The 57671-nt window shown below is 71.9% G+C and carries 44 protein-coding genes and 1 riboswitch (1 of these 45 running past the window's edge); of the genes, 16 read left to right on the forward strand and 28 right to left on the reverse strand.

Features of this window, described 5'->3' with window-relative positions; genetic code table 11:
- The 3 genes from IEZ06_RS01885 to IEZ06_RS01895 all read left to right on the forward strand — a co-directional run.
- Positions 1–398: biotin/lipoyl-containing protein (locus tag IEZ06_RS01885; protein WP_308427594.1), on the forward strand; the 398-nt coding region annotated here is incomplete at its 5' end.
- 267 nt (positions 399–665) lie between these two features.
- A complete protein-coding gene (locus tag IEZ06_RS01890; protein ID WP_189234918.1) occupies positions 666–2063 on the forward strand; it encodes a hypothetical protein in 1398 nt (465 codons plus the stop codon).
- A 358-nt stretch (positions 2064–2421) separates the two neighbouring features.
- The gene (locus IEZ06_RS01895) at positions 2422–4752 is read left to right on the forward strand and encodes a WD40 repeat domain-containing serine/threonine protein kinase (protein WP_189234919.1); all 2331 of its coding nucleotides are present in this window, start codon (positions 2422–2424) and stop codon (positions 4750–4752) included.
- Between the two features lie 66 nt (positions 4753–4818).
- Here the strand turns inward: IEZ06_RS01895 and IEZ06_RS01900 are convergent, their stop codons facing one another.
- The 3 genes from IEZ06_RS01900 to IEZ06_RS01910 all read right to left on the reverse strand — a co-directional run bounded on the left by IEZ06_RS01900 (position 4819) and on the right by IEZ06_RS01910 (position 10190).
- Complete coding sequence (locus tag IEZ06_RS01900; protein ID WP_189235140.1) at positions 4819–5823, reverse strand: LacI family DNA-binding transcriptional regulator; 1005 nt, start codon at positions 5821–5823, stop codon at positions 4819–4821.
- Positions 5824–5909: 86 nt separating this feature from the next.
- Positions 5910–8738 (reverse strand): glycoside hydrolase family 3 protein, encoded by a 2829-nt coding sequence (locus IEZ06_RS01905; RefSeq protein WP_189234920.1) that lies wholly within the window; start codon positions 8736–8738, stop codon positions 5910–5912.
- Positions 8739–8972: 234 nt separating this feature from the next.
- Entirely contained in the window at positions 8973–10190 is a 1218-nt protein-coding gene (locus IEZ06_RS01910) for an ROK family transcriptional regulator (protein ID WP_189234921.1), read from the reverse strand.
- A 216-nt stretch (positions 10191–10406) separates the two neighbouring features.
- On the opposite strand from IEZ06_RS01910, the gene IEZ06_RS01915 reads away from it, so the two are divergent.
- The 3 genes from IEZ06_RS01915 to IEZ06_RS01925 are packed head-to-tail and all read left to right on the forward strand — an operon-like array spanning position 10407 to position 14003.
- The gene (locus IEZ06_RS01915) at positions 10407–12083 is read left to right on the forward strand and encodes an extracellular solute-binding protein (protein ID WP_189234922.1); all 1677 of its coding nucleotides are present in this window, start codon (positions 10407–10409) and stop codon (positions 12081–12083) included.
- Positions 12076–13110 carry an ABC transporter permease gene (locus tag IEZ06_RS01920; RefSeq protein ID WP_229797714.1) on the forward strand — a complete coding sequence of 345 codons (1035 nt, stop codon included), beginning with the start codon at positions 12076–12078 and terminating at the stop codon, positions 13108–13110. Before IEZ06_RS01915 ends, IEZ06_RS01920 begins: the two co-directional genes overlap by 8 nt.
- The gene (locus IEZ06_RS01925; RefSeq protein ID WP_189234923.1) at positions 13107–14003 is read left to right on the forward strand and encodes a carbohydrate ABC transporter permease; all 897 of its coding nucleotides are present in this window, start codon (positions 13107–13109) and stop codon (positions 14001–14003) included. Before IEZ06_RS01920 ends, IEZ06_RS01925 begins: the two co-directional genes overlap by 4 nt.
- Positions 14004–14174: 171 nt before the next feature.
- Here the strand turns inward: IEZ06_RS01925 and IEZ06_RS01930 are convergent, their stop codons facing one another.
- The 3 genes from IEZ06_RS01930 to IEZ06_RS01940 all read right to left on the reverse strand — a co-directional run bounded on the left by IEZ06_RS01930 (position 14175) and on the right by IEZ06_RS01940 (position 16049).
- A complete protein-coding gene (locus IEZ06_RS01930) occupies positions 14175–15353 on the reverse strand; it encodes an alpha/beta hydrolase family protein (protein WP_189234924.1) in 1179 nt (392 codons plus the stop codon).
- 153 nt (positions 15354–15506) lie between these two features.
- On the reverse strand, positions 15507–15758 hold the full coding sequence (locus IEZ06_RS01935) for a type II toxin-antitoxin system RelE family toxin (protein WP_189234925.1): 252 nt from the start codon (positions 15756–15758) through the stop codon (positions 15507–15509).
- Positions 15759–15761: 3 nt separating this feature from the next.
- A complete protein-coding gene (locus tag IEZ06_RS01940; protein ID WP_189234926.1) occupies positions 15762–16049 on the reverse strand; it encodes a DUF6247 family protein in 288 nt (95 codons plus the stop codon).
- Positions 16050–16324: 275 nt separating this feature from the next.
- Positions 16325–16411, forward strand: a riboswitch (ZMP/ZTP riboswitch).
- A gap of 21 nt (positions 16412–16432) precedes the next feature.
- Between IEZ06_RS01940 and IEZ06_RS01945 the strand changes: the two genes are divergently transcribed.
- A complete protein-coding gene (locus IEZ06_RS01945; protein WP_189234927.1) occupies positions 16433–17302 on the forward strand; it encodes a bifunctional 5,10-methylenetetrahydrofolate dehydrogenase/5,10-methenyltetrahydrofolate cyclohydrolase in 870 nt (289 codons plus the stop codon).
- 305 nt (positions 17303–17607) lie between these two features.
- A complete protein-coding gene (locus tag IEZ06_RS01950) occupies positions 17608–18357 on the forward strand; it encodes a putative endonuclease domain-containing protein (RefSeq protein WP_189234928.1) in 750 nt (249 codons plus the stop codon).
- A gap of 158 nt (positions 18358–18515) precedes the next feature.
- Here the strand turns inward: IEZ06_RS01950 and IEZ06_RS01955 are convergent, their stop codons facing one another.
- The 6 genes from IEZ06_RS01955 to IEZ06_RS01985 form a co-directional block, all read right to left on the reverse strand.
- Positions 18516–21503, reverse strand: coding sequence for a glycoside hydrolase family 3 protein (locus tag IEZ06_RS01955; protein ID WP_229797715.1), 2988 nt, complete (start codon positions 21501–21503; stop codon positions 18516–18518).
- 53 nt (positions 21504–21556) lie between these two features.
- A complete protein-coding gene (locus tag IEZ06_RS01960) occupies positions 21557–22372 on the reverse strand; it encodes a carbohydrate ABC transporter permease (RefSeq protein WP_189234930.1) in 816 nt (271 codons plus the stop codon).
- A gap of 37 nt (positions 22373–22409) precedes the next feature.
- Positions 22410–23354 carry a carbohydrate ABC transporter permease gene (locus IEZ06_RS01965; protein WP_189234931.1) on the reverse strand — a complete coding sequence of 315 codons (945 nt, stop codon included), beginning with the start codon at positions 23352–23354 and terminating at the stop codon, positions 22410–22412.
- Positions 23355–23450: 96 nt separating this feature from the next.
- Positions 23451–24764 (reverse strand): ABC transporter substrate-binding protein, encoded by a 1314-nt coding sequence (locus tag IEZ06_RS01970; protein WP_189234932.1) that lies wholly within the window; start codon positions 24762–24764, stop codon positions 23451–23453.
- A 198-nt stretch (positions 24765–24962) separates the two neighbouring features.
- Positions 24963–27215: a TIM-barrel domain-containing protein gene (locus IEZ06_RS01975; RefSeq protein WP_189234933.1), complete on the reverse strand. Its 2253-nt coding sequence runs from the start codon at positions 27213–27215 to the stop codon at positions 24963–24965.
- Positions 27216–27230: 15 nt separating this feature from the next.
- Entirely contained in the window at positions 27231–29528 is a 2298-nt protein-coding gene (locus IEZ06_RS01985) for a glycosyl hydrolase family 95 catalytic domain-containing protein (protein WP_229797716.1), read from the reverse strand.
- A gap of 40 nt (positions 29529–29568) precedes the next feature.
- Here IEZ06_RS01985 and IEZ06_RS01990 point away from each other — a divergent pair, with 40 nt between their 5' ends.
- Both IEZ06_RS01990 and IEZ06_RS01995 read left to right on the forward strand, forming a co-directional pair.
- On the forward strand, positions 29569–31425 hold the full coding sequence (locus tag IEZ06_RS01990; protein WP_229797717.1) for a beta-galactosidase: 1857 nt from the start codon (positions 29569–29571) through the stop codon (positions 31423–31425).
- An 86-nt stretch (positions 31426–31511) separates the two neighbouring features.
- On the forward strand, positions 31512–32840 hold the full coding sequence (locus IEZ06_RS01995) for a pentapeptide repeat-containing protein (protein WP_189234934.1): 1329 nt from the start codon (positions 31512–31514) through the stop codon (positions 32838–32840).
- A 25-nt stretch (positions 32841–32865) separates the two neighbouring features.
- On the opposite strand, the gene IEZ06_RS02000 is transcribed toward IEZ06_RS01995, so the two are convergent.
- The gene (locus tag IEZ06_RS02000; protein ID WP_189234935.1) at positions 32866–34260 is read right to left on the reverse strand and encodes an NAD(P)H-quinone dehydrogenase; all 1395 of its coding nucleotides are present in this window, start codon (positions 34258–34260) and stop codon (positions 32866–32868) included.
- Between the two features lie 153 nt (positions 34261–34413).
- Here IEZ06_RS02000 and IEZ06_RS02005 point away from each other — a divergent pair, with 153 nt between their 5' ends.
- From IEZ06_RS02005 to IEZ06_RS02015, 3 genes are all read left to right on the forward strand, one after another.
- Entirely contained in the window at positions 34414–34878 is a 465-nt protein-coding gene (locus IEZ06_RS02005; RefSeq protein ID WP_068896744.1) for a gamma-glutamylcyclotransferase family protein, read from the forward strand.
- 237 nt (positions 34879–35115) lie between these two features.
- Positions 35116–35919, forward strand: coding sequence for a purine-nucleoside phosphorylase (locus IEZ06_RS02010; protein ID WP_068896743.1), 804 nt, complete (start codon positions 35116–35118; stop codon positions 35917–35919).
- Positions 35920–36011: 92 nt separating this feature from the next.
- Complete coding sequence (locus IEZ06_RS02015) at positions 36012–37664, forward strand: phospho-sugar mutase (RefSeq protein ID WP_189234936.1); 1653 nt, start codon at positions 36012–36014, stop codon at positions 37662–37664.
- A gap of 30 nt (positions 37665–37694) precedes the next feature.
- Here the strand turns inward: IEZ06_RS02015 and IEZ06_RS02020 are convergent, their stop codons facing one another.
- On the reverse strand, positions 37695–39266 hold the full coding sequence (locus tag IEZ06_RS02020; RefSeq protein WP_189234937.1) for a methyl-accepting chemotaxis protein: 1572 nt from the start codon (positions 39264–39266) through the stop codon (positions 37695–37697).
- Positions 39267–39574: 308 nt separating this feature from the next.
- Between IEZ06_RS02020 and IEZ06_RS02025 the strand changes: the two genes are divergently transcribed.
- A complete protein-coding gene (locus IEZ06_RS02025) occupies positions 39575–40999 on the forward strand; it encodes an ATP-binding protein (protein WP_189234938.1) in 1425 nt (474 codons plus the stop codon).
- A gap of 117 nt (positions 41000–41116) precedes the next feature.
- Here IEZ06_RS02025 and IEZ06_RS02030 read toward each other — a convergent pair whose 3' ends face one another.
- From IEZ06_RS02030 to IEZ06_RS02085, 13 genes are all read right to left on the reverse strand, one after another.
- Positions 41117–41773, reverse strand: a complete 657-nt coding sequence (locus IEZ06_RS02030) for a PH domain-containing protein (RefSeq protein ID WP_189234939.1) — start codon at positions 41771–41773, stop codon at positions 41117–41119.
- A 28-nt stretch (positions 41774–41801) separates the two neighbouring features.
- Complete coding sequence (locus IEZ06_RS02035; protein ID WP_189234940.1) at positions 41802–42884, reverse strand: adenosine deaminase; 1083 nt, start codon at positions 42882–42884, stop codon at positions 41802–41804.
- A gap of 64 nt (positions 42885–42948) precedes the next feature.
- Complete coding sequence (locus IEZ06_RS02040) at positions 42949–43302, reverse strand: cupin domain-containing protein (protein WP_189234941.1); 354 nt, start codon at positions 43300–43302, stop codon at positions 42949–42951.
- Positions 43303–43336: 34 nt separating this feature from the next.
- Positions 43337–44023: an AMIN-like domain-containing (lipo)protein gene (locus tag IEZ06_RS02045; protein WP_189234942.1), complete on the reverse strand. Its 687-nt coding sequence runs from the start codon at positions 44021–44023 to the stop codon at positions 43337–43339.
- Positions 44024–44218: 195 nt separating this feature from the next.
- On the reverse strand, positions 44219–44836 hold the full coding sequence (locus IEZ06_RS02050) for an MFS transporter (RefSeq protein ID WP_229797718.1): 618 nt from the start codon (positions 44834–44836) through the stop codon (positions 44219–44221).
- A complete protein-coding gene (locus IEZ06_RS02055; RefSeq protein WP_229797719.1) occupies positions 44814–45863 on the reverse strand; it encodes an RNA-guided endonuclease InsQ/TnpB family protein in 1050 nt (349 codons plus the stop codon). Before IEZ06_RS02055 ends, IEZ06_RS02050 begins: the two co-directional genes overlap by 23 nt.
- The gene (locus IEZ06_RS37600) at positions 45808–45996 is read right to left on the reverse strand and encodes a helix-turn-helix domain-containing protein (protein WP_373293778.1); all 189 of its coding nucleotides are present in this window, start codon (positions 45994–45996) and stop codon (positions 45808–45810) included. The genes IEZ06_RS02055 and IEZ06_RS37600 overlap by 56 nt, the downstream gene beginning before the upstream one ends.
- 323 nt (positions 45997–46319) lie before the next feature.
- On the reverse strand, positions 46320–47600 hold the full coding sequence (locus IEZ06_RS02060; protein WP_189234943.1) for a thymidine phosphorylase: 1281 nt from the start codon (positions 47598–47600) through the stop codon (positions 46320–46322).
- A 5-nt stretch (positions 47601–47605) separates the two neighbouring features.
- Entirely contained in the window at positions 47606–47998 is a 393-nt protein-coding gene (locus IEZ06_RS02065) for a cytidine deaminase (protein WP_189234944.1), read from the reverse strand.
- Positions 47995–49284 carry an ABC transporter permease gene (locus IEZ06_RS02070; protein WP_189234945.1) on the reverse strand — a complete coding sequence of 430 codons (1290 nt, stop codon included), beginning with the start codon at positions 49282–49284 and terminating at the stop codon, positions 47995–47997. The genes IEZ06_RS02065 and IEZ06_RS02070 overlap by 4 nt, the downstream gene beginning before the upstream one ends.
- Complete coding sequence (locus IEZ06_RS02075; RefSeq protein ID WP_229797720.1) at positions 49281–50423, reverse strand: ABC transporter permease; 1143 nt, start codon at positions 50421–50423, stop codon at positions 49281–49283. Before IEZ06_RS02075 ends, IEZ06_RS02070 begins: the two co-directional genes overlap by 4 nt.
- A complete protein-coding gene (locus IEZ06_RS02080; RefSeq protein ID WP_229797721.1) occupies positions 50420–51967 on the reverse strand; it encodes an ABC transporter ATP-binding protein in 1548 nt (515 codons plus the stop codon). The genes IEZ06_RS02075 and IEZ06_RS02080 overlap by 4 nt, the downstream gene beginning before the upstream one ends.
- Before the next feature lie 132 nt (positions 51968–52099).
- Entirely contained in the window at positions 52100–53167 is a 1068-nt protein-coding gene (locus IEZ06_RS02085) for a BMP family lipoprotein (protein ID WP_203871791.1), read from the reverse strand.
- Positions 53168–54070: 903 nt separating this feature from the next.
- On the opposite strand from IEZ06_RS02085, the gene IEZ06_RS02090 reads away from it, so the two are divergent.
- Positions 54071–54397 carry a hypothetical protein gene (locus IEZ06_RS02090; protein WP_189234946.1) on the forward strand — a complete coding sequence of 109 codons (327 nt, stop codon included), beginning with the start codon at positions 54071–54073 and terminating at the stop codon, positions 54395–54397.
- A 192-nt stretch (positions 54398–54589) separates the two neighbouring features.
- Here the strand turns inward: IEZ06_RS02090 and IEZ06_RS02095 are convergent, their stop codons facing one another.
- On the reverse strand, positions 54590–55831 hold the full coding sequence (locus tag IEZ06_RS02095) for a M20 family metallopeptidase (protein WP_189234947.1): 1242 nt from the start codon (positions 55829–55831) through the stop codon (positions 54590–54592).
- 538 nt (positions 55832–56369) lie between these two features.
- Here IEZ06_RS02095 and IEZ06_RS02100 point away from each other — a divergent pair.
- Positions 56370–57671, forward strand: partial view of a peptide ligase PGM1-related protein gene (locus IEZ06_RS02100; protein ID WP_229797722.1) — the 5' portion only. 75 nt of this gene lie beyond the right edge of the window; 1302 of the gene's 1377 nt are visible here — the first part of the coding sequence; the start codon lies at positions 56370–56372; its stop codon lies beyond the right edge, outside the window.

The following is a 57671-nucleotide window of genomic DNA, read 5'->3' on the forward strand; positions in this document are numbered from 1 at the left end:
CGGAGGAGTCGGCCGAGCGGGAGCGGATCACGGTCGAGGTGGGCGGCAAGCGGCTGGAGGTGGTGCTCCCGGCCGGGCTGGGCCTGCCCGGTCCGGGTGCGGGCCGTGCCCCTGGAGCCTCCGGGGCGACCGCGCCGCGGCGGCGCGGGGGTGGTGGCGCGGTGAAGAAGGCCGCGGGCGGGGACGCGCTCATCAGCCCGATGCAGGGCACGATCGTGAAGGTGGTCGCGGCCGATGGTGACGTGGTCGCGGCGGGGGACACGATCGTGGTGCTGGAGGCGATGAAGATGGAGCAGCCGCTGACCGCGCACAAGGCGGGCACGGTGACCGGGCTGGGCGCGCAGGTGGGGCAGACGGTGACCTCCGGGGCGGTGCTCTGCGACATCAAGGACGCCTGACCCGGACCATCGCGCGAGCGGGCCGCCCGACCGGGCTGAATCGGTCGGGTGGCCCGCTCGCGCGACGGGTGGACCTCGTCCGGGCCACCGGGTGCCGCCCTCGCTGTCCGACCCGCCTACACCGCCGGTCGAGCCTCGGATCCGCGGATGTTCTGCACGGATGTCCCGCCTCCGCACCCGGTTCCGGGATGAAGCGGATACGGTCGGGTAGTAGGGAACTCCGTTGTCCGCTCATTCGTCCTTAAGGGACGAAGGAGGCAATCTGCCGTGACCACCACAAAGTTCGCGCCAGGTCGTCTCGGTGCCGCGATCGCCGCGATGTTCGCCGGGCTCCTGGCCATCCTCATGACCGCCCCGCCGGCTCACGCGGCGGCGCCCGACCCCGACACGATCGTCTCGGCGTGGGCCAAAGACCCCCTCTATGTGGAGTCTGGCTCGGCCCTCACCTCAAGCGAGCAGTCCGCCATCCGTGACTCCGTCAAGGGAGCGAACCCGCCGATCTACGTGGCCGCGCTGCCGGACGGCACGGTGACCAGCGGGTCGGCCGCGGGTGATTTGATCACGAAGATGGGCACCCAGCTCAAGTCCGGAGGCACGGAGAAGGCGACCATCGCCCTCCTCGACGGCAAGACCCTGTTCGCCGGGTCCAGTTCCCTTCGCGGCGGTATCGCCGGCCGGATCGCCAACGCCGCCGTCGCGAGCAACGACGACGTCGCCAGCGGGATGCAGGACTTCGTCCGGCGAGTGGAGCTCGCCGAATCCGGCAAGACCAGGGAGGCCGTGAGCCTGGACGGCTCCGGCGGCTCCGGCGGCTCCGAGAGCTCCTCCAGCGGAGGCGGCTCCGGCGCGGGCGTGCTGGTCGGCATCCTGGTGCTGGCCCTGGCGGGCGGTGGAGGCCTCTTCCTCTACTCCCGCAAGCAGAAGAAGGCGCGCGAGGCCCGCGAGGCCGCCGAGCTGGCCGCCGTCAAGCAGACCGTGGACGAGGACGTCACCAAGTTCGGCGAGGAGATCACCGCGCTGGACATGGACGTCAAGATGCTCGCCGACGGCGGTGACCACCAGGACGACTGGGCACGCGCGCTCGACTCCTACGAGCGGGCCAAGGTGGAGCTCGAGGCGGTCAAGCGCCCCGACGAGCTGCGCGGCGTGACCACCGCGCTGGAGGAGGGCCGCTACGCCCTCGCCTGTGTGAAGGCCCGCGTCAACCACCTGCCGCTCCCCGAGCGGCGCTCGCCGTGCTTCTTCAACCCGCAGCACGGCCCCTCGGTCCGCGACGTGCGCTGGGCCCCGCCCGGCGGCGCGGTGCGCGACGTCCCGGCCTGCGCGGCCGACGCCGAGGCCATCGAGCGCGGCTTCGAGCCGCAGACCCGCGAGGTCATGATCAACGGCCAGCGCCGCCCCTACTACGACGCGGGCCCGGCCTACCAGCCCTACGCCTACGGCTACTACGGCGGCTTCGGCGACGTGATGAGCGGCATGCTCGTCGGCACGATGCTCGGCAGCATGATGGGTGGCTGGGGCATGGGCGGCTACGGCATGGGCTACGGCGCCGGCTACCAGGAAGGCGTCTCCGACGGCGGCGGCGACTGGGGCGGCGGCGGAGGCGGCGACTTCGGTGGCGGCGGTGACTGGGGCGGTGGTGACTTCGGCGGCGGCGACTGGTAGCCGAGTCTGAGAGCCGAGGACGGGCGCGCCTCCCCTGACCAGGAGGCGCGGTGCCCGAGAGCCGATCACTTCGAGCATCGATCACTCTGAACGGCATAAGGCCGCGCGGACTCTTCCCCGCATTCGGACCCGCATCCGGGGCCGGGGAAGACCCGCGCGGCCTTTCGGCCATTACGGCCACTTCATTAACAGTCGTGCCGGACAGCCGAGAATCCATACAAATTCTGCCGTCGCCGCTGGATATGGCGGGATGATGCGCGGCTGTGACAGGGTGATGATCAGACTCTTGTGACCATTACCGTCCGCCGTGCCGGGTGTCAGCGAAGTCCGGCCCGTGCGGCGGGTGAGGAGGCTGACGGTGCCCGATCCCAACCGGCTGAGCGCGAGCGACCCGCAGCAGATCGGTGCATACCGTCTGGTGGGCGTCCTGGGCGAGGGCGGCCAGGGCACGGTCTACCTCGGCCAGACCTCTTCGGGGCGGCGGGTCGCGGTCAAGGTGCTGCACACCCGAATGGCCGCCGAGGCCTCCGTCCGGGAGCGGTTCGAGCGGGAGGCCGCCCTCGCCCGCCGGGTGGCGGTGTTCTGCACCGCCCAGGTGCTGGAGGCCGGCGTCAGCGACGGGCGGCCCTACCTGGTCAGCGAGTACGTCCCCGGGCCGTCGCTGCAGCAGCTGGTCATCGGCGAGGGGCCCCGTACCGGCAGCGGGCTGGAGCGCCTGGCCGTCGCCACGGCGACCGCGCTGGCCGCCATCCACCGGGTGGGGATCGTGCACCGGGACTTCAAGCCGGCCAACGTGATCATGGGCCCGGAGGGACCGGTGGTCATCGACTTCGGCATCGCCCGCATCCTGGAGGCCGGCATCACCAGCTCCGCGCTGGTGGGCAGCCCCGGCTACATGGCCCCCGAGCAACTCTCCGACCAGCCCGCCGGTCCGGCCGCCGACATGTTCGCCTGGGCCGCCACCATGGTGTACGCCGCGACCGGACATGCCGTTTTCACGGGACAACACCCGGCTGCGGTGATGAACGCCGTACTGCGTGGCGTGCCGGACCTGACCGGGGTTCCCGATGGGCTGCGGCCCTTGCTGGCGGCATGCCTCGCCAAAGATCCTGCGGCCCGCCCCACAGCCGAGCGAGCGCTCTCCACACTGACCGGCCACGGCAACGTCCCTATCCCCCTCAGCGAGAACGGGGCACGGACGGTGGGCCGTACCGTGTCCGGGCCGGTGAGACAGCCTCCGTACGGCCAGGGATCTGGCACGTCCGGTCGGGCTCCCGGCGGCCGAGGAACTGCTGCGCCCGGTCCCGCCGATGGCGATGGCGTCGATGACGACGTGACCCGGTACGGCTTCCCCGGAAAGCATGGCTGGGACGTATCCGTCCCGCCGGATCAACCCACCGTGCCCGCGCACTCCCAACCTCCTCCACCGCCACAACCCGCGGTGAACCACGAGGGTGCAGGGATTTCCGGATCCGATCGCGACATCGCAGCCAGCGTGCCCCACGCGGCAACCGTTTCGGGGACCGTCACGTCATCGGTCCCGACGGCAGCGCCACACCGCCGGTCTCGGCTCCTCTGGCCCGTCATCGCTGTGGCGGTGATCGTCGTCGCCGTTCTCATCGCGGTCATCGTCTTCCCCTCCCATATACCCTTCCTCGGCACGGAGCCCTCCGTCGCACCGTCCACTGCTGCGGCCTCCGCCCCGACACCATCCGTCGAGCCCGTCTCTTCCCACGCGCTGTTCACCGGTCATGTCCGGGCGGTGAACGAGGTGGCTGTGACGGAACTGGATGGTCGCCCAGTCGTCGTCTCCGGCAGCGGAGATCAGACAGTACGGGTATGGAACCTGGCCACAGGCAGACAGGTCCGCGAACCGATCACCGATCCGGCCGGTCCCATCACCTCCGTGGCCGTAACAGAGTTGGACGGCCGTCCGGTCGTCGTCACTGGCGGGTTCGGAGAAAGCATGCGGATATGGGACCTGACCACGGGCGAGCAGGTCGGTTCACCACTCCAGGTTTCCGAAATCTTCGCGCTGGCCGTGACGGAACTGAACGGCCGCCCGGTCGTCGTCACCGGGGACGGGGAAGGAACGGTGCAGGTATGGGATCTGGCCACAGGAAAGCAGCTTGGTCAGTCGTTCAAAGGCCATACCGGCGCGGTTTCCGCGTTGGTGGTGACTGAGCTGAACAGCCGTCCGGTCGTCGTCACCGGCAGCTTCGACAAGACCGCGCGAATATGGGATCTAGCCACGGGCAAGCAAGTCCGTCAGCCGATCACCGACAGCACGGTCTCGCTTAGCACGGTGACGGTGGCGGAGTTGAACGGCCGCCCGGTCGTCCTCACCGGAGGCAGTGATTTCGATGGCAAGAGTGCCGTGTGGGTATGGGATCTGGCCACCGGTTCCCCCATCGGCCAGCCGTTCAAGGGCCACACCGACGATGTCGTGTCAGTGGCGGTGACTCAGCTTGAAGGCCGCCCGGTCGCCGTCTCCGGCAGTGAGGACAAGACCGTGCGGATCTGGGACCTGGCCACGCGGGAGCCGATCGGCCGACCGCTGACCGGTCACGAGCGCGGGATCCACTCGATAGCGGTGACGAAGCTGGACGGCTGGCCCGTCATTGTCACCGGCAGTGGGGACGGCACGATCCGGGTGTGGGACCTGCCGACGTCCTCCAGTGGTAACTGACCCGCTGCAGTCCAGTCCCAGCCACCTCGGGCACTGCCCCTGCCGTAGCCCGCTCCCCAACCCGGGTCACGTGCTGGCGCGGACCGTCAGGCGCGGGGCGAGCAGGGTGCCGTCCGGTACGGCGCGGCCCTCCAGCTTGTCCATCAGCAGCCGCACGGCCTCCCGGCCGACGTCCTCGGCCGGGATGAGCACCGAGGTCAGGGCCGGGCTGGAGCGTTCCGCGATGTCGTCGGGGCAGATGGCGACCACCGCGACGTCCTCCGGGACCCGCCTGCCGTGCTGGCGCAGCGCCCCGAGCACGTGGTTGACCGCGGCCTCGTTGTGCACGACCAGCCCCGTCAGGCCGGGCCGCGCCTCCAGCAGCCCGCCCACCGCGTCCGAGACCTGGTCGAAGGTCTCCTCGCAGGGCAGCGCGACCCCGGTCACGCCGTGCGCCGCGGCGGCCTCGGTGAAGCCCTCCCGCGTCCGGCAGGCGTAGCCGGTGCCCCGGTCGTAGACCACGGCGGGCGCACCGAGCAGCGCGACCTCCCGGTGTCCGCGGGCCGCCAGGTGCTGCACGCAGAGCGTCCCGGCCCGGGCGAAGTCGAGGTCCACGCAGGTCAGCCCGGTGGTGTCGGCGGGGAAGCCGATGAGCACGCTGGGCTCGGCCAGTTCGCGCAGGAGCGGCACCCGGGTGTCGTGCAGTTCCACGTCCATGAGGACCAGCCCGTCCACCAGCGCGCTGGCGGCGGCCCGGCGCAGCCCGTCGGGCCCCTCGTCGGCGGTGAGCAGCAGCACGTCGTGGTCGTAGCGCCGGGCGGCGGTCACCACCGACGTGGCGAACTGCATCAGCACCGGGACGTGCATCCCGGCCCGCAGCGGCAGCACCAGCGCGATCACGTTCGCCCGTCTGCTGGCCAGCGCCCTGGCCCCGGCGTTGGGGTGGTAGCCGAGCGTCCGCACGCTGTCGAGCACGCGCCTGCGCGTGTCGGCGGAGATCGCGCGCTTCCCGCTGAGCACGTACGAGACCGTGCTCACCGCCACCCCGGCGTGCCTGGCGACCTCCGTGATCGTCACCGCTCTGCCGCTCATCCGCTCCACGACCCCCTCGCCCGGCGGCTCGGAGTCCGCATCCGTGGACATCCCTCGCCCGTCGATCCGTCCGCCCGCCCGCCCGCTCATCTGTTCTCGGCGGAACCGAAGGCCAGGCGGGAGACGGTGATACCGGCATTCTCGAACACCACGTACAGATCGTGCACGCCCCGGGCCCCCTCGAGCCCGCCGACGACCCGGGACAGGTCGTGGCGGCCGGCGCGCGGGACGGGCACGGCGCCGAGGGCGGGGCCGTACAGGGGGTCGCCGAGGCGGAGGGTGAGCACGCCGCCCTCGGTGCTGGTGGCCTCGATCGCGCAGGCGGCGGCCCCGGTCCCGAAGTCGACCCCGCGGAAGAGGATCCAGGCGCCCTCGGCCGTGGAGCGTACGGCGTCGCCGGAGACCCGGGAGGCGTCGGTGAACGCCACCGCGTCGTACTCGTCGTGGTCCACCGCCGGGATCGGCGCGGCGAGGGCGTCGCGGGGCGGGATGTGCTCGCCGGTGACGTGGACCGTCGCGCAGAGGCGGATGTCGCGGGCCGAGCGGCCCACCATGATCTTGTGGGACGCGTCCTCGACCGCGAACCGGTTCCTGGTCACGTCCCAGAAGGCCAGGTCGGCGACGTCGATGGTCCAGCGGACCGCGGTGCTCTCGCCGGGCTCCAGCCTGAGCTTGGCGAAGTCCCGCAGACGGCGCAGCGGCTGCTTGACGCGGGAGCGCTGCTGGTGGGTGTAGAGCTGGACGACCTCCGTGCCGGGCCGGGGACCGGTGTTGGCGACCGTCGCCGAGACCGTGATCCGCCCGTCCGCGACCTCGGCGGTCAGGTCGCGGTAGTCGAAGTCGGTGTAGGACAGGCCGTGGCCGAAGGGGTAGAGCGGGGTGCCCCGGTAGTACTGGTAGGTGGCGTCGGCGGCGATGATGTCGTAGTCGAGCAGGTCGGGCAGCTCGCACGCCGAGCGGTACCACGTCTGGGTGAGGCGTCCCTCGGGGTCGGCGTCGCCGAAGAGCACCTCGGCCAGCGCGTGGCCGTACTCCTGGCCGCCGTGCGAGGACCACAGCACCGCGGGCAGGCCCCGCTCCGACCAGGTCATCGGGTAGCCGCTGCTGATCACCATGACGGTCCTCGGGTTGGCCGCGCGCACCGCCGCCACCACGGCCTCCTGCGCCGCGGGGAGCGCCAGGTCGAGGCGGTCCTCGGTCTCCCGCCCGTTGACCAGCGGATGGTCGCCGACCACGACGACCGCGACGTCCGCGGCGGCGGCCAGCGCGGCGGCGCTCTCGGCCCCGCTGACGACCGTCTCCGCGGTCAGCCAGACGGCCGCGTCGGCGTCGTCCACCAGCCGGAGGACCGCCGCGCCGGGCGCCGTACCGTCCGAGGCCGCGCCGGGGCCGGCGGCCAGTCCGACGTAGCGGCCGGTGGAGATGTGCCGGAGCGCCAGCGTGCCGCGCGGCCGGTCCTCCAGCCGGAAGGTCTGGCGCACCTCCCAGCCGTTGGGCCCCGGCTGGTCGTTGACCAGCGTGCCGGAGTCGTCCACCGAGACGTACCGGCCGGTCGCCGCGGCGCGCAGGGCGTAGGACCCGCCGCCCCAGTCGAACAGGTCGAACAGGCCCTCGGCGGTGCCCGCCTCCGCGGTGAGCCCGAGCGGCCCGCCGCCGGGGTCGGCGACGACGTGCCCGTTCTCGGCGGTCAGCGTGATCCGGTCCACCGCCTCGCAGAACACCGTCTCGCACCGCTCGGCGAGCCCGGCGCGGGCGGTGACGGCGTACGGCAGCGTGCCGGAGTACCAGTCCTCCATCAGGGTGTCGCCGAGCTGGCCGATGACGGCGATCTTCGTGACCCCGGCCAGCGGGAGGAGGCCGTCGTTCTCCAGGAGCACGATCGAGCGGCGGGCCGCCTCGCGGGCCAGCACCTGGTGCTCGGGGCAGTTGACGACGGCCTCGGTCACGTCGTCGTACGGCGTGGCGGGGTCGAACTCGCCGAGCCGGAACCGGATGGAAAGCGCATGCCTGACGGCCGCGTCGACGTCCGCCTCGGTGAGCAGGCCCCGCTCCAGCGCGTCGCGGACGTGCCCGAGGACGGCCTCGGTACGGTCGTCGTCCTGGGTGAAGCTGTCGAGCCCGGCCTTGATCGCGTGCGCGTAGGCCTCGGCGGGGTCGTCGTGGTAGGCCTGCAGGCCGGTGAGGTTGCCGGGGGCGTAGGCGTCGCTGACCACCAGGACGTCGTCGGGGGCCCAGGCGCGCAGCACGTCGTTGATCAGCGGGCTGAGGTGCGCCGGGCGGCCGTTGACCAGGTTGTAGGAGGGCATCACGGCCACCGCCGCGCCGCTCTCCAGCGCGGGCCGGTAGGCGGGCAGCTCGTACTCGTGGAGCACCCGGGGCGGCAGGTCGCTGGAGGTGGTGCAGCGGTCGGTCTCGTTGTTGTAGCCGAGGAAGTGCTTGAGCGTCGGCGCCGTCTTCAGCACCTTGGGATCGCTCCCACGGAGGCCGGAGGCGTACGCCACCGCCATCACGCCGGTCAGCCACGGATCCTCGGAGTAGCCCTCCTCGTTCCGTCCCCAGCGGGGGTCGCGCAGCGGGTTGACCACCGGCGCCCACACGTTCCGCCCCGCCCCGGCCGGGTCCTTGTGGTGGAAGGCCAGGACCTCGTCGGACGTCGCCTCGCCGACCCGCCGGACCAGCTCGGGGTCCCAGGTGCTGGCCAGCCCGACCGCCTGCGGGAAGACCGTGGCCGGGCCGAGCCAGGCCAGGCCGTGCAGGGCCTCGGTGCCGGTGCGGAACGGGCCCACGCCCAGCCGCTCGACCGGGGCCTGGTACTGGTGCAGCAGGGCGACCTTCTCCGCCAGGCTCAGCCTGCCCTGCAGGTCGGCGATGCGGTCGGAGAGCGGGAGCTCGGGGTCGCGGAACGGTTCGTTCATCGGGGGGACCATCCCTCTGGTGAGCGTCGAAGCGCTTCGACAACGGGGCGAGAAAACGCGCCTCTGTCGAAGCGCTTCGATAGTCGGTCCAGGAAAACTCCGCCCGTTACACGAATGTTTCGAGCAGAGTTTCCCTGAAGGGTGCCTGGCCGTGAGATCCAGGTCAAGACCTGCGGAGAAAATCACGGATCATTCTTCGGTTCCGGATCATCCCGGAACGCCTCCGTGCCGAGGTCAGGAGACCCGGGGCAGCCGGCCGGAGTCCACCGAGTCGAGCACCCGGGCCGCGCCGCCCAGCGCCGCCGCGTCGTAGCCCAGGGTCGAGGCCACCACCCGGCAGCCCCCGCCCTCGGGCGCGATCGTACGGCCGCGCGCCTCCTCCTCCACGGCGGGCAGCAGCCAGGGCGCCAGCGGCACGTAGTAGCCGCCCAGGATGACCACCTCGGGGTTGAGCAGGTTGGCCACCACCGCCACGCCCTTGCCGAGCTGCCGCCCGACCTCCGCCAGCAGGCCGAGGGTCCGGTCGTCGCCGGCGCGGGCCAGCCGTACCACCTCGTCGAGCTCGATCTCCACCTCGGCCGGCGAGAGCGGGACGTGCCGGAGCACCGCGCCGATCCCGGCGACGGCCTCCAGGCAGCCGGTCCGCCCGCACCGGCACCCGGCGCCGAGCGGGTCGAGCTGGATGTGGCCGATCTCGCCGCCGTAGCCCCGGCCGCCCCGGCGGATCCGCCCGTCCAGGATGATCCCGGCGCCGACCCCGATCTCGCCGGTGAGGTAGACCAGGTTGGCGGTCCCCGCCTGCGAGCCGAAGCGGTGCTCGGCCAGGGCCGCGAGGTTGGCGTCGTTCTCGACCTGGACGGCGAAGCCGGGGTCGCGCAGCGCCTTGGCCAGGTCTCCGGCCAGGTCGGCGTCGCGCCAGCCGAGGTTGGGCGCGATGAGCACCGTGCCGTCCGTGCCGACCAGGCCGGGCACGCCCACGGTCAGGCCGAGGACCTGGCGCTCCTGCTTGGCCATCCGGCCCACCACCCGGCGGACGATCGCCGCGACGGCCGCCACGGCCTGGCCGGTCGAGCCGTCGGTGCCGGGAAGCGGGCCGGCGAAGGAGCGCCGCCACGACAGCAGCCGCTCCCCCGCCAGGTCCACCGCCACCGCGGTGACGTAGTCGACGTTGACCTCGATGCCGATCGCGGCGTACGGCGAGCCGTCGAGCACGAGCATGGTGGCCGGGCGTCCGACGCGGTTCTCGGTCAGCCCGGTCTCGCGCACCAGGCGGCGGTCGATCAGGTCGGCGACCAGGCTCGACACGGTCGCCTTGTTGAGGCCCGTGGAAGCCGCGATGTCCGCCCGCGAGCACGGCGCGTGCTCGCGCACGAACCGCAGCACCACGGCGAGGTTGGTGGCCCGGACATCGGCGAAGTCGGCCGGCTGCGGATTCGTCGTAGATGTGATCAAGGTCCGTCCCGTCCTGATCGGCCCGGGCTCCGTCTTGCGAACGGCCCCCGGCTGGCCCCATCATGCCTCACCCGCCCCGAGGACCGCGATCGTCGGCCCCTTGTGGCGGGAGTGCCCCTCGACTAATTTGTTTGGTCAAAAGACGAACTAACTCTATCTCGGACCCATCCTCCTAGGACAACCCCCGCCCGTCCATGACAACGAAGGGAACGCGCCGTGAAAACTCCCCCCGAGGGCGCGACGACCAGCCGCCGAGGCTTCTTCGGCCTGGTGGGACTCAGCGCGGTCGCCGCCGCGAGCGGCGGCCTGCTCAGCGCCTGCTCCACGCCGAGCGGCCCCCGGCCCGGCTCCGGCGGAGCCACCGCGGCCGCCCTCGACAAGCTGACCTCGCAGGTGCCGACGCACGTCCCCTACGCGGGCGTCACCCCCGACATCCCCGGGCAGAACGGCGCGCCCGGCGGCTTCACCAAGTATCCCGCCTCCCTCGTCGACGCGGTGACCGCCAAACCCGGCAAGGGCGGCCACTACAAGGCCATGACCCCGCTGTGGGGCCCGCTCCCGCCGCCGCTGGGCGAGAACCCCTACTTCGACGCCGTCAACGCCGACCTCGGCGCGACCATCGAGTTCAACATCCTCGACGGCATGACCATCATCGAGAAGATGAACGCGATCATCGCCGGCGGCGACGTCGTCGACATCACGATGATCCCGAGCTGGACCGTCAACCAGATCCCCCAGTTCGGCGAGGCCGTGGGCCGGCTCTTCGAGGACCTCACGCCCTACCTGCAGGGCGACGCCGTCAAGAAGTACCCGCTGCTGGCCAACATCAGCACCGACGCCTGGAAGTGGGGCGTCTTCAACGACAAGCTGACCGGCATCCCCGGCAGCTACACCTTCCCGATGGGCGTGATCCTCCTCTACCGCAAGGACCTGTTCGACAAGAACGGCTGGACCGCCCCCAAGAGCGCCGACGAGATGCTCGCCCTGGGCAAGGAGATCAACGACCCCAAGCAGAAGCGCTGGGCCTTCGGCGACATCAAGCTGATGGCCTACCAGATCTTCCGCGCCCCCAAGGAGTGGGTCCTGTCCGGCGGCAAGCTGGTCCACCGGTACGAGACGCCGGAGTTCGAGGCGGCGGTCGAGTTCATGCGCAAGCTGTACGAGGGCAAGCTGATCCACCCCGACATCGTCAGCAGCAAGGGCGCCAACGCCAAGGAGCTGTTCAAGTCCGGCCAGATCCTCGTCACCCAGGACGGCTTCGGCGGGTGGAAGGAGATGCTGGAGCAGATGATCCCCACCAAGCCCGACTTCTGGATCGAGGCGGTGCCGTCCTTCGGCCACGACGGGGGCGCCCCCGGCTACCACAAGAACGAGGAGCCGGGGCAGTACACCTTCATCAAGAAGGGCCTGGGCAAGGAGAAGGTCGAGGAGATCCTCTCCCTGATGAACTACCTGGCCGCGCCGTTCGGCACGCAGGAGCACATGCTGTCCGTCTACGGCGTCGAGGGCAAGCACTACACCAAGACGGAGGCCGGAGCCCCCAAGAGGACCGATATCGGCCTCAAGGAGGCCCCGCCCACCTACTTCTTCCTCAGCGGCCGGCCCGACGCGATCACCGAGAGCGAGCTCCCCCGGTATGTGGAGACCGCCGCGAACTGGTACAACGAGGCCGCCCAGCACTGGGCGCCCAACCCGCACGAGGGCATCCGGATCCAGCGGCCCTCGGAGTACGCCGCCCTGGAGCAGCCTACCGAGGACAAGATCCAGGACGTCGTCCGCGGCCGCCGCCCGCTCAGCGAGCTGAAGAAGGTCGTCGACGAGTGGCGCAAGGACGGCGGCGACAAGAGCCGCGAGTTCTACCTGAAGGTGCTGCAGGACAACGGCCGTGCTTGACAACGCCGAGAAGTCCGGAAAGGACGCGAGCACCGGACCGGCGGGTGACCTGACCTCACCCGCCGGCGCCGGCGCTCCCGCGAAGCGTAGCAAGGCCGGTGGAAAGCCCGGGGCAAAGCCCTCGCTGGGCAGCCGGCTGCGGCACGACTGGCAGCTGCTGCTGATGACCGTGCCCGCGGTCGGGCTGCTGGCGGTGTTCCACTACATCCCGACGCTCGGCAACGTGATCGCCTTCCAGGACTACTCCCCCCACGTCGGGATCGCGGAGAGCCCCTGGATCGGCTTCACCAACTTCCAGTGGCTGCTCACCGACCAGAGCTTCTGGGACGCCACGCTGAACACGCTCACCATCACGGCGTTCCAGCTGGTGTTCTACTTCCCGCTGCCGATCCTGCTGGCGGTCCTGCTCGACAGCGTGATGAACCCCCGGGTCCGGCTGTTCGTGCAGAGCATCGTCTACATGCCGCACTTCTTCTCCTGGGTGCTGGTCGTCACGCTGTTCCAGCAGATCCTGGGCGGCGCGGGGCTGATCTCCCAGTTGCTGCGCGCCAACGGCCACGACGGCGTCGACCTCATGACCGACCCGGACGTCTTCCTGCTGCTGGTGACGGCGGAGTCGGTGTGGAAGGACGCCGGCTGGGGGACGATCATCTTCCTGGCCGCGCTGGCGGCCATCAATCCGAACCTCTACGAGGCGGCGGCGGTGGACGGCGCCGGCCGGTGGCGGCGGATCTGGCACATCACCCTGCCCGGACTGCGCCCGGTCATCGTGCTGCTGCTGATCCTCCGCCTCGGCGACGCGCTCAACGTCGGTTTCGAGCAGTTCTTCCTCCAGCGCGACGCGGTGGGCCGGGAGGCCGCGGAGGTGCTGGACACCTTCGTCTACTGGCGCACGCTCGTCACCGGGGAGTGGAGCTACGGCGCCGCGGCCGGCCTGGTCAAGGGCGTGGTCGGCCTGGTCCTCATCCTCGTGGCCAACAAGGTCGCCCACCGGTTCGGCGAACAGGGAATCTACAAACGATCATGAGTACACGTCCCGCATGGGAGGAACTCCCGAGCCTGCCGGGCAGGCTGGCCAAGGGCCTGACCCTGACCCTCATCTCGCTCGTCGTCCTCTTCCCGATCTACATCGTGGTGCTCACCAGCCTGTCCCCCGCCGCGGCGGTGAACGAGGCCGGCGGCCTGGTGGTGGTGCCCAAGGGGTTCTCCTTCGCCGCCTACCGGGAGCTGTTCTCCGGCGGCGTGGTGAGCCGGTCGGTGCTGGTGAGCCTCGGCGTCACCGCGGCGGGCACGGCGGTGAGCCTGGTCTGCACGGTGCTCGCGGCCTACGGCCTGTCCCGGCCGGGCTCGCTGTTCCAGCGGCCCCTGCTGTTCATGATCCTGCTGACGTTCCTGTTCACGCCGGGCATGATCCCCAGCTACCTGATGGTCAAGTCGCTCGGCCTGATCGACAGCTACTGGTCGCTGATCCTGCCGGGCGCGATCAACGCGTTCAACCTCGTGGTGATGCGGGCCTTCTTCATGAACATCCCGGAGGAGGTGCCCGACAGCGCCCGGATCGACGGGGCGAGCGAGTTCCGCATCCTGATCCGGATCATCCTGCCCATGTCCAAGGGCGTCACCGCGGTCATCGGCCTGTTCTACGCCGTGGGCTACTGGAACGCCTTCTTCAACGCGATCCTGTACATCAACGACAACACCAAGTGGCCCCTCCAGCTGGTGATGCGCCAGTACGTCCAGCAGGGCCAGTCGCTCACCCTCGGCTCGGCGGTGGACACCTCGGTCGGCGGCGCGCTCCCGCCCAACCTGGCCATCCAGATGGCCATCGTCGTGCTCGCCCTGCTCCCCGTGCTGTTCGTCTACCCCTTCGTCCAGAAGCACTTCACCAAGGGCGTCATCATCGGCGCCGTCAAGGGCTGACCCTCCCCGGCCGCCCGGCGCCGCCCTCCTCCCCGGCGCCGGGCCCCGCCGTACGCTCCGGTGCGCGGCCGTACGGCATGCGGTGTCCCCTGACGGGCTGCCTCATCGACACCTCAGCACTGTGGCACCTGCTCCGCACCCCGGAGACACCGGAGGAACGGGCGGGTCGGATCACCTCTTGACCGTGACCTCCGGGTAGCGCTCGGCGGCCCGGTCGAGCAGCGGCCGCGACCGCCCGCGCAGGTGCAGGTCGAAGAAGGCCCCGACGTACGTGCGGGTGATCTCCAGCGAACGGGCGCCGGGGAGCGTGCCGAACATGTCCTCGTTCTTGATCAGATCGCCCAGGAGCGGCGCGTAGTCGGTGAAGGCGTTGTGCCCCATGCCCTTGACCGTCACCCAGCGCTTCCAGCCGGTCATGTTCTTCCAGTCCCGCCCCCAGGTGGGGTCGCTCCCGCCCTGCGCGTGGGCCTCACCGGCTCCCAGCAGCATGAACGGCTTGCGGAGCCCCCTGTCGGGGATCGGGATCCAGAAGGTGCCGTCCATGTTCACCCCGGCGCGCACCCGGGGGTCGGTGAGCATGGTGTGCGTGGCGCTGTTGCCGCCGAGGGAGTGGCCGGCCATGCCGATCCGGGACCGGTCGATCAGCCGGGCGTGCTTCCAGGCGGGATCCTTCCCGGTCAGCCGGTCGAGCACGAAGGAGACGTCCGCCGCGCGGACCCGCGTGCTCTTCTCCCCGAACGCCGGGGTGCCCCCGGACTCGCAGGTGGTGCAGGGGGTGGTCCGCCCGTCCGGGAAGGTCGTGGGGGACTCGTGCGTGTGGTCGATGCCCGCCACCGCGTAGCCCCGGCTGGCCAGGTCCTCCGCCAGGGCCGTCAGCGAGCTGCGGGGCATGCCGAACCCGGGCGAGAGCACCACGAGGGGCAGGCCGTGCCGCCGCCCGAGCGGCGCCGCGCCGGTGACCGCGTTGGTCCGCGTCCCCGCGAGCGCGTTCACGACCTCGGCCCCGGCGCCCTGCTCCTTCAGCAGCAGCTCCGCCTCCTTCACGGTCATGTACGGCGCCCGCTCCCCCTTGGCGGTCCGGGCCGGGTACCAGATCGAGACCATGAGCTCGCGCGGCCTCCCGGCCGCCCAGGGGTCGGTGCGGGAGCCGTCCACCAGGTGCAGCGCGGTCGTGCCCACCGCGTGCGGGCCGGTCGGCCGGGGCAGGGCGAGAGTCGGAGCCCGGTCCGGCGCGGCGGCCGCGGCAGGTGCGCCGAGCGGGTACGGCGCGGCGAGCGCGGCGGCGGGCGTGGCGAGAACGAGAAGCGCAGCGGCGGCGGCGAGCGCCCCGCGAAGTGGTGATCGTGACATGGCACCACCATCGCGGCACCCCGGTGGCCTGCGCTTCGGCCGAAAAGGCACTCGGCGGGTACGACTTTCGAAGATCCCCCTACGCCGAAGGTCGCAACCGCGCGCCACCGGCACGAGCGGCCTCACCGTGGACGGCACCGTCGGCGGGCGGACTCACCCCGTCCAGATCACACCGAGGATGTTGATCTCATGCGCGGACTCGTTGATGACGAGGGTCATGACGACGGATTCACCGACCACGAGACGTTCGGTCTCCGGCCCCTCCGGATCGAGCATGTCGCTTCCCGGGTAGGGGTCCTCAGCGAGCGTCCCCAGCACTGAGACGATCTCCTTGAGCACCCGGTCGGGCATCGCCGACGCGGCGAGTGCGGCTTCGTGGTCCAGGAAGACCGTGTATCGCGCCACGGATCACGTGCCCCAATCCGGCAGCGCATCCTCGGCGGGAACCCGGTCCAGTTCACCCGAGCGTGAACGCTCCAGAGCGGCCACCGTCCGCTGATCGGCCAGGACGATCGCCCTCCCCCACCAGGACCGTACGACGCCGGGCAGCATGCTGAGATCCGCCGCCTCGACCTCCGCCCGGAAACGCTCCCGCTGACCGGGCGGGAGGGCCGCGCGAATGGCCTTGATCGTCCTCGGCAGGCGCACCGGTCCGGGAGTCGACGAGTCGGCGACGGTCATGGTGATTCCCCTCATCCAGGTCCTCTCAAGAGTAGTCATCGGCGAAAACACGGAGGAAGGACATCTGCTTCGGAACTCCCGCCACAGAAGAAGATCCGGTGATGGCCTCCGGAGCGACCGACATGCCGGAGGCCGCCATGGAACCTGCGGGAGAGATTACTCCACTTAGCCACTCAAGGTGACAAACCAAACACTCTAAGCTAGAGAACCATAACGACTGCCATATCGACTACGTCTTGAGCAGGGCGAATCACAACCTGGACCGGCAGACGGCCACGGCGTTACAGTGGATCCCGAGCCGCGACTGGCGCTTAGGTGGAGCACCACCGGGGAGCGGCTCGGCGATCCCGTCACCGCCGTGCGCCTGGGCATTCCGCAGCGACCTGCAGGAGCGGCCCATGACCCAGACGCAGACCGCCCGCCTCATGGACGGCGCCACCCTCGCCCGCCGCATCACCGAGCGCGCCGCCTCCGCGGCGGCGGACCTCGCCCGGCTGGCCGGCACGGCTCCATGCCTGGCGACCGTACTGGTCGGAGACGATCCGGCCTCGGTGACATATGTGCGCATGAAGCGCAACCGGTGCGCGCAGGCCGGCATCGAGTCCCGGCTCGTCGCGCTGCCGGCCGCGACCACCACCGCCGAACTGGTCTCGGCCGTCACCGCCCTGTCGCAGGATCCCGGCGTGCACGGCATCCTGCTCCAGCACCCCGTCGGCCCGCACATCGACGAGCGGGCCGCGTTCGAGGCCATCGCCCCGGAGAAGGACGTCGACGGGGTCACCATGCACTCCTTCGCCGCGATGGGGTTCGGGCTGCCCGGCTTCGTCTCCTGCACGCCCGGCGGGATCATGCGCCTGCTGGAGGAGTACGGCGTCGACCCCGCAGGCAGGCACGCGGTCGTGGTGGGGCGCAGCGCCATCCTGGGCAGGCCGGTGGGGATGCTGCTGCTGGCCCGCGACGCCACGGTGACCTACTGCCACTCGCGCACCCGCGACCTGGCCTCGATCGTGCGGCGGGCCGACATCCTCGTCGCCGCGGTCGGCCGGCCGCGGCTCATCCTCGGCGAGGACGTCAAACCGGGAGCCGTCGTCGTCGACGCCGGATACAACCCCGGCAACGTCGGCGACGTGGACTTCGAGAGCTGCCGGTCCCGGGCGAGCCTGATCACGCCGGTTCCGGGCGGCGTCGGCCCCATGACCATCGCCCTGCTGCTCGAACAGACCGTGACCGCGGCCGCCCGGCAACTGGGCCTCACCCCGCTCCCATAGCACAGCGATGATCCTTTTTCGGGAAGTGCACCGTTCTGTAGCCCGCACGGCGTGCACTTCCCGGAAAAGGATCACAACCGGTAGATCGGATCAGACCGGGGCGATGGTCCGTCGGCGGCTTCCGAGCCGTACGGATCGCCGTACCGGAGGCAGGGTGGCATGGGAGGCTCCATCGCGTGCTTCCCGAAGCGTTGCGCCAGGGACCGTTCCGAACCAGGGACGCCTTGGCCCTAGGACTGACTCGCCGCCAGCTGCAGGGGTCCAGGTTCCGCCGGATATATCGCGACGTTTACGTTTTCGCGGAGTTGCCCGACTCCCTCCGGCTCCGCTGCCGGGCCGCGCTGCTCCTCCTGCCTCCGAGTTCGGTGTTCTGCGGTCTCACCGCCGCCCGCCTGTACGGCCTGCCCGTTCCCGAGTCCGGAGACCTCGATGTGGCGCTGCCCCCGGCGCTCGGCAGGCATCCCGAGATCCTCGGCATCAGGGTTCACCGCTACACCCACTGGGGACCGGACGATCTGCGGCGCTTGGACGGGTTGCTCGTTCCCCGGCCCGAGCCCTTGTTCCTGGAACTGGCGATCAGGCTGTCCCGGATCGAGCTCATCATGGCCGGCGACCAGCTCGTCCGCTCCTGGACCTCGGTCGCGGCGATCGGCGACCGGCTGTCCCAGGTACGGCGGCGCCGGGGGTTGCCGGCCGCCCTGGCAGCACTCCCCCAGCTGGAGCCGGAGACCTACTCCCCCATGGAGACCCGCCTCCGGATGCTCCTCGTCGACGGCGGGCTTCCGCGCCCCCTCGCCAATCCCCACGTCTTCGACGACACCGGTCAGCGGATCGCCCAGCCCGACCTCTACTATCCCCAGGCCCTGCTGACGATCGACTACGACGGCTCCCACCACGATCGCGACCCCCGCCAGATCAGGCAGGACCGCGAGACCATGCGGCTACTCGCCCTCAACGGCTATCTGTCCTTACGCTACGACGCGCGCATGGTCCTCGGCTTCCCCCGGGAGATCGTCTCCGAGGTCCGCAACCTCCTCGCCGAACGGCATCGTTGATCCTTTTCTGGGAAGTGCACGCCGTACGGCCTGCGGAACGGTGCGTTTCCCGGAAAAAGATCATGATTCTCTGGTCGTATCACCCCCGCCGGCGGCGCGCAGCCGGAGACCCGCCGGAAGGCTTCCACCGCCGCCGACGGGTCACCCGGACCGGCGGGTCAGCGGGTCAGGACGGCCTCCTTGAGCCGCAGGTCACCGCGGGCGACCAGGTAGACGTCCTGCCGTCCCGAGGTCCGCGCGAGCGCCGCGGTGGCCGTCGACCACTGATAGACCCCGCCGGTGGCGGCCACCTGGACCGTGCCGAGCAGCCTGCCGGTCGGCGACCCGGTCCTGACCTCCACGGAGGCGGCCTCGGCCGCCGCGACCCCCAGCGTCACCCCGGTCGCGCCCCGGCCGAGGTCGACGTCGGCGAAGGAGATCCACTCCCCGGAGGAGAGCGCGACCGCGTCACCGCTCGCCTTGGTCTCGTCGACCAGCTCCGCCCCCGAGTGGTCGTCGAAGTCCGCGGCCCGGGTGGCCCGCGTCAGGTCGCGGGCGGGGATGCGCTCGCCGTCCACCCGCAGCGTGGCCCGCTGCCGGATCCGGTCCGAGGAGGAGCCGACGAGCACGTCGTGGGTGGACGGCTCCACCGCGAAGCGGCCCCGGGTCACGTCCCACAGCGCCAGGTCGGCGGTCTTCAGCGGGAACGTGACGGTCTTCGACTCGCCCGGCGCCAGGTGCACCCGCTCGAACCCGCGCAGCTGCCTGACCGGCTGCCGCACCCGCGAGGACTGCTGGTGGGTGTAGAGCTGGACGACCTCGTCGCCGGCGCGCGAGCCGGTGTTGCGCACCTTCACGCTCACCTCGAAGCCGTCGCCGCGCCGGACGGTCTTCAGCCCCTGGTAGCCGAAGGTGGTGTAGCTCAGGCCGTGCCCGAAGGCGTAGAGCGGCCTGTCCTTCGAGTACAGGTAGGTCGAGCCGGTCTTGACGATGTCGTAGTCGAGGATGTCCGGCAGCTCCGCGCCCTCGCGCGGCCAGGTCTGGGTGAGCCGGCCGGCCGGGTTGGCGTCGCCGTACAGGATGTCGGCCAGGGCGTGGCCGGTCTCCGCGCCGGCGTGGGTGGTCCACAGGATGGCCGGGACCTTCTCCTGCAGGCGGTCGATGGTCGTCGGGTAGCTGTTCTCCAGGACGACCACGGTGTTCGGGTTGGCCGCGCGCACGGCCTCGACCAGCGCCTCCTGGCCCTCCGCGAGGCCCAGGTCGGTGCGGTCGTGGGCCTCGCGGCCGTTGATGAACGGCATGCTGCCGACCACGACGACCGCCGTGTCGGCGCTCTTCGCCGCCGCGACGGCCTCGTCGATCCCGCTGCGCACGGTCTCCCTGGTGAACCGGGTGGCGTTCTCCGCGGTGGTCAGCGCGAGCGTGCCGTCCTCGGCGGCCCGGACGTAGACGTCCGGGCCGAACCACGACTCGGCGGTCTCGTAACCGGCGTAACGCAGCAGCACGGTCCCGTCGGCCTGCGCCTCAAGCCTGAACTGCTCCTGGACGAACCAGCCGGCAGGCTGCTCCTGGGTGTTGGCCAGGGTGGACCAGTTGGCGCGGCTGACGTACCGGCCGTTGGCGACGCTGCGCAGGGTCACGATCCCCCGGCCCCAGTCGAAGACGTCGAACTGCTCGCCCTTCCCCGGCGCGGTCGCGGCGAGCCTCAGATCGCCGCCCGCGCCGGCCGGGGCGGTGAGGTACCTCCCGCCGGCCTTGAGCGCGATCCGGTCGACGCCCTCGGTCGCGCCGGTGACGGCGGCCCGCTCCCTGATCCCGTCCAGCGGGGTCACCTCGTACGGCAGGGCGCCGGAGTACCAGTCGGTGTAGAGGGTGTCGGCGAGCGGGCCGATGACCGCGACCTTCTCGGCCGGGTCGAGCGGGAGCAGCGCACCGGACTTCCCGGAGCCCTCGGAGGCCGAGCCCCCGGGGCCGGTGTTCTTCAGCAGCACCGCCGCCTCGGTGGCGGTCCGCCGGTTCAGCCTCCGGTGCTCGGGGCTGTCCACCACCGCCTTGGTGATCTTCCCGTACGGCCCGCCGTCCGGGTCGAACTCGCCGAGCCGGAACCGCACGCTGAGGATGTTGCGCACGGTCCGGTCGAGGTCGGCCTCGGCGAGCAGCCCCTGCGCGAGCGCGGCGTTGACCGAGGCGACCGTCGGGGCGCCCCTGGTGTCGTCCACGGTGAAGCTGTCCACGCCCGCCTTGACCATCGCGGCGGCGGCCTCGGGCTGGGTGGCGAAGTAGCGCTGCGAGCCGGTCAGGTTGTTCGGGCCGCCGGCGTCGGAGACGTTGAAGAGCGTCCGGTCGGTCCACCTCCGCACGCTCGCGTTGAGGTCGGTGACCGTGGCGGGGCGGCCGTTGACCAGGTTGTAGGCGGTCATCACACCGGTCGCGGCGTCGTTCGCCAGAGCCGTCCGGAAGGCCGGGAGCTCGTACTCGTGCATGACCCGGGGCCGGAGGCTGGAGTTGGTGGTGTCCCGGCGGACCTCGTTGTTGTTGGCCATGAAGTGCTTGAGCACCGGGGCGGCCCGCAGGTGGTCGGGGTCGTCGCCCTGGATGCCGCGGCCGTAGGCGGTGGAGATCGCGCCGGTGAGCAGCGGGTCTTCGGAGTAGCCCTCCTCGTTGCGGCCCCAGCGGGGGTCGCGGAGCAGGTTGACCACCGGCGCCCACAGCTGCAGGCCCCACACCCGCGGGTTCTCGGCGTGGTAGCCGCGGGCCTCGGTGCCGACGGCCTCGCCGACCTTCTTGACCAGGTCCGGGTTCCAGGTGCTGGCCAGGCCGACGGCCTGCGGGAAGACGGTGCCCCTGGCGGTGACGACGTTGCCGCCGTTGTCGATGTCGGTGGACCAGGCGACCCCGTGCAGCGCCTCGGTGCCGGTCTTGAACAGGCCGATGCCGAGCCGCTCCACCGCCGGCTGGTACTGGTGCAGCCAGGAGACCTTCTCCGCCAGGGTCAGCCGGCCGAGCAGGTCGTCGACGCGCTGCTGGAGCGGGAGCGACGGGTCACGGAAGGGGTGCTCGGGGGCCGCGTGCGCCGGGGCCGCGCACAGGCCCAGGGCCAGGGCGAGTACGGTGCCGGCCGCCGAGGACCTGCGCAGGTGCGCGCGCGGTGATGGACGGGGGGACACGCGTAAGCGCATTCGGGGCGGACGGAAGGACGTGCGGAAGGACACCATGCCTCCTACTTGATCGCGCCCACGGTCACGCCGCGGGTCAGGGTCCGCTGGAAGATCAGGAAGAAGACGACGGCCGGGAGGATGCCGAGCAGCGCCGAGGCGCTCGACATGGTGGCGTCCATCATCTTGTCCCCCTGGAGCACGCCCAGCGCGACCGGGACGGTCTGGTTCTCGTTGGAGATCAGGAAGACCAGGGGGAGGAAGAACTCGTTCCAGGTCCAGATGAAGAAGAAGATCAGCAGCACCGAGAGCGTGGGCCTGCTGATCGGGACCACGACCCGCCAGAGCGCCCGCCACTTCCCGGCCCCGTCGAGCGCGGCGGCCTCCAGGATCTCGTGCGGGAACCGGCCGAGCACCGAGGCGAGCAGGTAGGTGCCGAACGCGCTCTGGATGACCGTGAAGATGATGATCACCCCGAGCCGGGTGTCGTAGAGGCCGACCTCCTTGGACAGGTAGTAGAGCGGGTAGACCAGCGCCTCCTGCGGCAGCGTGTTGGCCACCAGGAAGACGACCAGGATCCAGGTGCGGCCGCGGACCCGGCCGATGCCGAGCGCGTAGGCGTTGAGCACCGAGAGCACGACGGCGAGCACCGCCACCGAGCCGCTGATCAGCAGGCTGTTGGCGAGCTTCCCGCCGAAGTCGACCCGGTTCCAGAAGTCGACGATCCCGTCGAGGTACAGGCCGTCGGGCAGGCTCAGCGGGCCGTTGGCCGAGTAGTCGGCCGGGGAGCGCACCGCGTTGAGCGTGACGATGGCGAACGGCACCAGCATCACGACGGCCAGCACGGCCAGCGAGACCAGGACCGAGTACTTCCGGATCATCGAACGCTCCTCGGGCGTGGCGGATTCGGGCGGGAGGTCACGAGTCACCGTCCTCGCTGTCCTGGATCCGCAGGAAGAACACCGTGATCACGATGATCACGAGGGTGAGCACGGTGGCGATCGCGGCGCCGTACCCGACGTTGGCCTTCTCGAAGAAGTTCTGGTAGCTGAAGTAGGACGGCACGAGCGTGGCGCCGCCGGGGCCGCCCCGGGTGAGCACGAAGATCGGCCCGAAGACCTTGAGGGCGGCGATCGTGCAGGTCAGCAGGACGACGTAGATCTCGGGGCGGATCTGCGGGATCGTGATGTGCCAGAACCGCCGGGCCCACGAGGCCCCGTCCATCTCCGCGGCCTCGTACAGCGCCGGGTCCACGCGCTGCAGCCCGGCCATGAAGATGACCACCGGGTAGCCGATCTGGAACCAGACCATGATCATCATCACGCTCGGCAGCGCCCAGTCCGGGTCGCCCAGCCAGCCGCGCGGCTCCATGCCGAACAGCGCCAGGAACTCGTTGAGCACGCCGAACCGGGGGTGCATGATCCAGCCCCAGACGATCCCGGCGATCGCGACGGGCAGCACCTGCGGCAGGTAGTAGGCGGCCCGCAGCACGCTGGCCGTACGGGGGCCGAACTTCTTGCCCACGTAGTCGAAGAGGGTCGCCGCCAGGACCAGCCCGATGAGCGTGGGGACGATCGCCATCGCCACGATCAGCGCCGCGTTGTTCCGGAACGACGTCCAGAACCGGGCGTCGGCGAACAACCGGGTGTAGTTGTCGAGCCCGAGCCACCTCGGGTCGCCGATCCCCTGCCACCGGGTGAAGGAGATCCCGACGTTCATCAGGAACGGCACCAGGATCACCGCGGCGAACAGCACCGCGCTGGGCAGCAGGAACACCCAGTATCCGCCGGTGCGGCGGCGCCGCGGGCGCGGCTCCGGCCCGCGGACCGCCTTCGGCCGCGCGGCCGGAGCGTGCACTGCCATCTTTCCTCTTTCCGGCTGTCGGTCGCCGATGTCCTTCCGGCCGCCGGTCGCCGGGGCCTTTCCGGGCCGCCCGGTCGCCGAGGCCTGCTCCGCGGGTCAGTCGCCGATGTCGGCGAGGTTCTCCTCGTACGGCGCGGCCAGCTCGTCGAGCACCTCGGCGGGCTTCTTGGCGCCGTTGATCAGGTTCTGCACCCCGGCCACCAGCACGTCGTAGTAGCCCGGGGCGGGCCAGTCGGGGTAGAACGCCAGCCCGTCGGCGGCCGAGAGCTTCGTGAAGTTCTCGATCAGCTCCTTGCTCTTCGGGTCGGTGATCGCGACGGGGTCGGCCGCCACCGGGATGCCGCCGGAGTTGCCGAGCAGGTTCTGGATCTCCTTCTTCATCGTGATGTCGATGAAGTCGTAGGCCAGGTCCTTGTTCTTCGCGTTCTCCGGGACCACCCAGACGTTCCCGCTGGAGCCGGCGTGCAGGGTGTTGCCCGGCCAGAGGAACGAGCCCCACTCGAAGTCCTTGATGTCGGTGACGAACCGGCCGTACCACCACGATCCGGTGACCACCATCGGGTACTCGCCGCCGATGAAGGACAGGCCCATGTCCTCGGCCTTGATCCCGGCGGAGTCCTTGGCGATGTAGCCCTTCTTCACCCAGTCGGCCGTCGTCTCGGCCGCGTAGGTGAACTCGGGCCCGTGGAAGTCGACCTTGCCCTTGTAGAGCTGGAAGGCGTCCACCCACGGCCGCTGCGCCTTGCTCAGCGCGAGCTGGTAGAAGATCTGCTGCGCCGGGTACTCCGCGCCGCCGACCGCGAGCGGGGTCACCCCGGCCTTGGCGAACGTGTCCATGGCCGCGGTGAACTGCTCGAACGTGGTCGGCACCTCGACCTTGTGCTTGGCGAACAGGTCCTTGTTGTAGTAGACCATCACGTACTCGGCGTAGTTCGGGATGCCGAACCACTTGCCGGAGCCCATGACGCCCCGGTCGTCGTACTTCGCGGTGGTCTGCAGCGACGGGCTGAGCAGCTTGTCCCAGCCGCGCTTCGTGGCCTCCGCCGACAGGTCGGTCAGCAGGCCCTGCTTGGAGAGCAGCCCGGCGGTGGCGTTGCCCTTGTTGTACTCCATGACGTCGGGGGCCTCGTCCGAGTTGAGGATCATGCCCGCCGACTGGCGGATCTGCTCGAACGCCTTCTCCTCGAACTGGACCTTGACGCCGGGGTGGGTGGCCTCGAACTGCTTGATCGCCTCGGCCCAGGCCTTGCCCATCGCCCCGTCGGCGCTCTCGTAGTGCCAGAGCTTCAGCGTCCGGGGACCGCTCGCGGCGGGCTCCGCGCCCTCCTGCCCGTCGCTCCCGCAGGCGGCCAGCGCCGCCAGCATGACCGTCGCGGCCAGCACGGCCGCACCGGTTCGCATTGTGAACATGCTCGTCTCCCATGGATGGTGGCGGCTGCACGCCGCCGGGGGCGGCGGTCCGGCTCCGGACCGCCCGGCCGCGCTCGGGCGGCCGTCGTACTTCAGGCGGCCCCGAACCGCTCGAAACCGGTGACCTTCACCCGGCCCCGAAACGTTCGGGACCCGATGACCTTCACCCGGCCCCGAACCGCTCGGGACCCGTGGGCCTCACGCGGCCCCGAACCGCTCGAAACCCGTGACGCGCGCGGGACCGTCCACCCGGATCGCCCCCGCCTCCACGGTCGCCGTGGTGTCGCCGTCGACGTCGGAGATCACGGCGGTCCCCGCGTCCGTGCCGTAGCCGACCAGCGTGATCTCCCCGAACGGCCCGTCGCCGACGGTCTCGCCGGGCTCGGCCAGGACCGGGACGACCGCGCCGCGCCGGACGAACAGGGGGATGCGCGAAAGCGGCGCGGAGACCGTGACGTGGCGCCCGCCCGTGAGCACCTCGCCCGTCCAGTGGTCCACCCACTCGCCGGCCGGGAGGTAGACCTTCCGGACGCCCTCGGGCGAGGTCATGGGGGCCACCAGCAGGTCGCGGCCGAGGAGGTACTCCAGGTCGGCCTGCCAGGCCACCGGGTCGTCCGGGTGGTCGACGCACAGGGCCCGCATCATCGGCGCCCCGGTCCGCGCCGCCTCGACGGCGGCCGTGTAGACGTACGGCATGAACCGGTAGCGCAGCCTCAGCGCCGCCACGGCCTCGGCCTCGACCTCGGGGAACTCCCACGGCTCGCGGCTGGTGGTGCCGTGCAGCCGCAGCAGCGGGGAGAAGGCGCCGAACTGGGTCCAGCGGACGTACAGGTCGTCGGTGGGGCGGCCGGTGAAGCCGCCCGCGTCGTGGCTCCAGAACGGGATGCCGGACAGTCCGTGCGCCAGCCCGCCGCGCAGGGTGCTGCCCATCGCCGGGTAGCTGGTGTAGGTGTCGCCGCTCCACTGGGCGGCGTGCCGCTGCCCGCCGAGGAAGGACGAGCGCGCCCAGACCATGCCGTGCCCGGCGACCTCGCGCGTCACCTCGGAGACCACGTCGTTGAAGAGCAGCGTGTAGACGTTGTGCAGGTCGGTGCCGCTCATGCCGTTGGCGGCGACCGCGTCGTGCGGCACGCCCTCGGCGAAGTCGGTCTTGAAGACCTGCACGCCCTGCTCCAGCAGCGGCCGGAGCAGCCCGCGGAACCACTCGACGGCCTCGGGGTCGGTGAAGTCGACGATGCCGCAGGCCGGATAGGAACCGTGCCAGGAGTCGGCGACGTAGACCTCCCCGTCCTGGTTCTTAAGGAAATAGCCGGCTTCGGCGGCGGCGGGGAAGGCCGGGCTCAGGTGGGAGATGTACGGGTTCATCCAGAGGCAGACCTTGAAGCCCATCTCCTTGAGGTCCGCCAGCATCCCGGCCGGGTCGGGGAAGTTGCCCTCGTCCCAGCGCAGGTCGGACCAGTGGCCGTCGGTCTGCCAGTAGGTGTCCAGGTGGAGCACGTCGCAGGGGATGCCGCGCTCGCGGATCGTCCGGGCCCGGTTCATCACCCGCTCCTGGGTGTCGACGAAGAAGCCCGAGGAGATCCAGGTGCCGAACGCCCACTTCGGCGGGAGCGCCGGGCGGCAGGTCAGCCGGTCGAAGCGGTCCAGGATCTGCGGCGGGGTCGGCCCGGCGATCACGTAGTAGTCGATCAGGTCGTCCGGGACGACGATCTGCACGCAGCTGTGCGTGGACTGGCACATGTCGAACTCCACCGGGGCGCCGCTGTCGACCAGCACGCCGTAGCCCCGGCTGGACAGGTAGAACGGCACGTTCTTGTAGGCGCGCTGGGACTCGGCGCCGAAGGCGTCGAAGTTCCACATGACCGGCCGCTGGCCGCGCTTGTCCAGCGGGGTGAAGGACTCGCCGAAGCCGGTGAACGCCTCGTCGGCGGGGGCGGCGAAGCTCTCGTGGTAGCCGGCCACCTCGCCGCCGGCCGTGGAGCGGCCGAACGGGAGCGTGCGCAGCCGGCCGCTGATGTCGACGTGGCCGGCGTCCTGCTCCAGCAGGGTCGCCCCGGCGGCGTCGGTGAAGCGCAGGTGCCAGGGGGACAGGGTGATCTCGGCGCGGAGCGGGCCGGCGTCGATCACGACCGTCCCGTCGCCCGTCTCCACCCGGGCCCCGGCGAACCCGCCCGGCGTGACCATGGTGATCGCCCGCGCCGACCGGGTGCGCGCGTCGACGTCCTCGCCGAGCCGTACCCGGATCACCCCTTCGCCCGCCACGCCCACGCAGGCCACGAGCGTCTCCTCGGTCGAGGTCGTCGCCTTCAGGACCACGCCGGCCTCGTCCGCCGCGACCACCTCCGCCGCCGCCAGCGCCGAGAGCCCGCCCTCCCCGTGCGAGCGGACGGGCAGCTCCGGCGGATCGGCGACGAAGTACTCATGCGCGATCAGCGGGGGACGGTAGGGCATGGGGACTCCAGCGCTTCAGGCTTCCAGTTGCTGAATTAGTTTTGCGTCCAAACCAACAAACGTCAATGGCAACGCCTCTCCGGGAAGCACCCGCGCGCTCTGGATGCCACAGGTGACCAGGAGCGGGGCCCAGGCCCGCACCACCGCCTCCACCCGGCCGGGCTTCCAGGTCAGCCGCTCGACCGTGCCGCCCCGCACCACCAGCCCGCGCGCCTCGCCCCGCGGCCAGGCCGCCGGGAGCGCGGGCAGCAGGTCCACCCGCCCGTAGCCGGCGCCCGGCAGCGAGGATCGCACCAGCATGGCCGCGACCAGCGCGGGCAGCCCGCCGCAGACGTCCACGTTGAAGATCGCGTCCCGGTTGTGGGTGGAGACCAGGTTCTCCTCGCGCCAGTAGCGGGTGGCCAGCAGCGTGAGCGTCTCGTGCGCCTCCTCGGCCAGGCCCAGCGCCGCCGCCGCGAGCCCCAGCTGGACCAGCCCGAACGCCATCTCGTCGCTGTCGGAACCGCGCCACCACTCCAGCCGCCGCCGGACCGCGAGCACCGCCGCCTCCGCCAGCCGGGGGTCGTCGAAGGCGGGGTCCCGCTCGTACCAGAGCGGGTAGAGGTGCGAGGCGTGCCGGTGCGCGTGGTTGTCCGCCGGAAGGGCCCCGCCCCCGTCTCCGCTCGTCCCGCCCCGGGAGCCGCCGTCCGCCGCCCCTCCCCGGGAACCGCCGCCCGCCGTGCCGTCCGCGCGCCGGCCCGCGGCGCCGTCCGCCGGGGCGCCGTCCGCGAGGTGCCGCGGGCCGATCCACTCGGCCAGTTCCCCGGTCGGCGCGATCCGGTACACCGGGACGCGTTCCAGCAGCCGCCACCACCGGGCCGGATCCAGCCCCAGGAGCTCGCACGCGCGGACGAGGTTGCGCAGCAGGTCCCGGACGACCGCGATGTCCATCGTCGCGTTGACGCACGCCTGCGAGTCGCCGCCCGCAGGGGTGTTCTCCGGCGAGTAGGACGGGACGAAGTCGCCGTCCTCGTCCAGGAAGTCCTCGTAGAACAGGGCCGCCTCGGTCATGAACGGCAGCGCCCGCTCGCGCAGGAAGGCCAGGTCACCGGTGTGCGCGTAGTGGTCGTGGTAGAGCCGGGCCAGCCAGCCCGCGCCGGCCGTCCAGAAGGTCAGGCACCAGACCGGCCCGAAGTGGTTGTGCAGGCCGTGCGTGGACAGGTGCGCCGGGACCAGGATCCCCCGGCAGCCGTACAGCCTGCGCGCGTTCTGCCGGAAGTCGTCCATCATCGCGTCGACCAGGTCGAAGACCGGGAGCATGAGCTCCGGGGTCCCGGTGCAGGGCAGGGCGGCCACCGCCGAGGCCAGGTTCCCGTCCATGGTGAAGCCGCTGCGCCACGGCGGGTCGTACGTCCCGGTCCACACCCCCTGCAGGGTCGGCGGGAGCTCGCCCGAGCTGGAGATCACCGCGTACCGCCCGGCGGTGAACAGCCGCTCGACCGGCCCGCCGTCCGGCAGCCGGACCTCCGACCGGGCCAGCAGCCCTCCGTGCACGGCCGCGTGCTCGCCCAGCAGCCGCCCGAAGTCGGCGGGCAGCCCGTCCAGCGGGTACGGCTCGCCCCCCGCCCGCCCGACCCCGTGCACGACGGTGCGCACCAGGACGAGCACCTCGCCCCGGACCACCAGCCCGTCGGGGAGCGCCTCCGCCTCCCCGGTGACCCGGCACTCGACCGTGTAGCCCGTCATCGCGCCGGGCCGGCACCCGGGCAGATCCGCGTGGAGGACCAGGCGGCCCGGGGCCGTCACCGAGGTGAACCGGACCGGGACCGGCGGCTCGCCGTCCGGCGGCAGCAGCCGGAGCAGCCCTCCGGCCCCGGAGAGGCGGACCGCCACCACGTCGGCGGGGCGGGAGGCGAACACCTCCTGCCGGGCCGGGCCGTGCTCCTGCGTCACCAGCCCGGTCGTGAAGTCGCAGCTCCGCCGGACGTCGCCGGGCGCGCGGGTGGAGAAGGCCAGGGTGGCGGCGGGGACCAGGGGGTCGATCCAGCGGGTCTCCGCGTAGCCGGGATGCTCTTCGGCCGCGAGCCCGGCGACCCGCTCGGCCGCCTCGCGGGCGCGCCCGCCGTACAGCAGGCCGTGCAGCTCGGACAGGACGCGGGCGGTGTGCGGGGGCGGCAGGGGCTCGGTGACGGGGAGGAAGAGGCGTTCGTGGGAGAGGGTGACCCGGAACTCCCCCGGCTCCCCGTACACCAGGGCGCCCTGGCGGCCGTTGCCGGTGATCAGCGCCCGCTCCCAGTCTCCGGTCGCGGCACTTGAGACGACTCCATGATCCATGGATAATTAGTTTAGTTACTGTCCTAACAAAGGATCCAGAGTGAACTGGCCGAAAGGGCTGGAAGGCCTGTGCTACGGCGGGGACTACAACCCCGAGCAGTGGCCGGAGAAGGTCTGGGAAGAGGACGTCGCCCTGATGCGGCAGGCCGGGGTCAACCTGGTCAGCGTCGGGGTGTTCTCCTGGGCGCGCCTCGAACCCGCCGAGGGGGCCTACGACTTCGGCTGGCTGGACCGGGTGCTCGACCTGCTGCACGGCGGCGGGGTCCGGGTGAACCTGGCCACCCCCACCGCCTCCCCGCCGCCCTGGTTCTCGCTGGCCCACCCCGACGCGCTGGCCGTCACCGCCGACGGCGTCCGGCTCACCCACGGCAGCCGCGACACCTACTGCGTGACCGCCCCCGCCTACCGCGAGGCCTCGGTCCGCATCGCCCGCGCGCTCGCCGAGCGCTACGCCGGCCACCCGGCGCTGGCCATGTGGCACGTGCACAACGAGTACGGCACCGGCTGCCACTGCGACCACGCCGCCGCCGCCTTCCGGGCCTGGCTGCGCGCCCGGCACGGCTCGCTGGAGGCGCTGAACGACGCCTGGACCACCTCGTTCTGGAGCCAGCACTACTCGGCGTGGGAGCAGGTCATGCCGCCCCGCGCCACCCAGTACCTGCCCAACCCCGCCCAGGTCCTCGACTTCCGCCGCTTCCTGTCCGACGAGCTGCTCGCGCACTTCCGCGAGCAGAAGGCGGTCCTGCGCGAGCTCACCCCGGACGTCCCGGTCACCACGAACTTCGTCTTCGGCGACTGGGTCCCGGTGAACCAGTGGGACTGGGCGAAGGAGGTGGACCTGGTCGCGATCGACCACTACCCGGCCCAGAACCCCCCGGAGGAGACCGCGTTCGCCGCCGACCTGGCGCGCGGCTGGGCGGGCGGGCGGCCGTGGCTGCTGATGGAGCAGGCCGTGGTGACCTACACCGGCCCCCGCATGGCGGCCAAGCGCCCCGGCGAGATCACCCGGTTGAGCCTGTCGCACATCGCGCGGGGCTCGCGCGGGGCGATGTTCTTCCAGTGGCGGGCCTCGCGCGGCGGGGCCGAGCTCTGGCACGGCGGGATGGTCCCGCACTCCGGGCCGGACTCGCGGATCTTCCGCGAGATCCGCGACCTCGGCGCGCTGCTGCCCGCCCTGGCCGAGGCCTGCGAGGCGCCGGTCGAGGCGTCCGCCGCGATCCTGTGGGACCCCGAGTCGGGCTGGGCGCTGCAGTCCCCCGGCTTCCCGTCCACCGAGGTCGGCTACCTGGAGGCCGTACGGCAGGCGCACCGGGTGCTCTACCGGCACGGCGTCACCGCCGACTTCGCCCGCCCCTCGGCGGACCTGTCCGCCTACGAGCTGGTGATCGCCCCGAGCCTCTACCTGCTCTCCGACGACGACGCGGACAACCTGCGCCGGTACGCCGCCGGCGGCGGCCGCCTGGTGGTCTCCTTCCTCAGCGGGATCGCCGACGGACACGCCCGGGTCCGGACCGGCGGCTACCCCGGGGCGCTGCGCGACCTGCTCGGCGTCCGGGTCGAGGAGTTCCTGCCGATCGCCGACCCGGTCACGCTGGACGACGGCGCCACCGCGACGCTGTGGACCGAGCACGTCCACCTGGCCGGGGCCGAGGCCCTGGCCCGCTACCCGGACGGCACCCCCGCGGTCACCCGCCGCGGCCGGGCCGTCTACGTCTCCACCCGGCTGGACGACGACGCCTACGCCCGCCTGCTCGGCCTCGGCCCCGCCGCCCCCGTCGAGTCCGTACGGCGCGGCGACTGGGTTTTCTCCGTCAACCACGGCGACCGGGAGCAGGCGATCCCCGGTAACCTGCTGCTGCCCCCGGGAGGGTACGCGGTGGCCCGGGTGCCTCGCTGAGGCACGGCCACCGGGGATCAAGCGGGTGTCCAGCGGACTGCAATGGGCCGCTGGCACGCTCGGGGCCGTAGTCGAAGGAGGCTCCCGTGCGTCGTTCCATCTCCCTGGCGCTCACCGCCGCGATCGTCGCGGCGCCGGGGTTCGCAGCCCTGCCCGCCCACGCCGCGCCCGCCGTACTCGCCGCGCCCGCCCACGGTCAGGCCCGCGCCTCGGCCGGGACCCCGGCGTGGCCGGTCCCGGCCGGCTGGACCCCGGCCGGACAGGCGGCGGCACCGGCGGCGGAGCAGGCGGCGGGACCGTGCCGGCCCGGTCAGCGGGCGAACCTGCGCGGCCGGGACTTCACCCGGGGCGCCCAGCTCCCCGCCAGCCTGCGCTGCGCCGACCTGACCGGGGCCAAGCTGGACGGCCAGGAGCTGGTGCAGAAGGACCTGACCGGGGCGATCCTGCGCGACGCCTCGCTCAAGGAGGCCAACCTCACCCAGGTGACGCTGAAGTACGCCGACCTGCGCGGCGCGAACCTGACCGAGGCCGACCTGGGCCAGGTCAAGGCCGACCACGCCGACCTGCGCGGCGCGATCCTCGTGGACGCCGAGGCGGGGCAGGCCGAGTTCCCCTACGCGGACCTGTCCGGGGCGAAGCTGACCCGGGCCGAACTGACCCAGGTGGAGTTCACCAGCGCCAAGCTCGTCGGCGCCGACCTCAGCGAGAGCACGCCCGGCCAGCTCAAGGCCCGCAAGGCCGACTTCACCCGGGCCAGGCTCCGCGAGGCCCCGCTCACCCAGGCCAACCTGCGCAACGCCGTCTTCGTCGACGCCGACCTGACCGAGGCCGAGTTCACCATGGCCGAGCTCGCCGGGGCCGACTTCACCGGGGCGACGGTCGAGAAGGCGTCGTTCACCATGGCCGACGACGCGAACCTCGAGGGCGCCAAGGGCACCCCCACCGGCCTCGCCGGCCTGCCGACCTCCTTCCCCACCTCGCTCCCCCTGGGCGGCGAGGAGACGCCGGAGGACGAGCCGTCCACGGCCGCGGCGCCGGACGAGGGCGGCGGGATCTCCGTTGGGCTCGTCATGGTGGTGCTCAGCGCGGTGGGCCTGGCGGTCACCGTGGTGGCCTGGGGCGTCAGCGCGCAGCGGCGGACCAGGCGCAACGCCCGGTTCACCCTCATGCGCCGGGGCGCGGAGGAGGACATCACCCGGCTCGGCGAGGAGATCGACCGGCTCGACTACGAGTTCCAGATCAGCGGACGCGGCGGGATGACCGCCGACCACGACTGGCGGCAGGCCCTGGACGCCTACGAGGCCGCGAAGAACGCCCTGGTCATGGCCAGGCGGGAGCAGGACCTGCACCTCGTGGCGCGGGCCGTGCAGGACGGCCGGAACGCCCTGGGACGGCTCCGCGGCCGCGTCCGCTGAGGCGGGCCGGAGAGAGGGCCCGAGGTCAGATGCCGCTGGGGGTCATCGGCTGCATCAGGCGGCGGGCCGCCTCGGTGACGGACCCGGACAGCGAGGGGTAGACCGCGAAGGTGTGCGCGAGCTGATCCACGGTGAGCCGCTGCTGGACGGCGACCGAGACCGCCAGGATCAGCTCGGAGGCGCGCGGGGCGACCACGACGCCGCCGAGGATGATGCCGGTGTTGGGGCGGCAGAACAGCTTCACGAAGCCGTCGTGGAAGCCCTGCATCTTCGCCCGGGCGTTGGTCGCCAGCGGGAGTTTGACCACGTTGGCCTGGATCTCCCCGGACTCGATCGCCTTCTGCGTGATGCCGACCGCGGCGATCTCGGGGTCGGTGAAGATGTTGGAGGCCACGGTGGCCAGGCGGAGCGGCTGCACGGCCTCGCCGAGGGCGTGCCAGACGGCGATCCGGCCCTGCATCGCGGCGACGGAGGCGAGCATCAGCACCCCGGTGCAGTCGCCGGCCGCGTAGACGCCCGGCGCGGAGGTGCGGGAGACCTTGTCCACCTGGACGAACCCGCCCCGGTCGAGGGTGACCCCGGCCTCCTCCAGGCCGAGCCCGGCGGTGTTGGGGACCATGCCGACCGTCATCAGGCAGTGGCTGCCCTCGGCGGTCCGGCCGTCCTCCAGGGTGACGACCACGCCGTCGGCCGTGCGCTTGACCGACTCGGCGCGGGAGCGGCCCATGACGTTCATCCCGCGGCGCCGGTAGACCTCCTCCAGGACCTCGGCGGCGTCGGCGTCCTCGTTCGGCATCATCCGGTCGCGCGACGAGACGAGGGTGACCTCGGAGCCGAGCGAGCGGTAGGCGCCGGCGAACTCCGCGCCGGTGACGCCGGAGCCGACCACGATGAGGTGCTCGGGCAGCTCCTCCAGGTCGTACATCTGCCGCCAGGTGAGGATGCGCTCCCCGTCGGGCTCGGCGGTCGGCAGGATGCGCGGGGTCGCGCCGGTCGCCACGATGACCACGTCGGCCCGGATCGTCCGGTCGCCGGCCCGGACCACCTGCGGGTCCACCAGCCGCCCGGGGGCCCGGACCACCTCGACGCCCTCGGCGGCGAGCCGCGCCGCGATGTCGGTCGACTGCGCCCGGGCCAGCTCCTTCACCCGCAGGTTGACCAGCGGCATGTCGGCCACGGGGGTCCCCACGTCGCCGTCGGGGCCCCCGCTGTAGTGCACGCCCAGCGCGGCGGCGTCGAGCAGCGCCTGCTTGCGCACGGAGGTCGCGATCAGGGTCTTGGAGGGCACGCAGTCGGTGAGCACGCAGGCGCCCCCGGGCCCGTCCTGCTCGACCACGGTGACCTGCGCGCCCAGCTGCGCCGCCACCAGTGCCGCCTCGTATCCGCCGGGTCCGCCACCGATGATCACGATCCTTGTCACCACCCCATTCTCCCGCATCCCCGGACCAACCACCGCTCGGGTCCCCTTCGAAAACCGGGGAAAGCCCTTGCCTTCCGAGGAACCTTCGAGGAAATCGACGACATGACACTGCGGGAGGGGCATGCGGGCGATCTTGGATTAGTCTTGGGCACCGTGCCTGTCTACGCCGCCTACGGCAGCAACATGGACCCCGAGCAGATGGCCCAGCGGGCCCCGCACTCCCCCGTCCGGGGGTCGGGCTGGCTGCAGGGCTGGCGCCTGACGTTCGGCGGGGACGACCTCAGCCGGGAGGGCGCGCTCGACGGCGCGCTCGCCACCATCGTCGAGGACCCCGACGAGCACGTCTTCGTCGTCCTCTACGACGTCCCCGAATGGGACGAGACCTCCCTCGACCAGTGGGAGGGCGCCACCCGCGGCCTCTACCACAAGGTACGGCTGCGCGTGCAGACCCTGGACGGCGAGGTCGTGGCCTGGTTCTACGTGCTCGACGGCTACGAGGGCGGCCTGCCCTCGGCGCGCTACCTCGGCATCCTGTCCGACGCCGCCGAGAAGGCCGGGGCGCCCGACGACTACGTCAAGGCGCTGCGCAACCGTCCCTGCACCTCCTTCGGCGGCTGACGCCTCCCGTCGGCCGGGCCGGCGGCGGATCGTGACCGGCGGCGTGCCGCCGCTCCGGAGGCCCGCCGGTGCTCCGGAGGCCCGCCGGTGCTCCGGAGGCCCGGCGGCGGTCACGCCCGGTCCAGGGCCCGGCGGTGCTCCGGAGGCCCGGCGGCGGTCACGCCCGGTCCAGGGCCCGCGGCGGGTCGCGGCCGCCGGAGTCATGGCGCGGACGGCCCGGCGAGTACGCTCGGTGAGGTGACCAATGACCCTTATGCACTCGCCACGGACGCCGCGACCGCACTGCGGAGCGCCACCGGAGTCGAGTCCTTCGACGTCGCGCTGGTGATGGGGTCGGGCTGGGTCCCGGCCGCCGACGCGATCGGTGAGACCGTCGCCGAGATCCCGGTGACCGACCTGCCCGGTTTCGCACCGCCCGCCGTGGCCGGCCACGCGGGCAGGGTCCGCGCCGTGCGGACCGAGTCGGGCAAGAACGCGCTGATCTTCCTCGGCCGCACCCACCTCTACGAGGGCCGGGGCGTCGAGCCCGTCGTGCACGGCGTGCGCACCGCCGTACGGGCCGGGGCCCGCACCGTCGTGCTGACCAACGCCGCCGGCGGCCTGCGCCCGGAGACCCAGGAGGTCGGCGAGGCGGTGCTGATCAGCGACCACATCAACCTGACCGGCGCCAACCCGATCACCGGCGCCACCTTCGTCGACCTCACCGAGGTCTACTCCCGGCGCCTGCGCGACCTGGTCCGCGGGGTCGAGCCCACCATGACCGAGGGCGTCTACGTCGCCTTCCGCGGCCCGACCTACGAGACCCCCGCCGAGATCCAGATGTGCCGGGTCCTCGGCGGCGACATGGTCGGCATGTCCACCGTGCTGGAGGCCGTCGCGGCCCGCGAGGCCGGTGCCGAGGTGCTCGGCATCTCCCTGGTCACCAACCCGGGGGCGGGCCTGGTCGGCAAGCCGCTGAACCACGAGGAGGTGCTCCAGGTCGGCCGCACCACCGCGGCCCGCATGGGGGTCCTGCTCGCCGGGATCGTCAACAAGCTGTAGAGCCCGGCCCGCGGGTCCCCGAGGCGGGACCCGCGGGGCCGGTGGGGAAACCGGCGGGGACACGCCCTCCCCGCCCGGAGCGTGAGGTGATCATGAGCAGCGATCTCGTACGGCTCGCCCAGGACTGGCTGGCCCAGGACCCGGACCCGCGGACCCGGGAGGAGCTCCGGGAGCTTCTCGACGAGGGGGACGAGGAGGCGCTGCGCGAGCGGTTCGGCGCCAAGCTGGAGTTCGGCACCGCCGGTCTCCGCGGCGAGCTGGGCGCCGGCCCCAACCGGATGAACCGGGTCACCGTCATGCGCGCCGCCGCCGGGCTGGCCGCCGTCCTCGGCCCGGACCGGCACGTGGTGATCGGCTACGACGCCCGGCACAACTCCGACGTCTTCGCCCGCGACACCGCCGCCGTGCTGACCGGCGCCGGGCTGCGGGCCTCGCTGCTCCCGGCCCCCCTGCCCACCCCCGTGCTGGCCTTCGCCGTCCGCCACCTCGGCGCCGACGCGGGCGTGACCGTCACCGCCAGCCACAACCCGCCCCGGGACAACGGCTACAAGGTCTACTGGGGCGACGGCTCCCAGATCGTGCCGCCGGTCGACGCGGGCATCTCCGCCGCCATCGACGCCGTCGGCCCCGTCTCCTCCCTGCCCCTGGGCTCTCCCGGCGACCCCGGGTGGACCGACCTGGGCGAGGAGATCGTGGCCGCCTACCTGGACGCGGTGACCCTGCTCCCGCTGGGCGACGCCCGCGAGCTGAAGGTCGTCTACACGCCCCTGCACGGCGTCGGCGGCGTCACGCTCACCTCCGCGTTCCTGGCCGCCGGGTTCGCGAGCCCGGTGACCGTCGAGGCCCAGGCCGACCCGGACCCCGACTTCCCGACCGTCGCGTTCCCCAACCCGGAGGAACCCGGCGCGATGGACCTCGCCCTGGAGCTCGCCGGGCGGATCGGCGCGGACCTCGTGCTGGCCAACGACCCCGACGCGGACCGCTGCGCCGTGGGCGTGCCCCTGCCGCAGGGCGGCCACCGGATGCTCACCGGCGACGAGGTCGGCGCCCTCCTCGGCGAGCACGTCATCCGGCACACCTCGGGCGACGACCGCCTGGTCGCCACCACCATCGTCTCCTCGTCCCTGCTCGGGAAGATCGCGGCCGAGCACGGCGTGGGCTACGCCGAGACCCTCACCGGCTTCAAGTGGATCATGAAGGCCGGGGGCGGGCGGGGGAACCTGGTCTACGGCTACGAGGAGGCGCTGGGCTACAGCGTCGGCTCCGGCGGCGGCCTGCCCGTCCACGACAAGGACGGCATCGGCGCGGCCCTGACCGTCGCCGGCCTCGCCGCCCGGGCCAAGCGCGACGGCCGCACCCTGCTCGACCTCCTCGACGACCAGGCCCGCCGGTACGGCCTGCACGCCACCTCCCAGCTCTCGGTCCGGGTGAACGACCTGTCCCTGATCGCGGGGGCCATGGCCCGGCTGCGCGCCGCCCCTCCGGTGGAGCTCGGCGGCCGCAAGGTCGAGTCGGCCGAGGACCTGAGCCTGGGCTCGGCGGGCCTGCCGCCCACCGACGGCATCCGCTACCGCCTGGCGGGCGGCGCCCGTGTCGTGGTCCGGCCCTCGGGGACGGAACCCAAGCTCAAGTGCTACCTGGAGACCGTCGTACCGGTGACCGGCGAGGTCGCCGACGCCCGGGCGCAGGCCGTACGGGAGCTGGGCGCGCTGACGGCCGACCTGTCGGCGGCGCTGGGCCTGTGACGTGCCCTCCGGGCCGGGGTCCGCGTGCGCTCAGACGCGGAACCGGTCGACCAGCGTCCGCAGGTCGGCCGACATGCGGGCGAGGTCCTCGGCCGCGCGCCGGGCCTCGGTCACACCGTCGCTGGTGAGCCGGACCGCGCCGGCCACGTCGGAGACGGTCTCGGCGATCCGCCCGGTGCCGGAGGCCGCCTGGGTCACGCCGCGGTTCATCTCCCCGGAGGTGGCGGTCTGCTCCTCCACCGCGCCGGCGATGGCCAGCTGGTAGTCGTTGATGCGGGTGATGATCCCGCTGATCTCGCTGATCGCCGCCACCGCGTCGCCGGTGTCGGCCTGGATCGCCTCGACCCGCCGGGCGATGTCCTCGGTCGCCCTGGCGGTCTCCTGCGCCAGGTCCTTGACCTCGCCGGCGACCACGGCGAAGCCCTTGCCGGCCTCCCCGGCGCGGGCGGCCTCGATGGTGGCGTTCAAGGCGAGCAGGTTGGTCTGCTCGGCGATGGACGTGATGGTCCTGATGACCGAGCCGATCTCCGCGGAGGAGGCGCCGAGCCTGGCGACGGTCTCGTTGGCGGAGGCGGCCACGGCGACGGCCTGCGAGGCGACGCCGGCCGCCTGTCCCGCGCTCTGCGCGATCTCCCCGATCGCCGCGCTCATCTGCTCGGATCCGGCCGCGACGGAGTGCACGTCGCCGGAGACCTGCTGGGCGACGGCGGCGACCGCGCCGATCCGGACGCTGGCCTCCTCCGCTCCGGCGGCGATCCGGCCGCTGGTGACGGTCAGCTCCCCGGAGGCGGTGGCCAGCCCGCCCACGGAGGCGTCGATGGTGCGCACGGCGGTGCGCATGTGCTCGATCGCCTGGTTCAGCGCCTGGGCCATGCGGCCGAGCTCGTCGCGGGAGGCGACGTCGGCACGCGGGGTGAGGTCGCCCTCCGCCACCGCGGCCAGGACCCGGCCGATGCGGCGCACCGGCCGGGAGATGGAGCGTCCCAGCGGGACGCAGAGCGCCACCAGCAGCACCACCCCGCCGATCCCCACCAGCAGGGAGAGCAGGCGGGTCTGCGCGACGGAGGCGTCCATCCCGGCGCGGGCGGCCTCGATCTCGGCGTCCACCCCGGCGTGCACCGCCTCCAGCTTGCCGTCCACCACGCCGTTGCGCTCGGCGATCTGCTGCGCGCGCTCCCGCGCGGCGGCCCGGTCGCCTCCGGCGTCGGCCACGAACGCCGACACGAAGGCGTTGAACCCCTCGATGTCGGGCCGTACCGACTCCAGCCGCTCCCGCACCCGCTCCGGCAGGGCAAGGGCGTCCAGGTCCGCCACGGCCCGCTTCACCGACGCCACGTCCTCGGGCAGGTCGGCGCGCACGTCGCTGAGATCCTGCTCGCTGATCGCCCGGTAGGCGTCGACCTTCAGCTCGGCCTCACGGGTGTCGAGGTGGTTGAGGATCGCCTTGGCGTGCTCCATGCCCCGCAACCGGTCGGCGTCGCCGATCAGCCGGCTCTGGGAGTACATGCCGATGCCGACGACGGAACCGACCGTCACCGCCCCCGCGGTGAAGATCAGCGCCAGTCGCTGCGTGACACTGAGGTTCGTCACTCGTGCCGCCATGGCTTCCTCCAAGGGGTCGGCGGGACACCCGCCCCATCGGCGCAGTGCCGCCCGTACTGAGCATTCCGCCGCCGGACGGGCCCACCGGACGGGCCCGCCGGGCGTTCCGGCGCCGGGCACCGGACGTCCCGCTCCCGGCGGGAGCCCCGGCCGCCGCGACCGTCGGCGTGCGGTCCTCCGGAACGGGAAAGACTCGGCCCCGGAATCTCCATATCCGGTCTCCTCACCGGTGAGGTGCCGGCATCCGGGCATATCGGATAGCAGAGTCTCACTGTTGAGACTCTCACGGATGAGACCGTCGGGGAGCGATGGCCCGGTTCATCGGCAGGGAGCACGAGCTGTCCAGGCTGGAACGCCTGCTGGGCAAGGTCGCGACGGGCGGCCGGGCCGGACGGCCGGGCCGGGCGGTCCTGATGCGCGGCCGCCGCGGAGTCGGCAAGTCCCGGCTGGCGGAGGAGTTCGTCCGGCGCGCGGGCGTGCCGTGCGTCTTCCACACCGCCGTCCGGGGCACGGAGGCCGAGCAGGTGGCGGGGCTGCTCGCCGACGGCGCCGCGTCCGGCGTCCCCGGTGCGCGGATCCTGGCGGAGCGGTCCGCCGGATCGTGGGAGGACGCGCTCCGCCTCCTGGCGGTGGCCGTCCCCCAGGAGTCGCCGAGCGTCGTCGTGCTCGACGGGCTCCCCGTGCTCCTGGCGACCGCCCCCCAGCTGGAGGGCGTGCTGCAGGTGCTGTTCGCCCGGGAGCTGTCCCGCCGCCCCGTGCTGCTCGTCCTCGTCGGCTCGGACCTGGAGGCCATGGAGGCGGTGAACCGGCCGGGCCGGCCCTTCTACATGCGCGCCACCGAGCTGGTCGTCCACCCCCTCACCCCGGCGGACGTGGCGGACGCGGCGGGGCTGCCCGCCGCCGAGGCCGTCGACGCCCGGCTGGTCTCCGGCGGCCTGCCGCTGATCTGCCGGGAGTGGCCCCCGGGGCTGCCCGTGCGGGAGCAGCTCCGGCGGGCCCTGTCCGACCCGGTCTCGCCCCTGGTGGTCACCGGGGAGCGCGTCCTGGCCGCCGAGGCGCCGCCGGACACGCAGGCGAGGACCGTCCTGAACGCCGTCGGCGCCGGGCACCGCACCCACTCCGCGATCGGCCGCGCCGTGCCGGGGGTGCCCAGGGCCTCGCTCAACCGGGCGCTGCAGTCCCTCGTGGAGCGACGGCTGGTCACCGCCGCGACCCCGCTCTCCACCCGGCCGTCGCGCGAGACCCGCTACCACGTCACCGACGCGCACCTGCGCTTCTGGCTCGCCTTCGTCGGCTCCGGGCTGGCGGAGATCGAACGGGACCGGGGCGACCTCGCCCTCGCCCGCCTCCTGCGCTCGTGGGACGCGTGGCGCGAGGCGGCCGTCAAGCCTCTGGTCCGGCAGTCGCTGCGGCGCATGGGCGGGCTTCCCGGGGGGACGGGCGCGATCGGCGGCTACTGGACCCGCACCGACGACCCGGAGATCGACGTCGTGGGGACGGACCTCGAACCGGTCGGGCGTACGGTGACCCTGCTCGGCTCGGTCGTGTGGCGGGAGGACCGGCCCTTCGAGCGGGGCGACCTGGACGCGCTCATCGTCCGCCGCTCCCGGATGCCGGGTGCGGCCCCCGCCACGCCGCTGCTCGCCGTCTCCCGGAGCGGCTCGGCGACGGCGGAGGTCGCCCTGGTCACCCCGGAGGACCTCGTCGCCGCCTGGCGTGCCGGTCCGCCCTGACCCCCGTCGGCCCGGGGCCGCGCCCTCCTGCCGTACGGGCTCAGGCCCTGCCGGGACGCGACCCGGACCGTATCCGGCGCGGGACGCGACCCGGACCGTATCCGGCGCGGGACCGGCTCAGGCCAGGAAGGCGGCGACCACCAGGGCCAGGGCGACGCCCAGCGCGGCCAGAGCGCCCGGCGCCCAGGTGATCCTCACCGTCGCGGGCCCCTCACCGGCCCCGGCCCCGGCTCCGGTCCCACCGGTCCCGGTCCCACCGGCTCCGGCCCGCGGCCTGGCGGCCTCGGCGCGCCGCCTGATCTGCTCGGCCACCCAGTCGGCGTGCGTCCTGCCCGCCAGCGCCTCGGCCGCCGCCTGCTCCCCCCTGCTCCGGGCGGGCTCGGTCGCCAGGGCGCCGCCGTCGGAGCCGGAGCGCCCGCGCCGTACGGCCGCCGCCCGCTCCCGCGCCGTGGTCTGCGGCGTCCAGCAGCGGACCGCCGCGTCACCGGAGGTGATCGTGATCCCGTGCGAGACCGCCACGCCGTCCACCGCGGCCCAGGGCACGAAGGCGTCCCGGAGCGGGTTGCGGACCAGCACGCCCTCGTCGGTCAGGACGACCGCCGGGCGGATGCACGTGACGAACACCAGGGCCGTCAGCACCGCCAGGACCGCCCCGGCGGCCAGCGAGGGCGGCCCGCTGTAGCGGACGACCAGGTCGGCCGCGTTCGCCGCGGCGAACACGACCCACACCCAGCCGAGGACCAGCGCGGCCTTCGACCGGAACACCTCTCTCATGACACCCGTCCCGCTCCTGCGGCCCCGCTCACGCCTGCCACTTCAGCCGCGCGAAGCCCGGCTTGATGACGCCGTTGATGAGGGCCAGCCGGTCGTCGAACGGCAGGAACGCCGACTTCATCGCGTTGACCGTGAACCACTGCAGGTCGTCCCAGTCGTAGCCGAACGCCTCCACCAGTTTGGCGAACTCCTCCGAGACGGTGGTCCCGCTCATCAGCCGGTTGTCGGTGTTGACCGTCACCCGGAAGCTGAGGCGGCGGAGCAGGCCGATCGGATGCTCGGCGATGGAGGGCGCCGCCCCGGTCTGCAGGTTGGAGGTCGGGCACATCTCCAGCGGGATGCGCTTGTCTCGCACGTAGGCCGCCAGGCGGCCGAGCTTGGGCTCGCCGTCGCCGGACACCGCGATGTCGTCGATGATCCGCACGCCGTGGCCGAGCCGGTCGGCGCCGCACCACTGGATCGCCTGCCAGATCGACGGGAGCCCGAACGCCTCGCCGGCGTGGATGGTGAAGTGGGCGTTCTCCCGCTGGAGGTATTCGAAGGCGTCCAGGTGGCGCGTGGGCGGGTAGCCCGCCTCGGCCCCGGCGATGTCGAACCCGGCCACGCCGACGTCGCGGTAGCGGACCGCGAGCTCGGCGATCTCCATGGACCTGGCCTGGTGGCGCATCGCGGTGAGCAGCGTGCCCACCTTGATCCCCCGGCCCTCCGAGCCGATCCTGAACCCCTCCAGGACCGCCTCGATGACCTCTTCGAGGCTCAGGCCCCGCTCGGTGTGCTGCTCGGGCGCGTAACGCACCTCGGCGTAGACCACGCCGTCGGCCGCCAGGTCCTCCGCGCACTCGGCGGCGACCCGGACCAGCGCCTCGCGCGTCTGCATGACGCCGACCGTGTGGTCGAAGGTCTCCAGGTAGCGCTCCAGCGAACCGGAGTCGGAGGCCTCCTGGAACCAGGTGCGCAGCGCGCCGGGGTCGGTCGTGGGCAGCCGGTCGTAGCCGGTCTCGCGGGCCAGTTCGACGATGGTCCCGGGCCGCAGACCGCCGTCGAGGTGATCGTGGAGCAAGACCTTCGGAGCCCGGCGGATCTCCTCAAGGGTGGGTAGCTGCTGGCTCATCTCGATATCCTACCGTCCGGTATCCGTCCGGCGATCTTCCGGAGACCGCCGGAAGCCGCGCGGGCTATTCGTCACGGCGTGCCGTCTCCGGGGAGAAGGCGGGCAGGCAGACGGCGACGTACTCGGCGCCCTCGGGGCCGCAGCTGTAGCGGACCTTCTCCCCCGGCTCGCAGGCGAACGCCTGGCCGGCGCGCACCTCGGTCGTGCCCCCGGCGTGCTCGACGACGACCGTCCCGGAGAGCACCAGGGTGTACTCCGCGAACTCCGGCGTCTGGGCCGGCTCGTCCCAGCCCGCGGGGGCCTTCATGTGCGCGATCGAGATCCCGGCGTCGCCGCTGTTGACCCGGCCGACGTACTCGTCGATGATCTTTCCCCCGGGTACGGGGATCCGCGTCGCGCTGTCGATTTTCCTCACCATCGGACCATCTTGCCACCGGGCCCGGGGCACGGGTTCAGTGGGCCACGTCGATGACCAGGCGGTTCGGCTGCTTCTGCTCGGTGACGCGGAACCCGGCCCTGCGCTCCAGCACGATGCCCACGCCCACCACGGCCTCGAAGTCGCCGGTCTTCACGACGCTGCGCACGTTGCCCAGCCCGGCCTGCAGGATCGGCCCGCCCGTCAGGGTGGGGGTGCCCTCCTCGGTGTGCGCGTTCGCCGGGAGCATCGTCACCTGCAGGTAGGCCCCGCCCTCGACGTCGATCGGCTCCCCCGACCCGTCCTGGACCAGCTCGGGCACCCAGTCCACGGTGTAGCCGGGCAGGTCCCCCCTGAAGTCGATCACCACCCGGTCGTAACCGGCGTGTTCGGCGAAGCGCACGCCGGTGACGAGCGGCGGTTCGTCGAGGTTCCGCTCGACCCGCACCGCTCCGGTACTCGTCGGCGGCTCCGGCCCGGTGGGCGGCGCCTGCGGGGCGGAGGTCCTCCCCGGGGTCCGCCCACCCGACGGGTCCTGCGTACCGGGCGGGTCCTGCGCGGTCGGCGGGACCGACCCGGTCCCGGCGGTGGAGGCGACCCCGGAGGACGGGGAGCCGGTGACCCCGGTGGCCCGGCCGGCCGGGTCCGTCCGGCCGGTCGAGCCGCCGCAGCCGGCCAGCAGGACGAGGGGAATGATCACTAGCGCGGCGCGAGAGCGGTTCATGTGGGCCTCCTGCCGGGTTAGATGCCCAGGAACACCCGCCGGTTCACCGCCCCGGCCGTCCTCGTCACGCGGAGATCCGCACCCGCCCCCATGGGCCCCTGATTCGTCCATGGGGGCGCGGGCGTTCCCGGACGGTCTCCGCCCTCGGGCCGATTCCATCCCCGGCCCGGCTCCGGGTACAGGCCGGCTCCGTCCTCAGACGGTCTCCAGGACCGGCTCCTCCTTCCGCTCCGCGGCGGCCGTACGGGCTCCGCGCAGCCCGGTGAGGGCGATCACCAGACCGGCCAGCGCGAGGATGCCGGAGACCGCGATCGCGGCGCGGAAGCCGTCGAGCGGGTCGGCGCTCGTACTGGAGGTCAGCACCGCCGTCACCACCGCCAGCACGACGGCGCCGCCGACCTGGCCGGAGGTGTTGAGCAGGCCGGAGGCCAGGCCCTGCTCGTCGTCGGCGACCCCGTTGGTCGCCTGGATGTTGAGCGACGGGAAGGACAGGGCGAAGGCGACGCCCAGCAGGACCATGCCCGGGATGACCAGCGTGGCCAGGTCGGGTGCCTCGTCGACGCGGAGGAAGAAGGCGTATCCGGCGGCCAGCGCGGCCGAGCCGATCACGATCAGCCGGGCGGTGCCGAAGCGGTCGGCCAGGCCGCCCATCTTCGTCGAGGTGACGGCCACCAGCAGGCCGGCCGGGAGGAAGGCCAGCGCGGTCTCCAGCGGGGACCAGTGCAGGAAGTGCAGGAAGTTCTGGAAGTACTGCGTGACTCCTCCGTTCCCTGAAGGGAGCGGCTTCTCGCTAAGCCGCTTGCGCAGCCTCACGAAGGGCAAGCCCTGCCCTCACGATGTTGACCGCCGCGTTCACGTCGGCGTGCGCTTCATGCCCGCACGCCGTACAGGCGAACGCGGCCTGGGTGAGGCGGTTCTCCTTCGCCACGTGCCCGCAGCGCGAGCACGTGCGGGAGGTGTTGGCGGGGTTCACCGCGATCAACTCGCGACCGGCGCTTTCAGCCTTGTACGCGAGGACCGTCAGGAACACCCCCCAACCCGCATCCAGGATCGAACGGTTCAGCCCGGACTTGGCCGCGACATTGCGGCCGGGCTGCTCTGCGGTGCCGGACGCCGACCGCGTCATGTTCGCGACCTTCAGCGCCTCGTGCACGATCACGTCGTAGGCGGCCACCAGAGCGTTCGCGGCCTTGTGGGCGTGGTCCAGGCGTTGCCGCCGCACCTTGGCGTGCAGCGCCGCGACCCGGGCCACGGCCTTGCGGCGCCGCGCGGACCCTCTCTTCTTGCGGGCCAGGTCGCGCTGCGCCGCCGCCAGGCGGTCGGCGGAGGCCGCCAGGTGGCGCGGGTTGCCGATGTGCCCGCCGCCGGAGGTGGTCACCAGCGACGCCACCCCCAGGTCGATCCCGGCGACCGCGCCGGTGGCGGGCAGGGGCTGGGCGGGCACCTCGTCGCACGACAGGATCACATACCAGCGGGAACCCTCCCGCTTCACCGCGATCGTCTTCACCTTCCCGCGCACGGGCCGGTGCCGGTGCACGCGCACATGCCCGACGCCCTGCAGCCGCACGTAGGTGGCGGTCGGGTGCTCGGGTTGGGAGTCCCACCGGCAGCCGTCACCGTCCTTGGGCCAGGTGACGGTGTCGAACCGGCCGCGCCCCTTGAACCGGGGGAAGCCCGGCGTGCGCCCGGCCTTGACGCGCGCGAAGAACGCACCGAACGCCTTGTCCAGGCGGCGCAGCGTGGCCTGCTGACAGGAGAACGACCAGCGGCCCTGCCCGACGGGGTCATCGGCGCGGATGTGCTTCAGGTCGGCGGACTGGTCGCCGTAGCGGACGCTCACGCCCGCCTTGGCGTAGGCGGTGCTCCAGCGCGGCGTTGTACAGCTGCCGGTGGTCCTCCAGGCACGCGGTGAGCGCGGCGGCCTGCTTGGCGGTGGGGCGCAGCAGGAACCTGTACGACCTGCGCACACCCACCTCCCCTCACGTCCGGTAACGATAACACCACGGTATCGGCGGGCGCCGGCAAAACCGGGAAGGACATTCATGATGCACGGACCTGACAGGTCGGGGCACGCTCGGGCCTCGGCGGCCCTCCCGCCACGCCGCCGCCCTGCCGACCCACCGCGCCGTCGTCGCCGGGATCTTCGACTCCGCGGAGGCGTCCCTCCCCACCTGAGCACGCGCCCCGAGCACGCACCCCGGACACGGTGGCGGCCGGCCACCGCCGTGCGGTGACCGGCCGCCGCGCCGATCGCCGGAGACCTCCGGCCGGGACCTCGAGGGTCAGCTCCCGACGCTCACGCCCTGATGCGGTCGATCACCAGCGGGAGCAGGTCCACCTCACCGGCCTCGCCGATCGCGTAGGCGCCGTCCAGCGCGGCCAGCGCCCGGTCGAAGCGGGCCGTCTCGTCGGCGTGCAGGGTCATCAGCGGCTGGCCCTCGCGGACCGCGTCCCCCGGCCGGGCGTGCAGCATGACGCCCGCGCCGAAGGAGACCGGGTCCTCCTTGCGCTCCCGGCCCGCGCCGAGCCGCCAGGCGGCCAGCCCCACGCCGTAGGCGTCGAGCCGGGTCAGCACGCCCGTCGCGGGCGCGACGACCTCCATCGTCTCGGCGGCCCTGGGCAGCTCCGCGTCCGGGTCGCCGCCCTGGGCGCTGATCATCCGGCGCCAGGCGTCCATCGCCGAGCCGTCCTTCAGCGCCTGCTCGGGGTCCTTGCCGCCGTCCAGCCCCGCGGCCTGGAGCATCTCGCGCGCCAGCCGCACGGTCAGCTCGACCACGTCCTCGGGCCCGCCGCCGGCGAGCACCTCGACGGACTCGGTCACCTCCAGCGCGTTGCCCACCGCCCGGCCCAGCGGCCGGTCCATCGCGGTCAGCAGCGCCACCGTGTTCACCCCGGCGTCGGTGCCCAGTTCGACCATGGTGGTGGCCAGTTCCCGGGCCCGGTCCACGGTCTTCATGAACGCGCCCGAGCCGACCTTGACGTCCAGCACCAGCGCGCCGGTGCCCTCGGCGATCTTCTTGGACATGATCGAGGAGGCGATCAGTGGGATCGCCTCGACCGTGCCGGTCACGTCGCGCAGCGCGTAGAGCTTCTTGTCCGCCGGGGCGAGCCCCTCGCCCGCCGCGCAGATGACCGCCCCGGCCTCCCGCAGCACGCCGAGCATCTCGTCACTGGAGAGCGACGCCCGCCAGCCGGGGATCGACTCCAGCTTGTCCAGCGTGCCGCCGGTGTGGCCCAGGCCGCGGCCGGACAGCTGCGGGACGTGGCCGCCGCACGCTGCGACCAGCGGGGCCAGCGGCAGCGTGATCTTGTCACCGACGCCGCCGGTGGAGTGCTTGTCGGTGGTACGGCCCGGCAGTCCGGACCAGTCCATCCGGGTCCCGGACCGGATCATGGCCTGGGTCCACTCGGCGATCTCCCGCCGCGTCATGCCGTTGAGCAGGATCGCCATGGCGAGCGCGGACATCTGCTCGTCGGCGACCACGCCCCTGGTGTAGGCGTCGATCACCCAGTCGATCTGCCCGGTGGACAGCTCGCGGCCGTCCCTCTTGGTGACGATGACGTCGATCGCGTCCATGTCTGTCAGGCCCCCCGGCTCAGGTCGTCGGGACCGAAGGCGTACGGCAGGATCTCCGCCATCGGCTTCGGCCCGTCCACGGTCTCCATCAGCAGCTCGGGGCCGCCGAACTCGAACAGCAGCTGGCGGCAGCGCCCGCACGGCATGAGCAGCTCCTCGTGCCCGTCCACGCAGGTGAAGGCGACCAGCCGGCCGCCGCCGCTCGCCTGGAGCGCGGAGACCAGCCCGCACTCCGCGCACAGCCCGACGCCGTAGGAGGCGTTCTCCACGTTGCAGCCGGAGACGATCCGCCCGTCGTCCACCAGCGCGGCGGCGCCCACCGGGAACTTCGAGTAGGGCGCGTAGGCGTTGCCCATGGCCCGTACGGCCTCGGCCTTGAGTGCGGCCCAGTCGATCAATGTTGTTCTCCTCGGCGATAGCGCACACCATCGGCCGCGGGCGGACGCAGGCTCTGCGAGGCCACGGACAGAACCAGCAGCGTCAGCACGTGCGGGGTGATGAAGACGAACTCGTTGGGCAGCTTGTCGACGGTCAGCCAGAGCCAGAGCAGCACGACGGCGGCGAGAGCGGCCGCCGCGGCGGCGGTGTACTGCCGGACTCCGGGCAGGCCGGCGGCCAGGCGGCTGCGGACCTGCATGCCCGTGTAGACGAGCAGGAGCAGGGCACCGAAGAGCAGAAGCCCGGTGACGGCCTGGGAGCTGCGCAGTTGCAGGCCGTCTGCGTAGCCGAACAGCGAGGCGCCGGCGGCGAGGCCGCCGGGCCGCCAGTTACCGAAGATCATCGCTGCCAGGCCGATGAACCCCCGGCCGGAGGTCTGCCCCTCGACGTACTTGGTGGTGACGAAGACCAGGAAGACGCCACCGAGTCCGGCCATCGCGCCCGAGATGACGGTCGCGACGTACTTGGTCCGGTAGACCTTGACGCCCAGCGACTCGGCCGCCCAGGGGTTCTCACCGCAGGAGCGGAGCCGGAGGCCGAAGGCCGTGCGCCAGAGCACGAAGTACGTCAGCGGGATCAGCGCGACGGCCAGGATGACCAGGACGTTCACGTTGTGGGTGAGCCCGCGCAGCATCCCCGCGACGTCGGAGAGCAGGAACCAGTGCGTGTTCTCCAGCTTTCCTAGCAGGTCGGGGCCGTCGGACAGGATCGGCAGGCTGACCTCCGGGGCGGTGGAGGAGAGCGTGGGCGAGGTGGTGATGCCCGCCCCCTTCTCGCCGGCGGCCGTCCCCTGGGCGTACAGCACCTCGGACAGGAAGCGGGTGATGCCCGGGCCGAGGAGGTTGATGGCCACGCCGCTGATGATGTGGTCGACGCCGAACGTCACGGTCGCGATGGCGTGGAGCAACCCGCCGAGTGCTCCGCCCAACAGGCCGGCGACGAGGGCCGCGACGGCCCCCCACTGGTAGCCGGCCCATCCCGCGAACCAGGTGCCGAGCACCATCATGCCCTCGAGGCCGATGTTGACGATGCCCGCCCGCTCGGCCCACAGGCCGCCCAGGCCCGCCAACGCGATGGGTACGGCGAGCAGCAGGGCGGCGCTGAACGTCCCCGACGAGGTGAGCTCGGGCGCACCCCCGATGACACGAGCGAGCGACAGGAGCAGGATCAGCGCCGCCACGGCGAGGAGCGCCAGGTGGTAGCGGCGCACCCGGCGGGCCTCCGCGGTTGCCGCGGACGCGGTCATGCGGCCACCCCTGCCTGATCGGTGGTGGCGAGCTGGCGTGCGGCCCGCCGTTCCTCGTTGCGCATCGACATACGGATGGTGACCTCGTTGGCGATCACGACCATGAGCACGATGGTGCCCTGGATGATGGTGATGACGGACGGCGGGATGTCAGCGAACTGGAGCGGAGCCGCGGCGCGGTCCAGAAAGGCGAAGAGCAGCGCGGCCACCGCGATGCCGCCTGGCTTGTTGCGGCCCAGCAGCGCGACCGCGATGCCGAGGAAGCCGAGGCCTGCGGTGAAGTTCGAGCCGTAGGCGTGGGTGCGGCCGAGGATCTCCGGCAGGCCGATGAGGCCGGCGACGGCGCCGGACAGGACCATCGCGGAGATCACCATGCGCTTGGGGTCGACGCCGGAGGCGAGGGCCGCCGACGCGTTGAGGCCGGTTGCCTTCACCTCGAACCCGAACCGGGTGCGTTCGAGCACCAGCCAGATGATCAGGCCCGCCACGACCGCCACCGCGAGGAAGCCCCACAGACCGCCGCCGCGCGGAGCGGGCAGACCGAACATCTCGAACAGGACGTTCAGGTTGGGGAACCAGGCGGACTCCGGCAGCTCCGGCGTGGAGGTGGTCAGCTGCCCCTCCGCGCGCTCACCGGCGAACGGGCCGCGGACCAGGAAGGCCGCGAGGTTGATCGCGATGTAATTGAGCATGATCGTGGCGATCACCTCGTTCACCCCGCGCGTCACCTTGAGCACCGCGGGGATGAGCGCGTACAGACCGCCCACCACCATCGCCACGACGATGATCAGCAGGATCTGGACGGGGCCCGGCAGCTCGAACTGGGACCCCACGAAGGCGGCGACGACCGCCGCGATGCGGTACTGCCCCTCGACGCCGATGTTGAAGAGGTTCATCCGGAAGCCGATTGCCACCGCGAGACCCGCGATGAACAGCGGGACGGCCCGGTTGAGGAGGGTGGTGACGGAGTTCACCACCTGGATCTGCGTGTCGCCGAAGTCGAACATCGCCTGGAGCGCGGTCACCGGGTTCGCCCCGGCGGCGAGGATCGCGACACTCGATACCGCGACGGCGATCAGCACCGCCACCACCGCGCCTGCCAGCGTCAGCAGCGCGCGTTGCAGCCCTGCGGGCATCATGCCTGTTCCTCCGCGATCGCCCCGGTCATGTATCCGCCGAGCTCCTCGGGCGTGACCTGGTTCGGGTCGAGGCGGGCCACCATGCGCCCGCCGTAGATGACGTAGAGACTGTCCGACAGGCCGATCAGCTCGTCGAGGTCCGCGGAGATCAGCAGCACGGCGAGTCCCGCGGCGCGGGCCGTACGCAGGTGGTCCCAGATCGCGGCCTGCGCGCCGACGTCCACACCGCGCGTCGGGTGGGCGGCGATGAGGAACTTCGGCGCGCCGCTCATCTCCCGTCCGATGATCAGCTTCTGCTGGTTGCCACCGGACAGCGCGAGGGCGAGGGTGTCGATGCCGGGCGCCCGGACGTCGTACTCGCGCATGATGCGCTCGGTGTCCTTGCGCGAGGCCGCGCGGTTCACCCAGATGCCCTTGCGGGCCGGGACCCGCGTCTGGTGACCCAGCACCCGGTTCTCCCAGAGCGGGGCCTCCAGCAGGAGGCCCTGGCGGTGCCGGTCCTCCGGGATGTAGCCGATGCCGGCCTCCCGCCGCCGCAGGGTCGTCCAGGCGGTGATGTCCTCCTCTTCGAGGAGGATCCGGCCCCCGTCCAGGGTACGCAAGCCCATGATGGCCTCGATCAGCTCGGACTGGCCGTTGCCCTCGACACCGGCGATGCCCACGACCTCGCCCGCACGCACGGGGAAGGTGACGTCCTTCAGGAGCGGCCTGTCCCCGCTTCCGCAGACCGTCACGCCGCCCAGGTCCAGCACGACGCGGTCGGTGACCGTGGACTCCCGGGTCTCCGGAGTGGGAAGCTCGCTGCCGACCATCAGCTCGGCGAGCTGCCGGGCGGTGACCGATCCGGGTTCGACGCTGGCGACCGTGGTGCCACGCCGGATCACCGTGATCGCGTCCGCGATGCTGAGCACCTCGTTGAGCTTGTGCGAGATGAAGATGATCGTGAAGCCCTGCGCCTTGAGCTCACCGAGGTTGCCGAAAAGCTCGTCGACCTCTTGCGGCACGAGGACCGCCGTGGGCTCGTCCAGGATCAGGATGCGCGCGCCGCGGTACAGGACCTTGAGGATCTCGACCCGCTGGCGGTCGCCGACGCCGAGGTCCTCGACCAGCCGGTCGGGGTCGACCCGGAGCCCATGGCTCTCACCCAGTTCGCGGATGCGCGTACGTGCTCCGTCCGCGTCCAGCCTGCCGGCCTTCTTCGGCTCGGCCCCCAGAACGATGTTCTCCAGGACCGTGAGGTTGTCGGCCAGCATGAAGTGCTGGTGCACCATCCCGATTCCAGAGGCGATGGCGTCGCCGGGAGTACGGAAGTCGACATCCTGGCCGTTGACCCGGATCCGTCCCTCGTCCGGCCGCTGCATGCCGTAGAGGATCTTCATCAGGGTGGACTTGCCCGCACCGTTCTCGCCCACGATCGCATGCACCGTTCCGGGGGCGACGGTGATACGGATGTCGTGGTTGGCGACGACGCCGGGGAAGCGCTTGGTGATTCCCTCAAGCTCGACGGCGGGCGGCGCCGCGGCGAGGGTGTCCGAGCTCGTCACAATGCGTTCTCCTGGGGAGCCTAGGGGGCTCGCGAGGTCCTGTCCGAGACAGGGAGAAAGCCCGGGGACCTGCCCCGGGCCTCTCCGGCATTCCTCCGCGGTCCCCCTATCGGGGCCTGCGGAGGAGCGACCTCACGGCTGCGTCGGAACGGTGACCGAACCGTCGATGATCTTCTTCTTGGCCTCTTCGACCTTGGGCATGACGTCGTCGATGAAGCCGCCGGAGGTGGACAGCCCCACACCGTCGACCTTCAGGTCGTAGACGCTGTTGCTGCCGCCCTTGGCGCCGCCCTGGAAGGCCTTGATGAACTCGAAGACTCCGTTGTCGACGCGCTTGATCATGGAGGTCATGATGACCTTCTTGAGGTCGGCCTCCTTGACCGTCTCGTACTGGTCGGAGTCGACGCCGATGGCCTGCTTGCCGGCGGCCGCGGCCGCCTGGAAGACGCCCAAGCCGGAGTCACCGGAGGCGTGGTAGACGATGTCCGCGCCGTCCTGGTACATCTTCTCGGCGGTGATCTTGCCCTTGTCCGGGGCCTTGAAGCCGCTGAAGTCGCCGTCCGGCGTCAGGTACTTGACGTCGATCTTGATGTCCGACTTCACCGACTTGGCACCGGCCTCGAACCCGGCCTGGAACTTCTTGATCAGGTCGTTCTCGACACCGCCGACGAAGCCGAGGTGGTTCGACTTGGTCTTCTCCGCCGCCGCGACGCCCGCCAGGTAGGAGCCCTGCTCCTCCGCGAAGAGCAGACCGGTCACGTTCGGCGCGTTGGACGCCGAGTCGACCACCGCGAACTGGATGTCGGGGTACTCGGTGGCGGCCTTCTTGATGTCCTCGCCGTAGGCGAAGCCCACACCGATGATCGGGTTGTAGCCGGCGTCCGCCAGCTGGCGGAGCAGCTCACCGCGGTTCGAGCCGTCGGCGGCCGGGCTGAGGTCCTTGATCTCGGCTCCGAGCTCCTTGCCCGCTCGCTCGAGACCGGCATAGGCGGAGTCGTTGAACGACTTGTCGCCACGGCCTCCGACGTCGTAGGCGAGGCCGACCTTGAGGCTCGACTTGGGCGCCTCGCTGGTCGCACCCGGGCTCGCCGTAGTGCTCCCCCCCGAACCGGTGTCGTTGCCGCCACACGCGGCCGCGGCCATGAGCATGGCCCCCGCCACCGTGGTCATTGCCATCTTGCCGAACTGGTTACGAAGCAAGGTGACTCCCCTCCATCTCTCCGCTGTATCAACTTGTGCACGCACGAAGAAACGCACGGCAGCCATCCACGGAATGTAGTTGGTAAGACAGACCACTCCAAACCGGCACACAGCTCCGCAACCTGCCCGTTACCGACCCCAGTCGCGACTGTGACCGGAACGAGCCCTACCCCCTCCTGAGAGCCCGAACCGATCACGGGCGACAGCCCTTCCATCGTCCCGTGCCGCTTCCGTAATTAGCCGCCGACTCCTGTCCCGTGCCGGCACACCGGCCCCCGAAGCGGAGGCCCAGGAGCGACGGTCCGCACGCTCCACCCACCGCGGGGACACCCCCACGCGGCCTGCCCCGCGATTCGGTATCGCAGGCCGCGCAAGCGGTCCCTCCCGGCACCCAGAGTCGGCGCGCGACCGCGACGCACGGTCACCGCCCGCCCGCCGGAACGAAACCGCCGGTAAGTCCCCTACCCCGTTCCGGGGAAGGCGGAGCGAACAGGTCACTCGCTTCACCGGAAATACGACCTGTGCTCCGCAGGCCCAGCCGCCATGGTCCTCCGGACCGTCACCCCAGGCATTCTCCCAACATGGAACCCCTGGCTCATGTAGAAAACCGACAAGGAAACATTCCGCTCCATGCCCGCCACCCAAGCCGGATCCAGGGCGCTCCTTGCCACGGATCCGGCACGACATCTTTAGTCCCGCCGAGTACGAGGCCGCGGGCTCCTCCGGTCCCCGAACGAAGCAGCCGGCCCTTCCGGAGCGCTGGAGAAAGCCAAGTTCAGCCCCCGAAACACCACACTTCATTACCTTGCGGAAAGAACGGCAAAGACTGATTCAGATCACTCGTCGAACAGAACCCGCGGTAATCTGCCGCCCCAAGATCATCTAGTCACGAGGGGGTTCACCGTGAAGAGGTTCAAGGCCATCACAACAACCCTGATCAGTTCTGCAGCGCTCCTTGCCGCGAGTGTCACCACGGCCTCTCCGGCCAATGCGGAAGTCTGGTCCTGCCAGACCAGCCAATCGCCGAACGTCGCCCGCACACAGTGCTTCGCGGGCTGGGGCGCCTACCGGGTGAGTGCCACCTGCGTCACTTCGAAGTACCCCTACCGCATCACGATCTACGGCAACACCGTGACCAGGGAGCGGAACACCATGAGGGCGCCGGCTTCCACCGTACGGGCGGCGGGATACAACTGCAGTATCACCGACGCGGGTGTAGACGTTCACTGAGAGCGCTGGAAACACCGATTCGTTGCTGAGCGACTCCGCGGAGCGGAGGAAAGACCGGCCCGGCACGGATCGGGAATCACCGCCGCGAGGCCTGCGGAGATCATCGGCTCTCCGCAGGCCCTCTCCTTTCCCCGTGGAGATGCAGCAGGCCCCGCCGCGACCGATAAGCCCGTCCGGTCGGCCTCCGGCGGCTCAGGTGTCCGAATTCACCACGACGAGCGGCTCCTCGACGGTGGGCTGCCGCTCCTCCCACAGGGCGGTCAGCGCCGTCCCGACCAGGAAGCGCACGCCCGCGCCGATGCAGCTCTCGTCGACGTCGAAGGTGCCCTGGTGGATGTCTCCGGCGTGCGCGGTGCCCGGCGTGCGGGTGCCCAGGCGGGCGAACGCCCCGGGGACCGACTCGAGGTACCAGCCGAAGTCCTCGCCGCCCAGACTCTGCTGGGTCGGCACCGAGGCCCCCTCGCCGAGCATGCTCTCGGCCGCCTCGGACAGCATCTGCACGCTGTCCTCCTCGTTGACCACCGGCGGCACCCCGCGCACGTAGTCCAGGTCCACCTCGACGCCGTAGGCCCCGGCCACCGACTCCAGCAAGGACTTGATCATGTCGGGGGCCGCGTGCCAGGCCTCCTCGTCCAGGCAGCGCAGGGTGCCCTCGGCGAGACCGTCGTCCGGGATCGCGTTGGCCACCGAACCGGCCTCGACCCGGCCCCAGACCAGGCTGAGCGACGAGCGCGGATCGACCCGGCGGGAGAGCGCGGCGGGCAGCTCGGTGAGGATCTTGGCGAGCGCGAAGACCAGGTCCACGGTGAGGTGCGGCCGGGCGGTGTGCCCGCCGGGGCCGCTGACCCGGATGTTGACCCGGTCGCAGGCGGAGGTGATGGGCCCGGCCTTGAGGCCGACCTTGCCCACGTCCACCTTGGGGTCGCAGTGCAGGCCGAAGATCCGGTCCACCCCGCTCAGGCCGCCCGCGGCCAGGACCTCCAGCGCCCCGCCGGGCAGCTCCTCCGCGGGCTGGAACAGCAGCCGGACCTTGCCGGGCAGCAGTCCCGCCCTCGCCTGCTGGGCGAGGAAGAGGCCGGCGCCGAGCAGGATCGCGGTGTGCACGTCGTGGCCGCAGGCGTGGCAGACGCCGGGGACCGTCGAGCTGTAGGGCACGTCCTTCTCGTCGGGCACCGGGAGCGCGTCGATGTCGGCCCGGAGCGCCACCGTCGGCCCCTCGCCGCTGCCGATCTCGCAGATCAGGCCGGTGCCGCGCGGCAGCACCGTGGGCACGAGGCCGGCGGCGCCCAGCCGCTCGGCGACGCGCTGCGTCGTGCGGTATTCGGCGAACGCCAGCTCGGGGTTCATGTGGAGGTCTCGGCGGAAGCCGATCAGCTCCGCCTCGCGCTCGGCGAGGAACGCGTCGAGTTCCCCCCGCAGATTACGCCCTCGCATTGGTCACCGTCCCATCCGCGCCAGCGGTCCGAATCCTCGACGCACGTGCCACTGCCCAGAATCACCCGATCCATGGGGCAGTCCTGTTGGAAAACGGTCGCCGCACGGAAGGGCGCGGGCGGGTGCCCCGGACGGGCATCGCGGACACGCCGCCGTGGACGACGGATCGCCGGCGCGGAGTCGGCAGGCCGAAGCGAGGCCACCGGCGCGTTGACGATGACATCGACTTTATCCCTCCTCAGCGGCCCCGCGCCGACATCTGCACCAAATGTTTTGTCGCCCCATACCTGTCTCCTGTCCCTCCTGACCCATACGAACCATGACGAATGACTCGGATTAGCCAGGGAACGGTAGTCCTACCGGATGACGGGCGCCTGGCACCCGGGGTCACGGACGGTTGAAACATCGCCCGACCTGGCAACTTCCGTGACCCTGAGGTACCGCTCATCGAACCCGGCGGACTGATGCAACCCGAAAGAATGCGTGGTTCACTCCGCTTATGATCACTAATATCCCATTTGGGGAGAAGCACTCCAGATTGAGCATCTTCGAACCGAACGAGGGAACCGTGGTGGTCATCCCCTCGCTCTCACTGCCGCAGGACGAGCTCCGGATCATCCCCGGGGCGCGCTGCTACGAGGAGCGGCTGCTCTTCCTGCTGTTCACCCTGAAACGCCCGGGGGTGAAGGTCGTCTACCTCAGCTCGGTCCAGGTGGACCCGGCGATCGTGGACTACTACCTGGGCTTCCTCGACGACCCGGGCGAGGCCCGCGGACGCCTGGAGATGATCGGTCTGGGTGATCCGCGCCCCCTGCCGCTCACCGACAAGATCCTGAGCCGGCCCGACGTCCTGGCGCGGATCCGGGGCGCGCTGGGCGACGTCCGGGACGCGTGGATGGTGCCCTTCGTGGTCAGCGAGTCCGAGGAGCGGCTCTCCGGGCTGACCGGGCTGCCGGTCTACGGCCCGGCCACCGCCCTGGCCCACCTGGGCTCCAAGAGCGGGAGCCGGATGGTCGGCGACGAGGCGGGGGTCCCCCTCGTCCCCGGCTTCACCGACCTGCGGTCGCTGACCGAGGTCGAGCACGCGGCCCGCGCGCTCAGCCGGGGCGGCCGGCTGATGGTCAAGCTCAACAACAGCTACTCGGGCCTGGGCAACGCCATCGTGGTCAAGGACGGCCCGCGCCTGACCGCCTGCCGTACGAGCTTTTCCGCCGCCGAGGAGAACTGGACCACCTTCGCGGAGAAGATCGCCGTCCGGGGGGCGGTGATCGAGGAGTTCATCGAGGACCGGCCGCTGCGCTCCCCCAGCGCGCTGGCCAGGATCACGCCCGGCGGCGCCTACGACGTGGTCGCCACGCACGAGCAGGTCCTCGGCGGCCCGAACGGCGACGTGTACCAGGGCTGCACCTTCCCCGCCAGCCAGGACTACCGCGCCGAGGTGGGCGAGTGCGCCGGGCGGATCGCCGCGGTGCTGGCCCGCCGGGGCGTGGTGGGGCTGTTCGGGATGGACTTCTTCGCGGTGAAGACCGACGGCGGCTACCGGACGCTGCTGTGCGAGATCAACCTGCGCATCGGCGGCACCACCCACCCCTTCGGGGCCGCGCTGCTGACCACGGGCGCCGTCTACGACCCCGGGACCGGCCTGCTGATGTGCTCGGGCCAGCCCAAGTACTACGTCGCCACGGACAACTGCGCCGTCCCCCGGCTGCGGGGCCGCAAGCCGCGCGAGGTCGTCGAGCTCCTGCGCGACCGGGGGCTCGGCTTCGACCGCGAGGCCCGCACCGGCAACGTGCTGCACCTGCTGGGCGCGATCCCCGAGTTCGGCAAGCTCGGCTTCACC

This window comes from Planomonospora antibiotica (assembly GCF_014647955.1).
In the GTDB taxonomy this organism is placed as follows: Bacteria; Actinomycetota; Actinomycetes; order Streptosporangiales; family Streptosporangiaceae; genus Planomonospora; species Planomonospora parontospora.

Excerpts from the sequence above, each read along its gene's own strand:
- IEZ06_RS02075 (WP_229797720.1), bottom strand. The coding sequence starts at position 50,423 with ATGATGCCCGCAGGGCTGCAACGCGCGCTGCTGACGCTGGCAGGCGCG.
- IEZ06_RS01945 (WP_189234927.1), top strand. The coding sequence starts at position 16,433 with ATGACCCAGACGCAGACCGCCCGCCTCATGGACGGCGCCACCCTCGCC.
- IEZ06_RS01960 (WP_189234930.1), bottom strand. The coding sequence starts at position 22,372 with ATGATCCGGAAGTACTCGGTCCTGGTCTCGCTGGCCGTGCTGGCCGTC.
- IEZ06_RS01905 (WP_189234920.1), bottom strand. The coding sequence starts at position 8,738 with ATGAACGAACCGTTCCGCGACCCCGAGCTCCCGCTCTCCGACCGCATC.
- IEZ06_RS01925 (WP_189234923.1), top strand. The coding sequence starts at position 13,107 with ATGAGTACACGTCCCGCATGGGAGGAACTCCCGAGCCTGCCGGGCAGG.
- IEZ06_RS02015 (WP_189234936.1), top strand. The coding sequence starts at position 36,012 with ATGAGCAGCGATCTCGTACGGCTCGCCCAGGACTGGCTGGCCCAGGAC.
- IEZ06_RS02020 (WP_189234937.1), bottom strand. The coding sequence starts at position 39,266 with ATGGCGGCACGAGTGACGAACCTCAGTGTCACGCAGCGACTGGCGCTG.
- IEZ06_RS02045 (WP_189234942.1), bottom strand. The coding sequence starts at position 44,023 with ATGAACCGCTCTCGCGCCGCGCTAGTGATCATTCCCCTCGTCCTGCTG.
- IEZ06_RS02095 (WP_189234947.1), bottom strand. The coding sequence starts at position 55,831 with ATGCGAGGGCGTAATCTGCGGGGGGAACTCGACGCGTTCCTCGCCGAG.
- IEZ06_RS01975 (WP_189234933.1), bottom strand. The coding sequence starts at position 27,215 with ATGCCCTACCGTCCCCCGCTGATCGCGCATGAGTACTTCGTCGCCGAT.
- IEZ06_RS01930 (WP_189234924.1), bottom strand. The coding sequence starts at position 15,353 with ATGTCACGATCACCACTTCGCGGGGCGCTCGCCGCCGCCGCTGCGCTT.
- IEZ06_RS02060 (WP_189234943.1), bottom strand. The coding sequence starts at position 47,600 with ATGGACGCGATCGACGTCATCGTCACCAAGAGGGACGGCCGCGAGCTG.
- IEZ06_RS02025 (WP_189234938.1), top strand. The coding sequence starts at position 39,575 with ATGGCCCGGTTCATCGGCAGGGAGCACGAGCTGTCCAGGCTGGAACGC.
- IEZ06_RS02070 (WP_189234945.1), bottom strand. The coding sequence starts at position 49,284 with ATGACCGCGTCCGCGGCAACCGCGGAGGCCCGCCGGGTGCGCCGCTAC.
- IEZ06_RS01940 (WP_189234926.1), bottom strand. The coding sequence starts at position 16,049 with ATGAGGGGAATCACCATGACCGTCGCCGACTCGTCGACTCCCGGACCG.
- IEZ06_RS01965 (WP_189234931.1), bottom strand. The coding sequence starts at position 23,354 with ATGGCAGTGCACGCTCCGGCCGCGCGGCCGAAGGCGGTCCGCGGGCCG.
- IEZ06_RS01970 (WP_189234932.1), bottom strand. The coding sequence starts at position 24,764 with ATGTTCACAATGCGAACCGGTGCGGCCGTGCTGGCCGCGACGGTCATG.
- IEZ06_RS01900 (WP_189235140.1), bottom strand. The coding sequence starts at position 5,823 with ATGAGCGGCAGAGCGGTGACGATCACGGAGGTCGCCAGGCACGCCGGG.
- IEZ06_RS02035 (WP_189234940.1), bottom strand. The coding sequence starts at position 42,884 with ATGAGCCAGCAGCTACCCACCCTTGAGGAGATCCGCCGGGCTCCGAAG.
- IEZ06_RS01985 (WP_229797716.1), bottom strand. The coding sequence starts at position 29,528 with ATGGATCATGGAGTCGTCTCAAGTGCCGCGACCGGAGACTGGGAGCGG.
- IEZ06_RS02030 (WP_189234939.1), bottom strand. The coding sequence starts at position 41,773 with ATGAGAGAGGTGTTCCGGTCGAAGGCCGCGCTGGTCCTCGGCTGGGTG.
- IEZ06_RS02040 (WP_189234941.1), bottom strand. The coding sequence starts at position 43,302 with ATGGTGAGGAAAATCGACAGCGCGACGCGGATCCCCGTACCCGGGGGA.